This is a genomic window from Streptomyces sp. NPDC050287, from assembly GCF_044459385.1.
Lineage (GTDB): Bacteria > Actinomycetota > Actinomycetes > Streptomycetales > Streptomycetaceae > Streptomyces.
Map to the genome: position 1 here is coordinate 1 of NZ_JBITIY010000018.1, position 56137 is coordinate 56137.

Sequence of the window (56137 nt, forward strand, 5' to 3'; positions counted from 1 at the left end):
ACATTTCGAACCCGGAAGCTAAGCCTTACAGCGCCGATGGTACTGCAGGGGGGACCCTGTGGGAGAGTAGGACGCCGCCGAACAATCATTCAAAGAGAAAAGGCCCACGCCTCACGGCGTGGGCCTTTTTGTTTTTTCGCACCCGGCACGGCGATCAGCCGATGTAGTAGCCCTCGATATCCGCGACCACGTTGACGCTGCCGCTGTTGTTGTAGATGTCGATCGACCCGTCGGAACCGACCGGCACCAGGGCCAGGTTGGCGCGGGTGGCGTCGGCGGCGAGGTTCAGGGTGGAGCTGCCCGGCAGGGCGGATCCGTCGGCGTAGGCCGAGAGCCAGGTGCTGGTGGTGGGCTTGACGCCGGTCAGGTTCACCAGCACCGCCTGTACTCCGGCCGGGACGCCGCCGGCCCCCGCCACCTTGACGCTGAGCTTGGACTTGGCGCCGAGTGTGCCCTGGGCCGCGCCGGTGCCGTTGCGGGTGTCCAGTGCCCGGGTCGGCGAGATCGGGAAGTAGGGCGAGCCCGGGGCGTCCGGAGACGTCGACAAGTCGGAGACGACATAGCCCTCGACGTCGGCGATCAGGTCGACGCTTCCGTTGCGGTTGTAGAACTGGACCCGCCCGTTGCTGACCGGCGCGACGACCAGGTTGGCGCTGGTCTGTCCGGCCGTGAAGTTCAGTACGGAACTGGTGGGGACATCGCCGGAGCCCGGCTCCAGTCCGACCCAGCTGGAGGCTGAGGCATGGGTCTCGGTGACGTTCAGCAAAACCGCGGAGGCGTTGCTGTAGCCGTCGGCCGGCAGGGTGAGCGTGACCAGCCCGCCCGGCCCTGCTTTGCCCTTGACCGTGCCGGTGCCGTTGCGGGTGTCCAGCACCCGGGTCGGGCCGCTCTCCTGGACGAAGCCCGTGCCGCCCGAAGTGACCGCGGCGGTGGTGCTGTAGTAGCCCTCGACGTCACCCACCAGGTCGACGCTGCCCGAGTGGTTGTACAGGTCGATGTAGCCGCCCGGGGAGACCGGCACGGTGACCAGGTTCGGCGTGACCTGGCCGGGGACCAGGTTCAGGTTGGAGGCGGTCGGCCGGGTGGTGCCGTCGGGGTAGGCGGTGATCACGGTGCTGGTGGACGCGTTGACGCCGGCCAGGTTGAGGGTGACAGCGGTGACCCCGGTGCCGGGAACGCCCTTGACGCCCGCGACCTTGAGGCGCAGCACTGCGCCCGGGCCGACCTTCGCCTTGGCGGCGCCGGTGCCGTTGCGGGTGTCCAGGATCCGGGTCGGCCCGAAGGGTACGAGTGCGCTGCCGACGGTGACCTGTTGGGTGGTGGTGGCGGTGTTCCCGCCGTCGTCCTTGACCGTCAGGGTGGCGGTGTAGGTGCCGGGCTCGGGATAGGTGTGGCCACCGGAGCCGCTGGTGCCGAGGTCCGCCGCCGGGGTGCCGTCGCCGTAGTCGACGCTGTAGTCGGCGATGCTCCAGTCGTCGGTGGTTTTGGTGGCGTCCGCCCGGACGGTGAGACTGCTGTACGGATAGGCCTGGCTGAGCGACAGTGCAGGCACCAGCGGAGCGTCGGCCGCGACGGTGACGTAGGCCTTTTCGCTGCCGGCGATGGAGGACCCGGCCGCCGTCGTCGCGGTGACCGTGACGGTGTAAGGGCCGATCGTGGCGTAGGTGTGGGTGACGCTGGGGGTGGCGGACACCGCTGGGTCGCTGCCGTCTCCGAAGTCGAAGGTGTAGCGGGTGATCCGGGTCTTCCAGGGGTTGGTCTCGTCCGCCGTGATCGTCTCGGACAGCGGGGCCGGACCCTTGCGGATGGAGACGGCGGGCGCCAACCGGTAGGGGTCCTGGTATTCGACGGCGCCGCGGTCGTAGTAGCCGACGCCCGTGCCGGTGTCGGCCACGAGCGGGTCGTCCACGCGGGACTTGCCGTCGATGTCGGTGCTGAGCTCGTCCGGTGCGTCGGCGTCGGCGGAGTCGATGAACGGGGTGATGTCCAAGCTGGTCGCGCCCGCTGCCACCGCGACGTACAGTTCGTGCTTTCCCTGGCCGGTCGCAGCCTGCAGATCGGCGGCGGTCGCGTAGGTATGGCCGCCCCAGCTGTAGAGCGCGCCATCGGACTCGGACTCGAAGACGTTGTAGTCGTAGGTGGTGCCGCCGGTCGATCCGGAGGACACCACCACCGGCGTGCTGGTGCCGTAGGTCGCACAGCCACCCGGGGCTCCGAGGAAGAAGGCGTTGTTCTCGATCGTCGAACCGGCGGAGGCACCGGTGAGCGAGATCGCGGTGTTGCAACCGCCGTCGTCGGTGAAGGTGTTGCCCACCACGACCGTTCCGGGCACGCCTGCCGCGTTCACGGGCGTGTTGTTCGCGTAGACGAACTTGCTGCCGGTGATCACAGTCCCGCCGGCACCCGACGCGATGTCCACGCCGTCCTCGCCTCGGTTGGCCCCTATGTTGTCCCGGCTCAGCGTGACCGCGCTGCTCTTCCCGTCGATGCCCACCAGGGTGCCCGAAGAGGCGCCTTCGACGGTGTCCCCGTCCAGCGTGACGTCGCTGGACCCCTCGACCGCCACGACGGTCTGGGCGTTCGCCCAGATGGAGAAACCGTGCACCGCCACGTCGTGTACATGGTCGAAGGTGAGTGCTGGGCCGGAGCCCGACTGGGGCGTGTTGATCTGGGTGTGGACCTTGCTCGTGGTGATGGTGAGGGGAGCACTCGCGGTACCCGAGGTCTTCACATCGAGCGGTCCGAAGACCCCCCTGACCACCATGACGGTGTCACCTGGCTGCGCGGCGTCGACGGCGGTCTGCAGCGAACAGTAGGGCCGGGCCTGCGAGCCGGCGTCGGCTGCGCTGTCCGAGCAGTTCGACGTCGCGGAGTTGTTCACGTACAGAGTGCTGCCATCCGCGCGGGCGGCGGACGGAGTCAGCGCCAGGCCCGCGCCCAGAAGGGCGACTGCGCCTGCGAAGGCCGCGATCGAACGTGGCAGCACTGTTCCTCCAGCTTTCACGTGATATTGCAGGCAATCCTGGCTGGTCGCCGAGGGGTTGACCAGGTTCCGAGAGTATGGAGATCACCAAGATGCCGGGTGGCGGCGGTCGAAGGCGCGGATGCGCCGGCTGACGCGCTGGACGTACTCGGTGAGGGGTTCGGTCGGGCGTTCCTGCGCTGTCTGCCCCTGTGCTGTCTGCCCTTGGGGGCGTATTTGAAGTGAGGGGGTAGTACCGGGGTACTAGCGTGGCGCGCATGAGTAGCTATGTGATCCGGTCCGTCCGTGCTGAAGAGTGGCCTGCCGCCAAGGAGTTGCGGCTTGCGGCGCTGCGGGATCCGGTCGCGCATCTTGCCTTTCTGGAGACGTACGAGGAGGCCGCGGCCAAGCCGGACTCCTTCTGGAAGGAGCGGACGGCCGGTGGCGCCGAGGGCGCTCTCGGGGTGCAGCAGATCATCGCCGAGGACCCCGACGGGCAGTGGGTGGGGACGCTGACCGTGCTGGTGGAGCAGCCCGGGACGCGGGACTGGGCCGGGTTCCCGGTGGAGCGGAGGCAGGGGCACATCGTCGGGGTGTTCGTACGGCCCGAGGAGCGCGGGAACGGGCTGACCGAGGTGATGTTCGGCGCCGGCCTGGAGTGGGCCTGGGGGCGTGGGGCGGAGCGGGTGCGGCTGATCGTGCACGAGGAGAACGGGCGGGCCCAGCGGTTCTATCGCAAGGTCGGGTTCGTGCCGAGTGGGCGCACCGTGCCGCTGGCGGCGGCGCCGGGGGAGAACGAACTGGAGTTCGTGCTCGAGCGGGGGCAGGACTGAGGGGGGCCGGCTATACCGGGAGTTCGGCGTTCGGCCAGCGGGTGCGGGCCTGTTCCCGGGAGCGGAGGAGGGCCAGTGTCGGCAGGCCGCGGTCCGCTCCCGTGGCCAGCAGCTCCGGGAGCTGGGGAAGCGGAGCCACGGCGGCGACGTCGTCCAGGACGAGGGTGAGTGGTGGGTCGAGGCGACCGGAGGATGACCGTTCGGCCATGTGCCGGCCGCGCTCGACCACGCTTGAGGTGAGGGCCGTGAGGAGGGGCATCGCGCCCGGGTTGGTGCGGGGGTCCTCGATGGATTCACCCACCACGTAAAGCGTGCCCCCTTCGTCCACGAAGGAATCCAAGGCGAGGGCATCAGTTCGGTTGGGAGTGCATGCCTCGCGGATGTTGACCGTGGAGAGGGCGGCGAGGGCGCGGGCGGCCAGCTCCTGGGCGATGTCCCGGCGTTCGGAGTGGGCGGTGAGGGCGGCCTCGAGTTCGCCGGCGGAGCCGGGGGCGGCCTTGGGGTTGGTACGGAGCGCGCGTACGGCGTCGTGGATCTGGGCGCCCTGGGACCAGCGGTGGACGTGGCGGATGGTGCGGCCGTCGACGGCGGCGGCGTGCAGGTAGCTGCGCAGGAGTGTCTCGGCCACGTCGGTGACGGCCTGGTCGATCTTCGCGGTGGGGCGGATGGGGGCGAGCAGGGCCGTGGCTCTGGCTGCGGCGGTCTGCTTGTTCTCGCAGCCCGTTGTGGGGGACCAGTGGAGGCGGGCCGGGGTGTCGCAGAGGTGCGTGGGGTCGTAGACATGGACCGGGCCGAGTTTGGCGCGGGCGTCCTTGGTGTCCAGCCAGAGGGCTGGGTTCGAGGTGAGGACGAGCGCGGGGCCCTCGGCGTCGCGTACGGCCTGGGCGGCGGCGGGGTGGCGGGTTGCCGGGGGCCCGTAGCGGACCGCGGGTGTTTCCCATCCGCCCGCTTGCGGCTGTGCCTGCGGCAGTGGCTGCGCCGGTGACTGCGGCCGCGTGGGCGGCTGCGCGTATGCCGCCTGCTGTGCGTCCGGCTGCGCGAACGAGGGCTGTTGCGCGAACGGCGGCTGTTGCTCCAGTGGGGGCTGCTCCGGGGCCGGTCCCGGAGCCGGGCCCGGGGTCGGTCTCGGCGACGGGACCTCGTACGCCGGTGTGGCCGGTGTCGGCCGGTACTCGGTGCCCGTCGGTTCGGCGGCCGGCGTTCCCTGTCCTGCCCCGGCCTTCCTCCGTGCCCGTACCGCCCTCCAGCGGGCCACGGTGCCCAGGATGAACACCGTCAGGACGACCAGGATCATCAGCTGGCCGATGAACAGGCCCCAGAAGAGGCCGTAGCCGGAGAGGGCGGTGGCGTCGGCGTCGGGCCAGGCGCCAGGGAGGTCGTGGGGTCGGGCGATCAGCCGGCGCATGGCCAGGGGGGTGCGGGTGAAGGTGACGCCGTCCGGCCAGGAGCCGTGGCTGAACAGGGCGGAAAGGCCGGTGGCCGTCCAGACCAGTACCGTCATGCCGAGCAGGAAGGCGAGTATGCCGACCAGCAGGCCGTCGGGGATGCCTCCCTGGCCGTCCGGCCGGCGGTCGCGTTCGTCACCCGGTCTCATGGTCCCTGCTCCCCGCTTCCCCTTACGCCCTGCGCCTCAGGCCATTACGCCCGCACGTCCCGTACATGCCGTAAGTCCCATACATCCCTGTACTGCGACTTACGCCACCGTCGACTCGGAGTCGCCGAGGTGCTGTTCCACGAACGCGGCCGCCCGTTCCTCCGCCTCCAGCTCGGCGGCGCGCAGGGCGTCGTCGGTCAGCTGGTGGTCCAGGGACGACTCGGTCATCGCGCGGTCGGTGAAGACCAGCGGCCGTTCCGTCTCCGTGACCAGGTGTTTGACGACCTGGACATTGCCGTTGACGTCCCACACCGCGATGCCGGGGGTGAGGGACGGGATGATCTCCACCGCCCAGCGGGGCAGGCCGAGCACCCGGCCGGTGGCACGGGCCTCGTCCGCCTTCTGGGCGTAGATCGTCCGGGTGGACGCCATTTTCAGGATCGCGGCCGCTTCCTTCGCCGCCGCTCCGTCCACGACGTCCGAGAGGTGGTGGACCACCGCCACGAAGGACAGGCCGAGGCGGCGGCCGAACTTCAGCAGCCGCTGGAAGAGCTGGGCGACGAAGGGGCTGTTGATGATGTGCCAGGCCTCCTCGACCAGGAAGATGCGCTTCTTCCGGTCGGGGCGGATCCAGGTGTGCTCCAGCCACACGCCGACGATCGCCATGAGGATGGGCATGGCGATGGAGTTGCGGTCGATGTGGGACAGGTCGAAGACGATCAGGGGGGCGTCGAGGTCGATGCCGACCGTCGTGGGGCCGTCGAACATGCCGCGCAGGTCACCGTCGACCAGTCGGTCCAGGACGAGGGCGACGTCCAGGCCCCATGCCCGTACGTCGTCCAGGGCGACGTTCATCGCCTCGGCGGACTCCGGCTCGGGGTGCCGTAGCTGCTCGACGATGTCCATCAGAACGGGCTGGCGTTCGACGATCGTCTCGTTGACGTAGGCGTGGGCGACCTTGAGGGCGAAGCCGGAGCGTTCGTCCAGGCCGTGGCCCATCGCCACTTCGATGATCGTGCGCAGGAGCGCGAGCTGGCCCGTGGTGGTGATCGCGGGGTCGAGCGGGTTGAGCCGGATGCCCTGGTCGAGTGCCGCCGTCGGGTCCAGCCGGATGGGAGTTATGCCCAGCTCCTGCGCGATGAGGTTCCACTCGCCGGCGCCGTCCTCGCCCTGGGCGTCGAGGACGACGACCTGGCGGTCGCGGAAGCGCAGCTGGCGCAGGACGTACGTCTTCTCCAACGCCGACTTGCCGTTGCCGGACTCGCCGAGGACCAGCCAGTGCGGGGCCGGGAGCTGTTGGCCGTACAGCTGGAAGGGGTCGTAGATGTAGCCCTTCCCGGAGTAGACCTCGCGGCCGATGATGACGCCCGAGTCGCCGAGGCCGGGGGCGGCGGTCGGGAGGTAGACGGCCTGCGCCTGGCCCGTGGAGGTGCGTACCGGCAGGCGGGTCGTCTCGACCTTTCCGAAGAGGAAGGACGTGAAGGCGTCGGTGAGGATGGACAACGGATCCCGCATGCGGCAGCCCCTACCTTCGAATGCCGGTGGCGAACGGAAGGGTGTTCACGAAGGCGCGATGGTGCTCGCGGTCGCACCACTCCAGTTTCAGGTACGACTTTCCGGCCGACGCCCTGATGGTCCGCTTGTCGCGGGCCAGGGCCTCGGGTGAGCGGGAGGAGACGGTGATGTAGCCCACCAGGTTGACTCCGGCCGCGCCGCTCGCGAGGTCCTCGCCGCGCTGGTCCAGGCGGTTGTGGGAGGCGACGTCGCGGGGGTCGACGGTGCGGTTCATCTTGGCGGCGCGGGAGGCCTCGGCCTCGTCGTTGGTCTTCTCCGTCAGCATGCGTTCGATGGCTACCTCGGTGGGCTCGAGATCCATCGTCACGGCGACCGTTCGGATGACGTCCGGGGTATGGACCAGGAGCGGCGCGAGGAAGTTGACGCCCACCGGGGTCATCGGCCATTCCTTCACCCAGGCGGTGGCGTGGCACCAGGGCGCGCGGGTGGACGACTCCCGCGTCTTGGCCTGGAGGTACGTCGGCTCCATGGCGTCCAGCTCGGCCGGCCAGGCGTTGCGCTTGGTCATCGCCTGGATGTGGTCGATGGGGTGGTCCGGGTCGTACATGGAGTGGATCAGGGACGCGAGGCGGCCCTGGCCCAGCGGCTGCCGTACGCGGATGTCCGCCTCCTGGAGACGGGAGCAGATGTCCGTGAGCTCGCGGGCCATGACGACGGCGAGACCGGCGTCCCGGTCCAGCTTGCGGCCGTTGTGGGGCCGTGCCGCCCGCGCCATGGCGTGCGCCTCGGCGGCGAGCTCCCGGGTGAAGTGCATGCAGGCGACGAGGTACGCGCGGTGCTGCTCGCTGCTGGTCGACACCATCGACTGCAACTGGTCGTACGACTCCTGCAGCCAGGGCGGCGCCTTCTCGTCCCCGCGTACGGCGACGTCCTTGGCGTGGGCGTCGGGGTCGGCGGGCAGGGTGCGGGCGAGCATCTGCAGGCGGGTGACGAAGCCGTCGCCGTTGGCCACGTGCTTGAGGAGGGTGCCGAAGCGGTCGACGAGGGCTTCCTGGTCCTCGGAGTCGCGCAGGCCGACGCCGGGCCCCTCGATCTCGATGGCCGCCGTGACGGTTCTGCGGTCCGCGTGCAGCAGTACGGCGATCTCGTCGGGGCCGAACGGGGCCGCGAGCCAGTTGATGCGGCCGATCCCCGGGGGCGGGCCGATCTCCACCTCCCGGCCGTCGAGGCGGGTGCCGGCCTCGACGACGCCGGAACGGTAGGTGGCGGTCCGCTTGAGGGTGCGCTTGTAGCTGCGGTTGATCTCGAACCACTTGTAGAACGTGCGGCGCTTGTACGGCACGTAGACCGCGGCCAGCGCCACCATGGGGAAGCCCATCAGCAGGACGATGCGCATGGACAGCACCGGGACGAGGAGCCCGCACATCATGCCGAGGAACGCGCCGCCGATGATGAGCGCGATCTCGCCGGTCTCACGATTCCTGCCGACGATCGCGTTCGGCCGGGCGCGGCCGATCAGATATGTACGGCGGGGCGTGACCTGATGGGACACGTGGGACTCGGTCGTCAACGCCCTTCACCTCCCGTGCTGTTGGTACTGCTGTTGCGGGTGTTGCTGGCGTGGGGGGTGTTCACCGGGCTGCCCGCGCGGGGAGCGGGGGCAGCGGAGGGGACAGATCCACCGCCTCCGTTCGGGGAGCGCGTGCTGTGCGCGGCGACACCGCCGGACGCCGGATTGCTCGGACGGGCACCGCCGCCCGAGCCGCCCTGGCCTCCGCCACCGTTGTTGTCGGCGCGGGTGCTGTGCGTCTTGATGCCCTGGGCGACCAGGGTCGCGGGGGAGGTCATGACGGCCGCGGCCTTGCCCTCGGCGCCCTGCATGATGCGGTTGCTGCGGGAGTTGGCGATCTCGTCGCCGAAGCCGGGGACGAAGCGGTAGATCATCGCGCTGGCGAAGATGGCGAGCAGGATGATGGCGAGGCCGGACACGACCGCGGCGAGCGAGTCGGGGCCGCCGTCCGAGGCGAGGGCTCCGGCGAGGCCGAGGACGATCACGATCACCGGCTTGACCAGGATCACCGCGATCATCACGCCCGCCCAGCGGCGTACGTGACCCCAGAGGTTCTTGTCGACCAGGCCGGCGTAGACGACGACGCCGAGCAGGGCGCCCACGTACAACAGGACGGCCCTCAGATACAGCTCCAGGTAGAGGACACCGGCAGCGACGATCGACACCAGCGACACCAGCATCAGCATGATCGGGCCGCCGCCGATGTCGTCGCCCTTGTTGAGGGCCTCGGAGAACGTGCCGAAGAACGTGTCCGTCTGATTGCCCGTCGTCTTCGCGAGGACATCGCTGATGCTGTCCGTCGCGGAGACGACGGTGTACAGGATCAGCGGGGTGAAGGCGGAGGCGAGCACGGTGAGCCACAGGAAGCCGACCGCTTCACTGATGGCGGTGGTCAGCGGCACGCCGCGCACGGCCCGCTTGGCGACGGCCAGCAGCCACAGCAGCAGCGTGAGGATCGCGGACGCGGCGAAGACGACGGCGTACTGCTGGAGGAACTTCTGGTTGGTGAAGTCGACGTTGGCGGTCTCCTTCACGGCCTTGCTGAGCTGGTCGACGGTCCAGGACGCGGCGTCGGCACAGCCCCTTGCCAGGGAGGAGAGGGGGTCGAGGGTGTCGGTGAGGGGGGTGGTCGCGCCGCGGCGGGCTGTGCCGGTGGAGCCGCTGCCTTGTTCGCAGTAGTCCTTGGCGGGGCCGTGGATCAGATCGCAGGGGTTGTTACTCGGCTTGGGCGAAGGCGTGGGTGCCGCCAAGGCCCGCGTGGCCATCAGCACGGCTGCGGTCTGCACCGCCGTGACGGCGGCCGCCAGCTTGAGTACGCGGTGGCTAGCGGGCATAGGTGAACCCTCCGTACTCCTGGACGGCCTTTGCCATCTCGTCGGCACTGGAAGCCCTCTCGTCGCCGGGAACGGGCGCTGGGCCGTCCTTCTGAGAGTGCGTCACGATCTTCCAGTCGTTGCCGGTCCACTCAAGTTTCATCGTGATGGTGAACCAGCTGTTGGTGACTGGGTTCGTGGAGTTCTCGCCGGCCAGGCCGAGGAGGCCACTGCACCAGACCTCAACGGTTGCGGTGTTGGCGGAGGACTGGGCGAGCTTGGTGCCGATCGGGCTCGTACGGGATACGAACGTGTAGCCCGACGGTGCGGAGCCGTTCGGGCTCAGGCCGACGTTCTTGTTGAACTCGGGGGTATAGGCCTTGTCCAGCGCAGCATCGAAGGCCGAGACCCGGGAGGGCGTGATGATCGCCTGCAGGATGGCATCACGCTTGGCCTTGTCGAACATGTCTGCCGAGCCCAGAGCGACGGCGTAGTTGGCGGCCGCGCTCTGGGCACCCTGCTCGTCATGGGCGAAGCCCGAGTTCGACTGGACAGGTTTCTTCCCGCTCGCCGCCGTTGAAGCCGCCCCCGGGAGGGAACCCGCCTTGTCGGTCTTCGTGGACGGGGTGTCGTCGCCTCCGCGGTTCGCGAAGGCGATGGCGGCGATGAGGAGGACGATGACGCCGACCACCGTGACCAGGCTTCTGGAGGAGCCGCGGCCTCTGCGGGCGCCGCCGTACACGTCGCCGGCCCGGTCGGGCAGGCGGGTGGTCCGGGTGTGGCCCGTACCGCCGTACCCGCCGGAGGTCTCGTGGTCGTCCCCGAGAGTCATGCCGCGTACGCCCCCTCGACGTCGTGCGGAAACGCGTAGGAAAACGCGTACGAGTACGACGGTAGCCGTGCTGGTTCCCGCGCGGGCGCGGTGTGGTGACTCGACATCAGGGAAACGCAACCTCAGCCGGTGGGCACGACGGACGGATGGGGTGGAGGGGGAGCCGGGCGGACGCGCCCCGCACGGGCCGTGGTCGCCCGCCTACACGGCCATGCCGTACACGATGGTGAACAACGTGCCGAGTGAGCCGATGATGAAGACTCCCGTCAGGCCCGCGATGATGAGGCCCTTGCCCTGCTCCGCGCTGAAGGTGTCGCGCAGGGCCGTGGCACCGATGCGCTGCTTGGCAGCGCCCCAGATGGCGATGCCGAGGCAGAGCAGGATGGCCACCGCCATCACGACCTCGATCATCACCTTCGCCTCGTTGCCCAGGCTGCCGAAGGGGCCCCAGTCCGGAGCGATCCCGCCGATGATGGTGTTGATGTCTCCCTTGTCGGCCGCAAAGAGCATGTAAGTCACCGCCCCTGGTGGGTAGTTCCGCTTCCCCTGCCTTGGCGCAGAGGTCAGCCCTCATTCTCGCCGACAATGGCGCTGTCGTATGTCGACTTGACGTCATTGATTGGCGGGTTTCGTACGAATACCTTGCCACCGCTCGATGTCGGCCCTCCGGGTTTTCCTCGAACAGGCGTCGGACGGTAGGTGAGGACTCGTATGGTCACTCTGTGTATCACGGCAGGTCACGCCGGGCAATGAGGCCGGAGCGAAACCTGGCGGAGGTTCCGTCGTTGACCCCTTTTCAGGACCCGTGTCCGCGACCGGTGTGTGACGCTGTCCACGACCGGTGTTTGACCCGTGTCCGCACCCCGTGTCCTGCGGTGAAGGTTAACCCGGGCATGCCGAACGGGCCGTGGCTGGGTGCCACGGCCCGTGCGGGCTGGATGCGGTGACGGAGGGTCAGCCTGTGAAGGCGCTCACACCCGAGGGGGTGCCCCAGCCGGTGGGACCGTCGTAGCCGGTCCGGGCGGTGCAGAAGTAGCTCGTGGAGCACGTGCCGTTGTTGCCGGAGGTCACGTCGTTGAGGGCCGAGGTGTGCGCGTAGGGGAACGCGGCCGGGTAGGAGCCGCTGGAGGGGGTGCCGGCGAGGGCGTAGACGGCCGCGATGATGGGCGAGGAGGCGCTGGTGCCGCCGAACGTGTACCAGCCGGCGGTGACGCCGTAGGAGTCGTAGACCGAGACGCCGGTCGCCGGGTCGGCGACGGCCGAGACGTCCGCGATCATGCGCTTGGCGCAGCCGGTGTCGGTCTGCCAGGAGGGCTTGGCGTCGTACGAGGAGCAGCCGGAGCCGGTGCCCTCGGTGCTGCTGGTCTTCCAGACGCTCTCGGTCCAGCCGCGGCTGGTGGAGGAGGCGGAGAGCTTGGTGCCGCCGACCGAGGTGACGTCCTTCGAGGCGGCCGGGTATTCGGCGCCGTAGGCGGAGTCGCCGGCGCTGACGGTGATGGCGACGCCGGGGTGGTTGAAGTAGGAGGAGTCGTACGAGGTGTCGGAGGAGGACTCCGAGCCGCCGTAGCTGTTGGAGACGGACGTGGCGCCCAGACTGACCGCCTCGTTCACCGCCGTGCCGAGGGCGGCCATGCTGGCGGACTTGGCCTCGACCAGCAGGATCTTGCAGTTCGGGCAGGTCGCGCTCGCCATGTCGAGGTCCAGCGACTCCTCCTCGGCCCAGCCGCTGTCGGCCCTGGGGAGGGAGGTCGTGGAGCCGGTCTGGCTGACCTTCTTGAAGCAGCCGTTGGCGGTGGTGCAGGAGGGCAGGCCGTAGTACGAGCGGTACTTCGCGAGGTCGGCGGCGGCGTTCGGGTCGTCGTACGCGTCGACGATGGCGATGGTCTTGCCGGAGCCGCTGCTCGCTGCCGCGCTGGTGAGGCCGTAGGCGTCCTGGAGGTCGGAGGGGCCGTAGCCGGAGGGGCTGGAGGCGTCGGCGGCCTTCGGGGTGACGTCGTCGACGGCGGCCTGGTGCTTCTGGAAGGCGGTGAGGCCGCCGGTGACGCGGAGGGAGTCGCAGGCCAGGTCGCCCTGGTGCTTGGGCGTGGCGCAGGGGGTGGCCGTCCACGTCACTTTCGACGAGGTCGCGGTGGAGGCGGTGGTCCGGGCGGTGGCGGTGGTCTGGGGGGTGGCGCTCGCTGAGGCGGCCGCGGTGCCGAGTCCGGCGAACACGAGCGCGGCGGTGGCTGCGGCAGTGGAACCGATACGGGTGATACGGGTCCATCTGACGCGTATGGGGCGGGGGTTGTGGGGATTCGTACGCAACGGACAGCCTCCTGAGAGTGGTTGACAGGGGCAGTGCGGGTGGCGATGCCACCGGTACGTGGTCCCCGGCGGCGGGCGGCGGCCCGCCGAAACTGTCGCTTGTTGAGTACGTGACAACAAGAGAAGTGCGGAATCCTGACTTCCGCCTTACTGAAGCGGGTTGGCGGATTGCTGATCGATGGCTGCCCGATGGGCGGGGGATGGCCACGGCTTGACCACGCTCACAGAGGGCGCACGGGCGCGGTGAGGTGACGCCCGGTCACGCCGGGCGCTTCTGACTGCTTCTGGTGGCACCCGGTTACCCCTGGTTCGCCCTCGGGCGCGCTCAGCGGGGTGTGAGGCCGTGGAGCAGGTGGTGGACCGCCTCGTCGATCATGTCGAGGGCCGTGGGCGCGTCGATCATGCTGTTCGCGGTGAAGCTCGCGAGGCCGTGGACGGTGGCGCCGACGATGAAGGTGAGACGTTCCGGATCACGCTCGACGATCTCGCCGCGCTGCTGTGCGTCTGCGATCACCCGCGCCAGGCCGCCCACCGTCCGGTCAATTCCGGCAGCCATCTGCTCGGTGGCCTCGGGCTCGTGTTTGCGGGCGTACATGAGCTCCAGGAGTTCGGCGTTGTCCGTGGCGAAGCCGAGGTACGCGCGGGCCAGGGCGCTGAGGCGGGGTTCGAGGGGGAGCGCGGGGTCGTCGGCGCCGTCCAGGGTGCGGGCGAGTCGGTCGTAGCCGGCCAGGGCGAGGGCGTTGAGCAGGGCCTGCTTGTCCCTGAAGTGCCGGCCGGGGGCGGCGTGGCTGACGCCGACGTCCCGGGCCAGTTCGCGCAGCGAGAGCGAGCCGACCCCCTTCTCCCGAAGGGTGCGCTCCGCGCTCTCGAGGAGGGCGGCGCGCAGGTCGCCGTGGTGATAGGGGCGGCTTTCGGGCATGTGGGCCATCGTAACCCGATGTTGTCGCCGTCATCTTTGTAGGCACTGCCACCTTTGTGGACACTGACATCTTTGTAGGCATTGCCATCATTGTTGTCGACGTCTACATTGACGGGTATGACAGCTGAGAAGAACGACCGATGGAACACGACCGACCTCCCCGACCTCGCCGGCCGCACCGCGGTCGTCACGGGTGCCAACAGCGGAATCGGCCTGACGGCCGCGGACGCGCTGGCCCGGGCGGGCGCGCATGTGGTGTTCGCCGTGCGGGACGTGGAGCGGGGCCGTGCGGCGGCCGCGACGGTGAACGGCAGCACGGAGGTGCGCCGGCTGGACCTGGCGGACCTGTCGTCCGTACGGGAGTTCGCGGACGCCTGGGCGGGCCGCCCGCTGGATCTGCTGATCAACAACGCCGGCGTGATGATGGTCCCGCAACAGCGGACGCGGGACGGCTTCGAGATGCAGTTCGGCACGAACCACCTCGGGCACTTCGCGCTGACGAACCTGCTCCTGCCGTACGTCATGGACCGGGTCGTCACCGTCTCCTCGGGCGCCCACCGCTGGGGCGACCCGACGATCGACTTCGACGACCTCAACATGGACTCCGCCTACAGCCCGCGCGGCGCCTACGCCCAGTCCAAGCTGGCCAACCTGCTCTTCACCCTGGAACTCCAGCGCCGCCTGACGTCCGCGGGCTCCCTCGTCCGCGCCCTGGCCGCTCACCCCGGCTACTCGGCCACCAACCTGCAGAGTCACGCGGCGAGCCCGGTGGCCCGCGTGTTCATGCGGCTCGGCAACAGGCTCTTCGCCCAGGACGACAGGGCAGGCGCCCTGCCCACCCTGTACGCGGCGACGCAGGATCTGCCCGGCGCGAGCTACGTGGGCCCGGACGGTACGGGCGAGATGCGGGGCGGTCCGACCCTGGTGGGCCGTTCGGCGGCGGCGAGTGACCCGGAGGTGGCCCGCCGCCTGTGGACGGTGTCGGAGGACCTGACGGGAGTGACCTTCCCTCTGGTCCCGGCACCGGCGGCAGTCAGGGAGTGATTGCGGGCACCTGGCCTCCACGCACGTTCCCGCGGGCCGGTGTGGTCAGCCATCTCGGCGGCGAAGCCGGGAAGCAGGACCGCACGAAGCCCCAACCGCGTTTCACCTTGGCCGCGACCACTCTTGACGCACCGAACGCCCACGAGTTGGCGCGGTTCTATCAACGCCTGCTCGGGTGGCCGGTGCAGAAGGAGGAACCGGGCTGGGTCGAGATCGCACCGCCCGACGGCGGTGCCGGGCTGTCGTTCCAGACGGAGCCGCTCTACACCCGTCCGCAGTGGCCTTCCAGCCGGTCCGAGCAGCAGATGATGACGCATCTGGACATCGAGGTGCACGACCTGTCCTCAGCCGTCGATCACGCCCTTGCCCTGGGGGCGACGGTGGCGGACTTCCAACCCCAGTCCGATGTCCGTGTCCTGTGCGACCCGGCGGGCCACCCGTTCTGCCTCTTTTCGCGGTAGCTGACGAGGGCCGCGGCCCCTTCACGGCCAGACGCGTGCCCCGGCCTCGAAGACCTCGGGCGCGCTGTGCACCGGCAGGACGCACAGGAGGTGGCCGCCGGGGGCGCGCAGGATGCGGCACTCCAGCCAGCGGCCGACCTGAGTGGCGCCCAGGCCGAGCAGGCGGGCGGTTTCGGCTTCCACGTCGTCGGTTTCGATGTCGAGGTGGAAGCGGGGCTCGTCGTCGACCGCCTGTACCGCGGTCACCAGGCCGGGGATGGCCTCGTGAAACGACGTGAACTGCTCCTCCGACGGGACCGGGCGGGCGGGCGCGCCCAGCGCGGCGGACCAGAAGGCCGCGGCGGCCTCCGGCTCGGGGCTGTCGATCAACAGCGCGTAGACGCGGCTTCTATGCATGCGGCGGGTTCTCCAGTTCCTCGACGCCCTCCACGAAGTGGTCGAACTCGCCTGCCTGGACCCCGAGTACGAAGGCCTCCCACTTGCGGCGGTTCGTGGTGACGACGGTGTCGGGGTCGCTGGTCTCGCGGAGGTAGACGGGGGCTTCCCCGTCGTCGTCCCCCTGGCCCTCGCCGAAGGCGATCTCGATCCAGGGGCCCGGACCGGTGGCGTCGGGCGGGGCGGCGCGTTCCCAGGTGAGGTTCGGGGGGATCTCAGACACGGGGGGATTCTTCCTTGAGTACGGCGATGAAAGCGTCGAAGGCGGCCGGGGCGGCCGTGAGTATGACTCGGGCCGGGTCGCTGCTTTCGGTGAGATGGATCGTTTCCGCTGCGGCGGTGACATGGACGCAGGAGGCGCCCTCGGAGCAGTACGACGACTTCTGCCAGCGTGGGGTCATGGCGTTCCCTTCACAGCTCTCGCATCACGTTGTGGATCAGGTCGCGGGTCTTCTCCGGGGCGAGTGCGACAGCCTCGATCCGGTCGAACAGCGTGCGGTACTTGTGTAACTGCGTCTCGGCGTCGAGGAACGCCAGGCCGTGGGCCTGGTCGAGGTAGACGGTGTCCAGTTGCGGTACCGGGCCGTGCGCGTAGTGGATCGATTGCCCGGACCCTGGATAGGCGCCGACGTCGAAGGTGATGGCCCGCAGGGTGATGTGCTCTCGGTCGCTCATGTCGAGCAGGTGCTGCAGCTGCTGCCGGGCAACCGTGGAGCCGCCGACCCTCATGCGCAGGGCGGCCTCGTGGATGATCGCCTCGTACGGGGTCGGGTCGTCCTTGCGGAAGAGGATCGCCTGCCGCTTGATGCGGAACGACAGGCGGTGCTCGATGTCGGGCGGTGAGAGTTCCGTGACCGCCTGACGGAAGATCTCAAGTGCGTACTCGCGGGTCTGGAGCAGGCCGGGGATACGGGCCGTGGTGGAGTCCCGCAACGACTGGGCGTGGTGCTCCAGTTCGGCCAGGTCGAGGAGTGGGCGGGCGAGCAACTCTCGGTACTCCTCCCACCAGCCGCGTGGCCGCGGGGCGGTCATCTCGCTGAGGGCCTGGATCAGGGGCTGGTCGGAGCAGTCGTAGCGGCAGGCAAGGGCACGTACCCGCTCGGGGCTCACGCCCACGCGGCCGGCCTCCATGTTGCTGACCTGGGCCTGCTTGATTCCCATGAGTTGACCGGCCTCGGTGGCGTTCAGACCGGCCCGCTCCCGGAGTTTGCGCAGTTCAGTGCCGAAACGCAGTTGGCGACCCGTTGGGTTCCTCACGGGCTTGCCGCCTCCTTGTGTCACTCGCACGGGTGGTAGTGAACGCGATTAGCAAGAAACAGTGAATGCATTCACTGTATATCGCTACCTTATAACCGTCAGCACATACCCAACTCCCCCAAGTGACCGGAGACTTCCATGCCCACCGTATCCCCGCCCTGGGCGTACACCCTTCACCTCCCGCACGATCCACACGCACCGGGGATCGGCCGCGCGACCCTCCGTACCGTCCTCGATGCGCACGGGCTCTCCGCGCTCGCCCCGACCGCCGAACTCCTCGCCTCCGAACTTCTCACCAACGCCCATCTCCACACCGACGGCCCCTATGCCCTGCGCCTCCGCGCGATGGAACCCGGTCGGTTGCGGGTCGCCGTATGGGACAGCGACCCACGGGTGCCGGAGGGGTTCGGGGAGGTCGGTGCCGTACCCCCGTGGGACGCCGAGGGCGGACGCGGGTTGCGGCTGGTGCGGGCCTGTGCGGACGCGGTCGGGGTCTCCGTGTTGCGGGAGCTGGGGGCATCCAAGGGCGGGAAGCTGCTGTGGGCCGAGTGTCGATGAGGATGAGTCGGAACCCGGAGTTGACCGCGTTCTCACCTTCGTTCGCCATGCTGAGCCCCGATGACCAAGCGAACGCCGCGGTCCCGGCGGCTCCTGCATGCCGTTGTCGTCCTGCTCGCCGTCACGTCGGCCTCCGAAGCGGCCGCCGATGACGGGGCAGGGCCGCTCGGGGTGACCGCCGTGGCCTTTCCCAGTGAGCGGAGTGCGCGCGTGGGGGCCCTCTTCGACGACGGGCAGCACTTCTGTACCGCGTCCGTGGTGCACAGTACGGGGCGGGACCTCATCGCCACCGCCGCGCACTGTCTGGACGAGAGCGCGGGGGAACTCGTGTTCGCGCCCGGGTATCGGGACGGGCGGTCTCCCTACGGGCGGTGGAAGGTCGAGCGGCGGTTCATGCCCGACGGGTGGGCCAAGGCGGAGGACGAGGACAGTGACGTCGCCTTCGCCGTCGTCGCCGGGCGGGGTGGCAAGCAGATCGAGGACCTCGTCGGGGGCAACCGTCTCGCCCCCCGTACCGCCACCGGGGCCACCGCCGTCACCGTCACCGGGTATCCCGACTCGCGTGAGGTGCCGATCAGCTGCACCAACAAGCCCGTGCCGCACAGTCGTACGCAGCAACGCATCGAGTGTCCCGACTTCAGCGGGGGGACCAGTGGCAGCCCCTGGATCAACGGGGACGGGAAGCTCGTGGGGATCCTGGGCGGACATGAGGAGGGCGGGGCCACGGCAGACGTGTCGTACAGCGTCGTTCTCGGGGCGGAGGCGGCGGAGTTGTACCGCGATGCGGCGGGGGATCCGTGAGCCGCCACCGCACCCTCCACCGGAGATCCACGAGCGACCGCGGCCGGATCGCGCCTGGTTGCGGCGGGTTCGTGGTGGGAAGCTCCTAGACTGACGCGGGCGGACTCCCAGGGGCCGAGGGGCGGTTGACGGTGCGTAAGGCGTGGGTCGTGGCGGGTGTCGCCGGCGGGGCGGGGCTCAGCTTCGTGATGCTGCTCGTCGTCGGCGTGTACGTGGTCGCCGGGAACCTCGCGGGCGAGGCGGGCGGTGTGGTCAGGAAGCTCGCCAAGGGCGCCGTGCCCGCCGCCTACCAGCCGCTCGTGCAGAAGTGGGGCAACATGTGCCCCGCCATCAACCCGGCCCTGCTCGCCGCTCAGCTCTACCAGGAGAGCGGCTTCAACCCGAGGGCCCAGTCGCCCGCGGCGGCGCAGGGGATAGCGCAGTTCATTCCCGGTACGTGGGCCACGCACGGTGTCGACGGCGACGGGGACGGCGACAAGGACGTGTGGGATCCGAACGACGCGATCCCGTCCGCCGCGTCGTACGACTGCTCGCTCGCCTCGTACGTGAAGGACGTACCCGGGAATCTGACCGAAAACATGCTCGCCTCCTACAACGCGGGGGCCTACGCGGTGATCAAGTACGGGGGAGTGCCGCCGTACCGGGAGACCCGGAACTACGTGAAGACGATCACGACCCTGGAGGAGAGCTTCGCGGCTCCCGTCAGCCGGGTCGACCCGTCCAAGCAGGCGGCCGGAGCCATCTACTACGCGCAGAAGAAGCTCGGCACGCCGTATCTGTGGGGCGGCACCGGCACCGCTGAGCAGGGCGGACGGTTCGACTGTTCGGGGCTGACGCAGGCCGCGTACGCGAGTGTCGGGATCACCCTGCCGCGGGTCGCCAACGACCAGTACAACGCGGGTCCGCATCCGTCCAGGGACGAGCTGCTCCCCGGTGACCTGGTGTTCCTCTCGACCGATCTCACCAACTCCCGGGCCATCCACCATGTGGGGATTTATGTCGGCGGCGGGTACATGATCGACGCGCCGAGAACAGGTGCTGTGATCCGGTTCGACCCGATCGACACCCCCGACTATTTCGGAGCCACGCGGGTAACCGAAGATGGCGCGAAAGCGCTCCCCACCACGGTGTGAACCGAGCGTGAACCCACCCCCTGAGCTGCGGTGATGGGTCTCTCTTCGATAACGTCTGCGTGATCATTCGGTGGAGTGTGGAACGTATGAACAGGAGTCGTGCGTTCCTGGTGACGTAGCGAATCTGCAAACCAGCGGGGGTGGGCAGAAAACGGCGTGCGCAAAGGCGTGCCGGGAGAGACGACGAAGGGGCCGCGCACCATGGCTGGACTCGCAGAATCCGGGTCGAACCCTGACGTCGATCTGCTGTACGACATCAACGGCCTCGCCAAGGACGCGCCCGCATGGTTCGACCGGGCCGTGGAGTTCGTCGGCGAGTACGGACTGCTGCTGGCCATGGTGCTGCTCGTGGTGTGGTGCTGGTGGTCCGTGCGGCGGCGGAGCGCCGACGACGCGGCGTCGTCCGTGGCCGCGCTGGTCTGGGCGCCGCTGGCCGCCGGGATCGCGGTGCTGGTGAACGTGCCGATACGGGGCTTCGTCGAGCGGCCCCGGCCCTTCCGCACCCATGAGGGGATCGACGTCCTGGTCTCCGGCAAGACCGACTACTCGTTCGTCAGCGACCACGCGACGATCACCATGGCGATGGCGGTCGGACTCTGCGTCGCGAACCGCAAGTTCGGGCTCTTCGGCCTCGGGCTCGCGCTGCTCGAAGGGTTCTGCCGGATCTACATGGGCGTGCACTACCCGACGGACGTCGTCGGCGGCTTCGCGCTCGGTACCGCCGTCGCACTGCTGCTGTCCCCGGTGGCCATGGCCCTGCTGACCCCGCTCACCAAGGCGATCGAGCGCTCCCCGCGGGCCGGCCTGCTGATCCGGGCGCGGGGACGGTCGTACGACGAACAGGACGCCGTGATGTCCGGGGCCCGGCGGGAGGCCGCGGGCGCGGGCAACGAGGAACGGGACCTCGCCGCATGACCACGCTGGAGCTCCTCAGCACGCGCGAGCTCCTCAGCACACCGGGGCTCCTCACAGCGCCTGGGGACAGGTGAAGAAGCGGTCCGGGTCGTACTGCCTCTTGACGGTGGTCAGGCGCGCTGCCGCGTCGCCGTAGTACGCCTTGCGCCAGTCGGTCAGCGTCGGGTCGGTGTAGTTCTGGTACGCGGCGCCCGAGGCGTACGGCTTCATCGCGTTGTGGGCCCCGGTCAGCCAGGACTGGGCTGTCGAGCCGCTGGTGCCGGCCCGCCAGGAGGCGATGTACTGGGCCAGCATCCGGGAGCGGCGGTGGACGAACGCCGTCGCGGTCGGGGAGACCCGGTTGACCGCCCCGCCGAGCGCGGTGAACGCGATGCTGCCGGAGCCGCCGCGGATCGTGCCCAGCTGCCTGAGCAGCGTCTGGATACCGGCCGGGGAGAGCGAGCGGTCGAAGAAGTCCGAGCGGGCCGCGTACGTCTCGCGGCCGAGCGCGCCCTGCGTGGAGCGGCCCGGCGTCGAACCCGGCAGATGGCACTGGGCGTTCGCCGAGAAGGAGGAGCAGCCCGCGTAGATCTCCATCGCCTCCTCGTAGCCGCGGCGGCGCAGCGAGACGCTGCTCGCGGGGGCGCCGACCTTGTCCGCGAGGCGGTCCACCGCGTTCTTGAGTTCGCCGTAGGTGCCGAGGGAGAACGCGGCGACGGAGACGGTGGCGTGGCCTCCGACCGTCCCCGCCAGATGCAGGGACGACCAGATCTCGTCCGGCTGGGACGGGCCCCACTCCTGCCAGGCCCTCATCGCCGCGGCCGCCCTCGACCACGGCCAGGACAGGTACGCCGTCACGGCCCGCGGGGCCGGATGTGTCCTGAAGCGCAGTTCGGTGACGACGCCGAAGTTGCCGTTGCCCGCGCCGCGCAGCGCCCAGAAGAGGTCCTTGTGGTCGGTGGCGTTGGCGGTCAGCTGCTTGCCGTCGGCGGTGACGATCGTCGCCTGGGTGAGGCTGTCGCAGGTCAGGCCGTATGCCCGGGAGGCGACCCCGTGGCCGCCGCCGAGGGTGAGGCCGGAGACGCCGACGGTCGGGCAGGAGCCCGCGGGGATCGTCACGCCCTTCGCGGCCAGGGCCCGGTAGACGTCGATCAGCTTGGCGCCGGCGCCGACGACCGCCGTGCCGCCGCTCGCCCGGACGCGGTTCAGTTTCGAGACATCGACGATCAGCCGGCCGTCGCCGGAGGACCAGCCCGCGTAGGAGTGGCCGCCGTTGCGGATCGCCACCCGGAGGGAGTGGGCGCGGGCGTACGAGAGGACCGTGCGGATGTCGTCGGGGTTCGCCACGTAGGCGACCGCGGCCGGCTTCAGGGAGTCGAAGCGGGTGTTGTAGAGCTGGCGGGCGGACTTCCAGTCGGCGTCGCCGGGGCGGACCAGGGGGCCGTCGAGGTCGCGGGCGAGGGCGGCCCAGTCGGCGGCGGCGGTTGCGCTGGCGGCCCGGAACGGAGTGCGGGAAGCTGAGGCTGAGCTGCTCGCGGCGGAGCCGCCGCCGGCCTTGCAGGCCGTTGCCAGCCCCGCGAGTGCGGTGGCGGTGCCGCCTATGAACGTACGCCGTTCCATGTCCGTGCCCTCCGTCAGCCGACGGTCGGAATTCCGTCGGCTCCGTGGAACGAGACGGGCCCACGCCGCGACGGGTTCCACCTCAGGTTCGGGGGAGCGTCGGCCGACCGCTGGGACCGGGCCAGGGTCGGTACCTCCGTGTGCCCTCCTCGTAAGCGTTCCGTGACCTAACCACACCGCCTTCAGGGGTTCACCCTCCGTTCATTTACGGCCGTAGGCGCCTTCACTTGATCTGCCTAATTTCGGCCTTACCGATGTGGACCGCGTACCGGGAATACGGGCCCGCATCACCCAGACTTCTCGCACGCCGCCGAATTCAGGACGGCGGCTCCTGGAAGGAACTCCCTCAGTGAAGCTTCAGCGCATGAACCGGCGGGCCCTCACCCTCGGTGCTCTCGCCGTCTCCGGCGCCCTGGCCCTCACGGCGTGCGGCTCCGACGACACCAGCAACGGTGGCGGCAGCAGCGCCTCCGCCACGGCCGCCGCCGGCAACATCAAGTGCGACGACGCCAAGGGCCAACTGCTCGCCGACGGCTCCTCCGCGCAGAAGAACGCGATCGACGCCTGGGTCAAGCAGTTCACCCAGGCCTGCGGCGTGCAGATCAACTACAAGGGCAGCGGCTCCGGCGCCGGCATCACCGCCTTCACGCAGGGCCAGGTCGCCTTCGCCGGTTCCGACTCCGCGCTGAAGCCCGAAGAGGTCACCGCCTCCAAGAGCGTCTGCTCCGGCGGCCAGGGCATCGACCTCCCGATGGTCGGCGGCCCGATCGCGGTCGGCTTCAACGTCCCGGGTGTGGACAAGCTCGTGCTGGACGCCCCGACCCTCGCCAAGATCTTCAACAGCAAGATCTCGAAGTGGAACGACGACGCGATCAAGAAGCTGAACCCCGACGCGAAGCTTCCCGACCTCAAGATCCAGGCGTTCCACCGCTCCGAGGACTCCGGCACCACGGACAACTTCACCAAGTACCTGATCGCCGGCGCCAAGAGCGACTGGCCCTACGAGGGCGGCAAGGCCTGGCAGGCCAAGGGCGGCCAGTCCGCGTCCGGCTCCTCCGGCGTCGCCCAGCAGGTCAAGCAGACCTCCGGCGCGATCGGCTACATGGAGCTGTCGTACGCCAAGGACGGCATCACCCCGGTCAGCATCGACACCGGCGCCTCCGCCCCGGTCGACGCCACCGTGGACAACGCCACCAAGGCCATCGGCGCCGCCAAGGTCGTCGGCACGGGCAAGGACCTCTCGCTCAAGCTGGACTACGCGACCAAGGCCGAGGGCGCCTACCCGATCACCCTCGTCACCTACGAGATCGTCTGTGACAAGGGCAACAAGGCGGAGACCCTGCCCGCCACCAAGGCGTTCCTGCGCTTCATCGCCTCCGAGGACGGCCAGAAGGTCCTCTCGGCCAACGACTACGCGCCCATCCCCGCCGACATCATCGCCAAGGTCCGCACCACCATCGAGGGCCTGAGCTGACCTGAGTGCGGTCCGGTCCGGGGCCAGAAACCCCGGACCGGACCGCATCGTCCGGTGCACCGCCGCCAGGGGCCGCCGCAGACCGCGAACGGCTCCACAGGGCCGTACAGCGCGTACGGCTCCGCAGACCGGAGAACCCGATGGACATCACCACAAAGAACACCGAAGCCCCTCCCCCCACCCCGCAGCCGACCGTGGCCGAGCAGAAGCGCGCGGCCCGTGGCGCCACCCGACCCGGTGACCGGATCTTCCTCGGTCTCTCCCGCGGGTCGGGCATCCTGCTGTTGGTGATCATGGCCGCGATCGCGGGTTTCCTCACCTACCGCGCCTCGATCGCGATCGGCAAGGACGACGCCAACTTCCTGACGACCTTCGAGTGGAACACAGGCGTGCTGCCGCCGAAGTTCGGCATCGCCGTCCTGGCGTTCGGCACGGTCGTCTCCTCGATCATCGCGATGGTCATCGCGGTCCCGATCGCCGTCGCGATCGCGCTCTTCCTCACCCACTACGCCCCGCGCAGGCTGAGCGGTCCGATCGCCTACGTGATCGACCTGCTCGCCGCCGTGCCGTCCATCGTGTACGGCCTGTGGGGCGCCCTCATCCTTGTGCCGAACATGACCGGCCTGTTCGGCTGGCTGGACAAGTACCTCGGCTGGACCGGCATCTTCTCCTGGCAGGAAGGTGCGCCTCGCTCGATGCTGACCGTCGGCATCCTGCTCGCGATCATGATCCTGCCGATCATCACCAACGTGAGCCGCGAGGTCTTCCGCCAGGCTCCGCAGATGATCGAGGAGGCGGCCCTCGCCCTCGGCGCCACCCGCTGGGAGGTCATCCGCATGGCGGTGCTCCCCTTCGGCCGCTCCGGCGTGATCTCCGCCTCGATGCTGGGCCTCGGCCGCGCGCTCGGCGAGACGATGGCCGTCGCCACCGTGCTCTCCCCCACCTTCGACATCCAGGCCAGCCTGCTCGACCCGGGCGGCGGCACCTTCGCCCAGAACATCGCCAGCAAGTTCAGCGAGGCCAGCGAACTCGGCCGGGACGCTCTGATCGCCTCCGGTCTGGTCCTGTTCGTCATCACCCTGCTGGTCAACGGCGCGGCGCGGATGATCATCGCCCGCCGCAAGGAGTACTCGGGGGCCAACGCATGAGCACCGCAGTCGCCGACAAGCGCCCCAGCACCCTGCGCGGGGCCCGCCTTCCCAAGTGGTCGCCGTACGCCATCGCCGTCGGCTCCGTCGCCGTCGCGGCCGGCATCGGCCTCGCCGCCGGCCTGGACAGCAGGATCCAGTGGGGCCTGATCGCCGCGATCCTCTTCGTCCTCGGTACGTATGCGATCTCCGCCCGGGTCGAGGGCCGCCGCCAGGCCAAGGACCGGATCGCGACCTCGCTGGTCTGGGTCGCCTTCCTGCTCGCCGTGGTACCGCTGGTCTCCCTGGTGTGGACCACCGTCTCGCGCGGTGTGAAGGTCCTCGACGTCTACTTCCTGACCCACTCGATGGGCCTGATCTCCGACACCGAGCCGGGCGGCGGTATCTACCACGCCATCATCGGCAGCCTGGAGCAGGTGGGCATCGCCACGCTGATCGCCGCCCCGATCGGTGTGCTCACCGCGATCTACCTGGTCGAGTACGGGCGCGGCAACCTGGCCCGGTCCGTCACGTTCTTCGTCGACGTGATGACCGGTATCCCGTCGATCGTCGCCGGTCTGTTCATCCTGAGCATCATGCTGATGTTCAAAATGCAGCCCTTCGGCTTCGCCGGTTCGCTGGCGCTGGCCATCCTGATGATGCCGGTCGTGGTCCGCTCCACGGAGGAGATGCTCAAGCTCGTCCCGAACGAGCTGCGCGAGGCCTCCCTCGCGCTCGGCGTCCCGAAGTGGCGCACCATCCTGAAGGTGGTCCTGCCGACCTCCATCGGCGGCATCACCACCGGCATCATGCTGGCGGTCGCCCGAATCGCGGGCGAGACCGCGCCCGTGCTGCTGCTGGTGTGGGGCAACTCGCTCATCAACACCAACCCCTTCGAGGGTGCGCAGCAGTCGTTGCCGCTGTACATCTATCAGCAGTACCAGAACAGCCAGGGCTCTGGCGCGGCGTACGACCGTGCGTGGGCGGCGGCGCTGACGCTGATCGCGTTCGTGATGATCCTCAACATGGTGGCTCGCGGGATCGCCCGCTGGAAGGCCCCGAAGACCGGTCGCTGACGCGGCCATCGGCGACTGATCTGAAAGTGAAGTAGAGACATGGCCAAGCGAATCGACGTAAGCGGGCTCACCGCCTACTACGGATCTCACAAGGCGATCGAGGACATCTCGATGACGGTCGAGCCGCGTTCGGTGACGGCCTTCATCGGCCCCTCCGGCTGCGGCAAGTCGACGTTCCTGCGCACGCTGAACCGGATGCACGAGGTCACCCCCGGCGGCCGGGTCGAGGGCAAGGTGCTGCTGGACGACGAGGACCTGTACGGGCAGGGCATAGACCCGGTGTCGGTGCGCCGCGAGGTCGGCATGGTCTTCCAGCGGCCGAACCCGTTCCCCACCATGTCGATCTTCGACAACGTGGCGGCGGGGCTGCGGCTCAACGGCAACTACAAGAAGAGCGAGCTCGGCGACGTCGTCGAGAAGTCGCTCAAGGGCGCCAACCTCTGGAACGAGGTGAAGGACCGCCTGAACAAGCCGGGTTCCGGTCTGTCCGGTGGTCAGCAGCAGCGTCTGTGCATCGCGCGGGCGATCGCCGTGGAGCCGGACGTGCTGCTCATGGACGAGCCCTGCTCGGCCCTGGACCCGATCTCCACGCTCGCCATCGAGGACCTCATCGGTGAGCTGAAGGAGCGCTTCACGATCGTCATCGTGACGCACAACATGCAGCAGGCGGCGCGGGTGTCGGACCGTACGGCGTTCTTCAACCTGTCGGCGGTCGGGCAGCCCGGCAAGCTGATCGAGATCGACGAGACGGAGCGGATCTTCTCCAACCCGTCGGTGCAGGCCACGGAGGACTACATCTCCGGCCGCTTCGGCTGAGCCGACGCGGTTCATGACCCCTCGCGGTGCTGCATGGCGGTGCCACCGCGAGGAAGAAAGGGCCCGCCCCCCGGTTTCCGGGGGGCGGGCCCCTCTTTGTCACCGTGGGGGCGGGCCCCCGACGGCTACAGGATCACCAGGTTCACGAGCCAGAACGCCACCGCCGCCACGATCGCCGCCGCCGGCATGGTGATGAACCAGCCCAGGACGATGTTCTTGGCGACACCCCAGCGCACGGCGTTCACGCGCTTCGTCGCGCCGACGCCCATGATCGCGGAGGTGATGACGTGGGTGGTGGAGATCGGCGCCTTGAAGATGAACGCCGTGACGAACATGATCGACGCGCCGGTCGTCTCGGCGGCGAAGCCCTGCGGCGGGTCCAGCTCGATGATCTTGCGCCCGAGGGTGCGCATGATGCGCCACCCGCCCGCGTACGTCCCGAGCGACAGCATCAGGGCGCAGGCGATCTTCACCCATACCGGGATCGGATCGTCCGCGCCCTGAACGTCGCCGATGACAAGCGCCATCACCACGATGCCCATCGTCTTCTGGGCATCCTGCAGACCGTGCCCGAGCGCCATGCCGGCCGCGGACACCGTCTGGGCTATCCGGAATCCGCGCTTGGCCTTGTGCGGGTTGGCCTTGCGGAAGAGCCACAGGATCGCGCACATCACCAGATAGCCGGCCACCAGGCCCACGACGGGCGAGATGAACATCGGGATGACGACCTTGTCCAGCACCCCGGACCAGATGACGTCCGTACCGCCCGCGAGAGCCGCGCCCACCATGCCGCCGAACAACGCGTGCGACGAGGACGACGGCAGACCGAAGTACCAGGTGACGAGGTTCCAGACGATGGCGCCTGTCAGTGCGGCGAAGAGGATGCCCATCCCCTTGGAGCCGGTGGGCGTCTCGATCAGTCCCTTGCTGACGGTGTGCGCGACACCGCTGCCGAGGAACGCGCCCGCGAGGTTCATCACCGCGGCCATCGCCAGGGCGGCCCGCGGGGTCAGGGCGCGCGTGGAGACCGACGTGGCGATGGCGTTCGCCGAGTCGTGGAAGCCGTTCGTGTATGTGAATCCGAGCGCGACCCCGATGGTCACGATCAACGCGAAGGTGTCCATGAAGAGGTCAGGACTCCTTGACGGCGATGGTCTCCACCGTGTTCGCCACATGCTCGAACGCGTCGGCCGCTTCCTCGAGCACGTCGACGATCTGCTTGAGCTTCAGCACCTCGATGGCCTCGTACTTGCCGTTGAAGAGGTGGGCGAGCAGCTTGCGGTGGATCTGGTCGGCCTGGTTCTCCAGACGGTTGACCTCGATCCAGTACTCGGTGAGGTTCTCCATCGTGCGCAGGTTGGGCATCGCCTCGGCGGTCAGCTCGGCCGCCCGTGCCAGCACCTCGATCTGCTGCTCGACGCCTTTGGGCAGTTCCTCCACGTTGTAGAGGACGACCAGGTCGACGGCCTCCTCCATGAAGTCCATGATGTCGTCGAGGGAGGACGCGAGGTTGTAGATGTCCTCGCGGTCGAAGGGCGTGATGAAGGAGGAGTTCAGCTGGTGGAAGATCGCGTGCGTGGCATCGTCACCCGCGTGTTCCGCGGCCCGCATACGCTCTGCGATCTCGGCCCGGGCGGAGGTGTCCGCCCCGAGCAGTTCCATGAGGAGTTTCGAGCCCGTGACGATGTTGTCCGCGGACGCGGCGAACATGTCGTAGAAGCTCGTCTCCCTGGGGGTCAGACGAAAGCGCACAAGGGGTCCTCGGGGTGCATCGGTTTCGGTCAGGGTGATGCTAGGCGCATCATCCGGCCACGGCTATTGGGCCGTCCCCCAGTGTCGCCCATCGGGCAGACTGCTCGGCACGGGGGCCGCCCGCAGGCCGTCTACCCCGCAAAGTTCGGTACCATATACCCAATAGGGGTATACGTCTGGAGGACGCGATGACGACCACCGAGGCCGGCGTGGAAACGCCCTCCGGCGGGGCGGCGGCAGCGCCGGACGTCGTGACGGACCACGACCGGGGCGTGCACGGATACCACAAGCAGAAGGACGAGCACCTCAAGCGGCTGCGCCGCATCGAGGGCCAGATCCGCGGACTGCAGCGGATGGTCGACGAGGACGTCTACTGCATCGACATACTCACGCAGGTGTCCGCCTCCACCAAGGCCCTGCAGTCCTTCGCCCTGCAGCTCCTGGAGGAACACCTGCGCCACTGCGTCGCCGACGCGGCCGTCAAGGGCGGCGCCGAGATCGACGCGAAGGTGGAGGAGGCGACGAAGGCGATCGGCCGGCTGCTGCGGACCTGAGGCGCGGGGGCCGGGAAGGCCTGCGCGCCGGGTGTCGAAGGCGACATGATCGCCGGCGGCTGGGAGCCCGGGTGGCCGAAAAGAAGCGTGAGGTGAGCGGGTCGGCGGACCGGCCCTCTCACCGGGCCGCCGGTGGCTCGCTGGTCGGGCCGCCGGGGCTTACTCGCCGGGCGTCCGGGGCTCCCTGGCCGGGCCGCCGGGGACTTAGTGGCCGGCGTCACGGGGGCTCCCCGGTCGGGCGTGCGGGGCTTACTCTCCGGGCCGCTCGGGGACCTCCCGCCGGGCCGCCGGGGGTTCACTCGCCGGAGGCGCGTTCCTCGGCCACCCTCAGGACCTCGTCGATGCTCTCCAGGCTGAGCCGGTCCTCGGCGGCCGAGGCCGCGATGATCAGCTCGCCGCACAGTTCTATCTCGGCGAGGGCCACGTGGTCCTGAACTGCCGTACCGCCGACCGGAGCCACGCGCATCACCTCGTCTCTGCCGTCACCGACTTCCTAGAGTAGGGAGCGGTCCACGCACCGCGCATGGCACGGAAGGGCTAGTTCTTGACGTCCGTCACGAGTCCGTGCAGAACCTTCACTCCTCGGCGATCCGCCCCGCGTAGATGTCCCCGGCCGCCGGCAACCGTACGTGCGCCGGCGTCCCGAAGTCGTAGAGCAGGGTCGTCGAGGCGACCGCGACGTTCCCGTTGTGCTCGCCGCCGACGAAGCTGAACCGGTGCCTGACCTTGCGGACACGTCCCTCGTCGTCGAGATAGACGTCGAAGGGCACCTCGGCCGAGGCGAACCCTTTCGCCGCGGACGCGAGCGGCCCCCGGTTCCCCTCGGACGCCTCCTCGGCCGCCCTGGCGAGATCCGCCGTCCCCCGGTAGTGCCGCACCGCCGTCCCCGCCAGCTGGGTCTCGCCCACGTACGTCGCCGTCCGCGTCCCGCGCAGCACCTCGGCGGCGGCGAGCGGATCGGTGACGCCGCCGGTGACGAGGTTGCCGTCCAAGAGGGTGGCGGTGTCGACCCGCACCCACTTGTCGGCGGGTACTCCGGCACCCCGGTTCTTCATGAACAGAGCGCCCGGCGCGAGGAGTTCGGTGATCGGCCGGTGCTCACTGGTGCCCGCCGGATCCGGCGGCAGCAGCACCTTCAGGCGCCCCAGCTGCCTGCGGTAGTCGTACACGCCCTCGCCGCGGATGGTGACGCGGGTGCCGCCGGTGGCCATCTCCATCGACGTACGGGCCTTGGAACTCCCGGCGTCCACCAGGGTGTCGGCGACCCGGCGCAGGGTCTCGACCGGGTCGGCCGAGCGCGCGTCCTCGGCGGCGGCCCCGCTGCCGGAGCAGCCGGCGGTGCCGACGCACACACAGAGCACGAGTCCCGCCACGACGACCGCACCGCCCGTGCGCCTCTGCCGCTCAGCCATCGCCTGTCTACCCCCAGCCGGCCCGTCCGTCGCGGGCTTCCTGTCGTTCCGGTTAACGACGGGTAGCAGGCCTCGTCACGCGCACACCGGGGCTTTACCCGGGCTGGGTAACGTTGTCGGTGTGGCGCAGCAGGACAGCACGACCCCGACTCCTGACGGACCGGCACACCACGCGCGGACGGTCGAGCAGGGCCGTTTCTGCCTGGCGCGCTGCACCTGCGGCTGGCGCGGTCCGGCGCGCAGAGCCCGCAGTCAGGCCCGGGCGGATGCCGAGGGGCATCTGCGGGGGTAGGGGCCGGGGCTCGCGGGCAGGGCTTGCCGGCTCGCCGGGCAGGTTCCCCTGTGAACAGGTGCCGTTACGTGCGTTCGAACACCCGGATGAACAGGTGCCGTTACGTGCGTTCGAACACCCGGACAAGGAGCTCGTCGACGAGGGTCCGGTCGCGGTGCTGGGTGAGGCGGTTGCGGGCGGCCGTCGGCGGGAGCCAGAGGATACGGTCCACTTCGTCGTTCGGGACGAACGCGCCCCCGGTGGCCTCGGCCGCCCAGTAACGGACCTCCTTGGCGCGGCCGTTCGCCACGTAGCGGACCGTGGACAGCTCGGCTCCCGGCGCCGCGTTGTACCCCGTCTCCTCGGCGACCTCCCTGCGGGCACCGGCGAGTTGGTCCTCGTCGCGCTTCAACTTGCCTTTCGGGTGCGACCAGTCGTCGTACTTCGGCCGGTGGACGAGACAGATCTCCAGCTCGCCGTCGACCGGGGAGCGGCGCCACAGGACGCAGCCGGCCGCTCGGACGGGGGCTTCCTTCGGATAGGTCATGTCGTTCGCCGCCTCCTGGATCAGGGTCAGGGCGTGCCGACCGTCTGTTTCTGCCACGACTGCTGGAACGCGAAGCGGGCCGCCTCCACCTCGTGCCGCTGGTCGGCGTGGAGCACCCCGAGGGCGTACGCCGTCGCCGGGGCGATGCGCGGGGTCCTGGCCGCCTGTGCCGCGGCCGCCGCCGCCTCGGAGGCGTCACGGTGCCGGTCCAGGGCCTGCCCCGCGGTCAGCAGGCGTACGTTCACGGGCGCGTCCGCTCCCTGGAGGACCTCGTGGGCGTAGCGGTGCAGGCGCAGCAGGAGGCGGACCTGGTGCCAGGGGGCGTCCTGGGGATGCGGGGCCGGGTCGGGGGAGAGGCCGTGGATCAGGGCCTCCGCGTTGTAGGGGTGGCCCGCGGTGACGAGGGGCAGGGCGGTGACGGCGTCGGTGAGTCTGCCCTCGGCGGCGGACGCCAGGGGACGGAGGTCGGTGGTGGTCGCGGCGGGGGTGAGGGGGACCTCGCTGGCGAGTACGGCGATGTGGTCGGCGACGGCGTGGAAGCGGGAGGAGCCGAGGGCCTGGAGGGCGGTGCTGTGGGATCGGGTGCGGGCGAGGGTGAGCTGGCGTTCGAGGAGGGCGCCTGCTTTCGCCGCGCCCACTGTCAGGTTGCCGCGGTCCGGTGTCACCGGGTGGGCCGCGGGTCCGGCGGCGCCGGGTTCCGCCCCGGCGGAGCGACTGCCCACAGCCGCGCCGACCGCCGGCTGGGCCGGGAACACCGCCCCGGACAGCCTGTGCAGGGCCAGCAACAGGCGTTCCAGGCGGGCCGCGTAGGCGTGTTCCATGGCCAAGGTGCCGGACAGCCAGGCCAGTTCGGGGCGCATGGACTCCGACCAGTCCGGGTCGAGCAGGGGGCGGAAGGTGTGCAGGCTGCCGCTGATGCGGCGGACCGCGCGGCGCAGGGCGCGGGCCGCGTCGACGGGGTCCTCCGGGCCGGCGGCGCCGTTCGGGCCGCCCGCGGTGGTGCCGGTCTCCCGGTGCAGCCGCAGGGCACGCAGGAACTCCGTGGCCTGGGCCCGCAGGTAGTCCGCGAGAGCGTCCCCGACGGGGGCCCCTCCGGTCCCGGCGGAGCCGGGAGTGGGGGACGGCCCGACGTGCCTGGACCGGGGATCCGTCGGGTCAAGGTGTTGCTGTGCCACGCCGGCGCCTCCGGGCGTCTATGAGCATCTCCTGGACGTTGCGCAGGGGTTGGCCGTCCGCGTCCGTCGCGTGCCGGGTCCACTCGCCGTCCGGGCCGAGGTGCCAGGAGGAGGTGGCGTCGGACATGCCGGTCTCCAACAGCCGGTTGAGTGCCGCCCGGTGGGCCGGGTCGGTGACCCGTACCAGCGCCTCGATACGGCGGTCGAGGTTGCGGTGCATCATGTCGGCGCTGCCGATCCACACCTCGGGCTCGCCGCCGTTGCCGAAGCCGAACACGCGGGAGTGTTCGAGGAAGCGGCCGAGGATCGAGCGGACCCGGATGTTCTCGGACAGGCCCGTGACGCCGGGGCGGACCGCGCAGATGCCGCGCACCCAGACGTCGACCGGCACGCCTGCCTGGGACGCGCGGTACAGGGAGTCGATGAGAGCCTCGTCCACCATCGAGTTGACCTTGATGCGGATGAACGCGGGGCGTCCGGCACGGTGGTGCTGGACTTCCTTGTTGACCCGCGCGATGAGGCCGTCGCGCAGGGACTTGGGCGCCACCAGGAGGCGGCGGTAGGTCTCCCGGCGGGAGTAGCCGGACAGGCGGTTGAACAGGTCGGAGAGGTCCGCGCCGACCTGGGGGTCCGCGGTGAGCAGGCCGAGGTCCTCGTACAGCCGTGCCGTCTTCGGGTGGTAGTTGCCGGTGCCGACGTGGCTGTACCGCCGTAGCGTGTCGCCTTCCTGACGGACCACCAGGGACAGCTTGCAGTGGGTCTTCAGGCCGACCAGGCCGTAGACCACGTGACAGCCGGCCTCCTCCAGCTTGCGCGCCCACTTGATGTTGGCGTGCTCGTCGAAGCGGGCCTTGATCTCGACCAGGACGAGGACCTGCTTGCCGGACTCGGCGGCGTCGATGAGCGCGTCGACGATCGGGGAGTCGCCCGAGGTCCGGTACAGGGTCTGCTTGATGGCGAGGACGTCCGGGTCGTCGGCGGCCTGCTGGAGGAAGGCCTGCACCGACGTCGAGAAGGAGTCGTACGGGTGGTGGAGCAGGACGTCCCGGGCGCGCAGGGACGCGAAGATGTCGGGCGCGGACGCCGACTCGACCTCGGCCAGGTCGCGGTGGACGCCGGCGATGAACTTCTTGTACTTCAGCTCGGGCCGGTCGATGGAGGCGATACGGAAGAGGCCGGTGAGGTCCAGGGGACCCGGCAGCGGATACACCTCGGCCTCGCTGATCTTCAGCTCGCGCACCAGGAGGTCCAGGACCTCGCGGTCGATGGACTCCTCGACCTCCAGCCGCACCGGCGGCCCGAAGCGGCGCCGCATGAGCTCCTTCTCCAGGGCCTGCAGGAGGTTCTCGGCGTCGTCCTCCTCGACCTCCAGGTCCTCGTTGCGGGTGAGGCGGAACGCGTGGTGCTCCAGGACCTCCATCCCCGGGAACAGCTCCTCCAGGTGGGCGGCGATGACGTCCTCGAGGGGGACGTAGCGGCCCGGGGAGCTCTCCAGGAAGCGGGACAGCAGCGGCGGCACCTTCACGCGGGCGAAGTGGCGGTGCCCGGTGACCGGGTTGCGCACGATGACGGCCAGGTTCAGGGACAGGCCGGAGATGTACGGGAAGGGGTGCGCCGGGTCGACCGCCAGCGGCGTCAGCACGGGGAAGATCTGGTGCCGGAAGAGCGTGAACAGGCGGGCCTGTTCCTTTTCCTGGAGCTCGTTCCAGCGGACCAGGTGGATGCCCTCCTCGGCGAGGGCGGGGGCGACGTCCTCGTGGTAGCAGGCGGCGTGCCGGGCCATGAGTTCGCGGGAGCGGGCCCAGATCATCTCCAGCACCTCGCGGGGCTGGAGGCCGGACGCGGACCGGGTGGCCACTCCGGTGGCGATACGGCGCTTGAGACCGGCCACCCTGACCATGAAGAACTCGTCCAGGTTGCTGGCGAAGATCGCCAGGAAGTTGGCGCGTTCCAGCAGGGGCGTCTCGGGATCCTCGGCGAGTTCGAGGACCCGCTCGTTGAAGGCGAGCCAGCTGCGTTCACGGTCGAGGAAACGTCCCTGCGGAAGCTGGGGCCCGTCGAAGGGCGCCTCCTCGTACGCGTCGAGGTCGGCGTCGATGTCGGGTTCCAGGTCGGAGACGGCCGCCGACACGGTGTGCGGGCGGTGCGCGGCTATGGAACCCACGGAGGGCTGCGCGTGCTGGATCTGTGCCTGGGTGTCTTGCTGGCTCATGTGCCCATTGTTCCGCGCCACGAGCGATACGGGCGCGTCGGACAGCGCGGGCGGGATCGCGCGGGTCACGTGGGCGTCCCCGTTCCCCGCGATCCCCTCGGGGGGAGGCGAAGGCTCTGGCACGACGGGCTTCATCCGACGAGCCTCGCAAGCCCGTCTGAACCAATGGTTACGGCGACATGGCGTGCGGGATATCTGGCGGCGGCTCCCGGGGGTCCGGGGGGACGTCTGGCGGTGGCTCCCGGGGCCCGGGGGAACGTCTGGCAGCGCCTCCCGGGGGATCCGGGCGGCGCCGGTGGCCGACGCCACCGTACGTCCCGCCCCCCGTGGAGGGACGTACGGGGGGCGGGGCCGCGGTCAGGCGGAGCGGCGGCGCAGCAGGCGGAAGGCGGCGGCCAGGGCCAGGCCCCACACGATCAGTGCCGTGCGGTGCGGCCGCAGGACCGTGCACGGCAGACGCCGTAGGGCTGTGGCACTCATACGGTGGCCTTCTCGACGGCGGGCGCGGGCGTGGGTGCGGACGCGGGCACGGCCGTGGGCCCGGTGGTCCGGCGGCGCAGCACGCGGAACGCGGCCACCGTGAGCAGGGCGGTGCCCCCGAGCAGGACGGCGCTCGTCGTGAACTGCAGCGGCCAGTAGTGAGACTCGGGGTGGTAGTCGTGGTAGCGGCCGACAGCGTCCAGGTTGTCGAAGAGGGCACGGCACTGCGGGGTGGCGCCGTCGACGCAGCCCTGGTCGCCGACGCGGGCGCCGCTCGAGGTGAGCAGACCCCGCTCCACGCCGAGGCCCGAGCCCCTCGGACCGTCGCGCAGGCTGCTGACGCGGGTGACGGTGGGCCACAGGTGGGGCATCAGGAGCTGGGTGCCGAGCCACAGCAGGCCCGTGAAGCCGAGGGCGCCGCCCAGTGCGGCGAGCGAACGGCCCGTGAGCAGGCCCAGCAGGGCGCCGGCGGCCAGGCCCGCCAGGGCCAGGGCGACGGGCACCGTGCCGTTCGCGTAGAAGGTCTCGCCGCTGTACCAGTCCTTGGCGGTGCCGATCCGGCCGTCGCCCGCCGACCACATCAGGTGGTGCAGCAGGACCAGCAGCCCGGTGCCTAGGGCGACCGGGACCGCCGGGACGGCGAGTTTCGCGGCCAGCCAGCGTTGCGGGGACACCCCCTGCGTCCAGGCCAGCCGGGCGGTGCCCTGCTCCAGCTCACGGCCGACGAGGGAGGCGCCCGCCCAGGCGGCCACCAGGAAGGGGACCGCGAGGAGGGCGAAGGTCGCGTACTGGTAGACGTCCTTGTACAGGAGGATCGCGTACTGGCCGTAGCTGCAGGAGCCCACCGTCGCGCAGGCGTCGTACCGCCGCCAGGCGGTCACCGCGCCGTCGGTGAGCGGGCCCCACAGCCACAGCAGCGTGGCACCGAGCACGACGACGAACGCCGTCCCCACGAGCAGGGCCGGCCGGTGCAGACGTATCAGCCACCTCACCAGGTGAGGCGCGGGGGCGGTCGGGGCGGTCGGGGTGGTCACGCGGCGGTCTCCCGGGCTGGGGCGGGTGCGAGGGTGGGGGCCTGCGGGTTGCGCAGGTGGGCCAGGACCAGGTCCTCCAGGGTGGGCGCGTCGGAGCGCCAGTCGCCGGGGAGCGGGCCGGCCGGGCGGATCAGCGCGGACAGCTGACGGCCGGTGGTGCGCGACTCGACGACGGTGTGCGGATCGAGGGAGGCCCCCGCAGGCGCGGCGACGCGGCTGTGCGCCTGGAGCAGCTCGTCGATCTCCCCGGCCAGCCGGACCCGGCCCGCGTCGATCAGCAGCAGGTGGTCGCAGGAGTCCTCCAGGTCGGCGATCACGTGCGAGGACATCACGATCGTGGTGCCGTCCTCGGCCGCCCGCCCCATCAGCACGCCCATCAGCTCGTGCCGGGCCAGCGGGTCCAGGTCGGCCATCGGCTCGTCCAGGAGCAGCAGTTCGGGCCGCTTGCCCAGGGCGAGTGCGAGGGCGAGGCGGGTGCGCTGGCCGCCGGAGAGCGCGCGGACGCTGCTGCGCGGGTCCAGATCACCGGCGGCCACGATCGGCTGTGCGACCTGCTCGTCCCAGCGGCCGGGGTTGAGGTCGGCGCCCATGCGGAGCGTCTCGGCGACGGTGAGCTGCGGATACAGCGGCTTGTCCTGCGCGACGAAGCCGACGCGGGGGCGGGCCTCGCCCTGCCGGGTGCCGAGGACGGTGACCGTTCCCTCGGTGGGCGCGAGCAGGCCCGCGGCGAGCGCGAACAGCGTGGACTTGCCCGCCCCGTTGGGTCCGATCACGGCGCAGACCCGGCCGGCCGGGAGCCGGAAGGAGCAGTCGCGCAGGGCCCAGCCTCCCCGGCGGCCGAAGCGCTTGCCCAGCGCGTCGGCAGCCAGGGCCACGGAGGTGTCGGTCATGAGGGATCCCCCTGGAGGTGCTTCTGGAAGTGCTTGTCGAGTACGGCGGTGAAGAGTGCGGCCACGTCGTCCCGGTCCAGCCCGGCCGCGCGGGCCTTCGCCGCCCACGCGTCCAGCTCCCCGCGCAGCGGCGAGTCGGCCGGCGCGGCGCCCAGCGAGCGCCGGACGAAGGTGCCGAGCCCGCGCCGCGCCTCGACCAGGCCCTCGCGCTCCAACTCGCGGTAGGCCTTGAGCACGGTGTTCGGGTTGATGGCGGTGGCCTCGACGACCTCACGGGCCGTGGGCAGCCTGTCGCCCGGCTCCAGCAGCCCGAGCCGCAGGGCCTGCTTGGTCTGCTGGACGATCTGGACGTAGGTGGCCACGCCGCTGTGCCGGTCGATGCGGTACTCGACCACTCGGTCAACCACCCTTTCACTAATTGAGTAGTGAAAGGGTGGTGGAAGGAGCTCCGGAAAGTCAAGCGGGATCCGGAAAGGCAGAGGGATCCGGTCAGAGGGATCCGGAGAGTCAGGCGGGTCCGAGAGTCAGGCGGGCCATCGCGGCGGACGCGGACCGGCGGCGGGGGACGGAGTCCCCAGCCACGCCCGCTCAAGCACAGCGCGCAGCGCTCGTCATGTCTCCGTGCGGTACATCAGATCCGTCTCGTACGTCGTGAAGCCCAGCCGCTCGTACACCGACACCGCCGCCTTATTGTCGGCGTCGACATACAGCATCGCCGTCGGCAACGCCTGCCCCGCGAGATGCCGCAGCCCGATCGTCGTGAGCGCCTTGCCCAGCCCCCCGCCCTGCGCCCCCGGCCGCACCCCGAGGACGTACACCTCTCCCAGCCGCTCCTCGGCGTGGACCTTGGTCCAGTGGAAGCCGGCCAACTCCTCACCCCGGAAGGCGAGGAAGAACCCCGCCGGGTCGAACCACGGCTCGCCCTTGCGGTCGTCGAGGTCGCGCTGGGTCAGGGAGCCCTGTTCGGGATGGTGGGCGAAGGCCGCCGCGTTGACCGCGAGCCAGGCCGCGTCGTCGGCGCCGGGGACGAAGGTCCGTACCGTCACGCCGTCGGGAAGCACCGGCTCCGGCAGGTCGAGGTCGCCCAACGACCGCCGCATCTGCCGCAGTTCACGGAAGAGGGTCAGCCCGAGGACCTGCGCGAGATGCCGGGCGGCCGAGTGCCCGCCGTGGGCCCACACCCGCAGCCGCTTCCCGGACGCCGCGAGCAGCGCGGAACCGAGCGCCCGCCCGTGCCCGTGTCCCCGGTACGCGGGATGGACGACCAGTTCGGCGGCCGGTGCCTCCACGGGATCGGTGTCCTCCAGCTGGGCGTAGCCGACGAGTTCGTCGCCGACGGTCAGCAGCAGATGGGACACCCCGGGGCGGGCGCCGCCACGCAGCTGCAACCGGCCCTGCTCGGACACCGCCTGCTGCCCGTCGCTGCGCGCTGCCTCGGCGAGCAGTCCGAGCACGGCCTCGGTCTGCTCCTCGGTGAGCTCGGAAAGGGTCTCGATGGAGCGGGGGTTGCCGGTGAGTGCGGTGTCGTCGCTGGTCATGCGTACGAGGTTACGGCGCCTCACCGGCAAATCGGCGGCAAAGAAGCAACCAGGATTTGACGTGCTCCTGGCCTAAAGTCCAGGGATTCCGGCCTGGGTCGTCTGACCCTTCCGGGGGCTTCCTGCTTCAACGCGCTGTGCGGGCACGTGTGCCCGTCTTACCGGCGCTCCACAGGCGTTTAGTGTCTCCGCCCGTCCGGCGGCGACGATACGGCGTCCTTCGAAGAGGACGTTGCGAGCAGCGTTGTGGTCACGGTCGTGCACCGTGCCGCACGTGCCGCACGTCCACTCCCGGACGTGCAGGGGCTTGGGGCCATCCCGGAATCCGCAGGCCGAGCAGACCTGAGAGGACGGGAAGGCACGGTCCACCTTGGCGAAGAAGCGGCCGTGCTTGACCGCCTTGTATTCCAGCATGCCGACGAACGCGGACCATCCCGCGTCGTGCACGGACTTGGCGAGCCGGGTGCGGGCGAGGCCGGACACCGCGAGGTCTTCCACGTACACCGCTTGGTTGTCGCGAATGATCTGTGTGGATGCCTTGTGGTGCCAGTCCCGGCGCCGGTTGGCCACCTTGGCGTGCTGGCGTGCGACCTTGTTGCGGGCCTTGGCCCGGTTCTTCGATCCCTTGGCCTTGCGGGACAGCTCCCGCTGAAGGCGCTTGAGTTTCTTCTCCGCCCGGCGCAGGAAACGAGGGTTGTCGATCTTCCGGCCGTCAGACAGGACCGCGAAAGCGGACAGTCCGAGGTCGATTCCGGACTCCGTCTCCAACTCGGGCAGGATGTCCGGCTCGGTGTCCACGACGAAGCTGAGGAAGTACCGGCCGCAGCTGTCCTTGGTGATGGTCAGGGACGTGGGCGCGGCCGGAAGTCGGCGGGACCACTTGACCTTGAGGTTGCCGACCTTGGCCACATACACCGTGCCGTTCTCCTGGAGGGAGAAGGCATTGCCGTTGAGGCGGATCGACTGCCGGGTGTCTTTCTTCGACTTGTACCGCGGCGGCCCGCTCTTCCGGCCCTGCCGCTTGCCCTTGCAGCTGTCGAAGAAGTTCTTGTAGGCGGTGTCCAGGTCCCGCAGGGACTGTTGCAGGACGACCGCTGACACGTCGGCGAGCCAGGCGCGTTCCTCGGTGCGCTTGGCCTCGGTGATGCGCAGCCGGGAAAGTTCCGCCGACTTCACATACGGCAGCCCCGCCGCGTGTGCTTCCTTGCGGTCGCGCAGGCAGTCGTTCCACACCACGCGGGCGCACCCGAACGCCTGCGCCAGCGCACTGCGCTGGGCGGCGTCCGGGTAGGCCCGGTAGTTGTAGCGGAGATGCATACCGATCACCGTATGGATGCTTCGTGGCCGCTCGCGGCGAAAGATCGTATCCAACTGCAACTGCACCCAATATGAGCAGATGTGTTCGAAGGCTTCGGGTGGAGCTGGTGAACTTCAACGGCGAACGCGACCACGTCTCCCTTTGATCAAGTACCCGCCCAAGGCTGCCCTCTCCAAGCTGGTCAGCAGCCTCTCAAGGGAGCAGCGAGGACGCCCGTCCAAAGGTGCACGTCAGAGCACTCTTGAGATGTCTTAAGCCCTGGCGCGAACGCGCCGTGACTTTTCTGTAAGAGTCCTGGTATCCACGAAAGTCTGTCGCGCTACGCGCGTTGACCCTAGGCTGCGCCGGACGGGGGCCCACTTCCACACCTGAATCACAGGGGGGCGTATGCCAGCCACATCCCAACCGCAGCCGGCTCAAGCCGTGCGCCGCAGACGTCGTACTCGCCGGCTCCTCGCCGCTGCCGCCGGTCTCGCCACCGTCGGCGCCCTGGCCGCCGCGCTGCCGGGCACGGCGAGCGCGGGCGAGAACAAAGGCAGGCCCGGCGGTCACGCACCCGGCCGCTACCAGGACGTACAACTGCTGTCCTTCAACGACCTGCACGGCAACCTGGAGCCGCCGTCCGGTTCCTCCGGGCGGGTCACCGAACTCCAGGCGGACGGCACCACGAAGACCATCGACGCGGGCGGCGTCGAGTACCTCGCCACGCATCTGCGTGAGGCCCGCAAGAACAACCCGTACTCCATCACCGCGGCCGGCGGCGACATGGTCGGTGCCTCCCCGCTCATCTCGGGCCTCTTCCACGACGAGCCCACCATCGAGGCGCTGAACAAGCTCGACCTGGACGTCACGTCGGTCGGCAACCACGAGTTCGACGAGGGCGCCAGGGAACTCGGCCGGCTGCAGAACGGCGGCTGCCACCCGACCGCCGGCTGCTACACGGACAAGGAGTTCGAGGGCGCCGACTTCCCCTACCTCGCGGCGAACGTGCTGGACGAGAAGACCGGCAGGCCCATCCTCAAGCCGTACTGGGTGTGGAAGAAGAACGGCGTCAAGGTCGGCTTCATCGGCGTGACCCTGGAGGACACCCCGGGTGTCGTCTCCGCCGAGGGCGTCAAGGGCCTGAAGTTCAAGGACGAGGTCGAGACGATCAACAAGTACGCCAAGGTGCTGCAGGCACAGGGCGTCAAGTCGATCGTGGCCCTCATCCACGAGGGCGGGCTCCCGGCCTCCTCCTCGTACAACTACGACTGCGACGCGTCCGGCGCGGGCAACGGCATCTCCGGCCCGATCGTGGACATCGCCAAGAACATCACGCCGTCGGTGGACGCCCTGGTCACCGGCCACACCCACGCGGCGTACGTCTGCACGATCCCGGACCCGGCGGGCAAGCCGCGCATGGTCACCTCGGCGGCGTCCTTCGGCCGCCTCTACACGGACACCACGCTCACGTACGACCGCTGGACGGGTGACATCGCCCGTACGTCAGTGAAGTCGGCGAAGTCGGCGAACCACGTGGTCACCCGGACCGTCCCCAAGGCGACGGACATGACCGAGCTGATCGGCAAGTGGAACACCCTCGCCGCGCCCATCGGCAACCGCCCGATCGGACACATCTCCGCCGACGTGCCCAACACCGGCACCGAATCGCCGATGGGCGACCTGATCGCCGACGCCCAACTCTGGTACGGCAAGGAACTCGACGCCGGGACCGACCTCGCGCTGATGAACCCCGGCGGGGTCCGGGCCGGCCTCACCTACGCGGCGAAGGGCAGCGAGGGCGACGGCGTGGTGACGTACGCCGAGGGCTTCACCGTGCAGCCGTTCTCCAACACGGTGAACCTCCAGGACTTCACCGGCGCCCAGCTGATCCAGGTCCTCAAGGAGCAGGTCAGCGGCACCAACACGGCATCGCCGAAGATCCTCCAGCCGTCCGCGAACCTGACGTACACGCTGGACCTCACCAAGTCCGGCGCGGACCGGGTCGTCACCGACTCGATCAAGCTGAACGGCACGGCCGTCGACCCGGCCGCCACCTACCGCGTCGCGACGAACAGTTTCCTCGCGGGAGGCGGCGACGGCTTCACCACCCTCGGCCAGGGCACGAACGACCTCGTCGGCACCGACGACCTGACGGCCCTGGAGCAGTACCTCACGGCCAACTCCTCGGCCACCGGCCCGATCGCACCGCCGGCGACGAACCGGATCACGGTTGTTCAGTAGCGGTCACAGGGCAGCAGCCGGAGATCGCCGGCCGTGGTCGGTTTGCTGGTCTTCGGCGCGACCTCGTGGACGGCGTTCCTGACTCACGCGGCGTGCAGCGCGATGAACCCCTAGAACGGCACCGCCGCCCCCAGAATCCGCGCCGGAAGATACGGCGACGACACCCTTATGTTCCAGCCGCGGCGGCGGGCGTGGCAGGTCAACGCCAGGATGTCGAGGTTGATCGCGGCGTCGCAGTCGGTGGCGCGGTCGGCGATGCGGTGGTGGTCGCGGTGGGCTTCGAGGGCGTCGAGGAGGGCCAGGTTGAAGCTTTCCTCGTCGCCTTCGACGAACTGGGAGAAGAGGACCGCGGGGGGCGGCAGGAACACCTGGTTGCGGGACTCCGCGCAGTCCACGAGGGCGCGGTCGGTGGCGGGTTGGGGGTCCTCGCCGCGCAGGTAGTCGTGCAGGGCCTGGCGGTAGGAGGCGAAGGGGGACTTGTCGGGGGAGACGCAGGTCGGGCCCGCGAGGACCAGCGGGGCGAGGTGCTCTCGGCGGCCGGTGATCAGGGCGAGGTTCACCGCGCGGTGCCAGGCGCCCGGCCCGGCGTCCTCGTCGCGGGAGGCGGGGTACGTGACCGTCGTACCGTCGATGCTCACCTCGACGTCGGTGCCGGGCTCCGCCAGCGTCGTACGGAACAGCGCGGCGCCCAGTTCGGCCGCGAGGCGCAGGTTGCCGAGCTGGAGGTCGGTCGCGTCGGCGGCGTGGGAGGCGCGGGTCTTGAAGAGGATCTCCTGGTCGGTGACGGCGTGCGCCAGCTCCCAGGCGGCGAGCGGCTCGCCGGGGACCGGGGTGAAGGCCTCCCGGGTGTACCGCTCGAACTGGGCCTCGCTCTCGGGGCTCAACGGCTGGGGATCCAACGGCCGTTCCAGCTCGACGACTCCGGCGGAGAGTTCGGCCACCGCGTCAGCGCGCCGGTCGCGGCCGTACGGCCCCACCCTCGGCGGCGCGGTCTCGAAGCCGGTGACCAGCGCGTGCGGGAGGTAACCGGAGTCGACCGGTGACGGCCAGCCCTCGCGGCGGTAGCCGAGTGCCGTCAGGGCGAGGGGGAGCAGAGGGAGCAGGCCGGCCGGGCGTGCTCCCGGGCCCGGGGTCTCGCTGAGGGGGAGCAGTAGCCGTACCACCGCCGAACCGAACGTCTCCTGGTCGCCCGCGGTCAGCGCGCGCAGGGCGTGCAGGGCGAGGCTGTGCGGGTGGGCGGCGAGGTCCTCGCCGGTCTCGGCCTCCAGGGTCCGGATGCGGGCGAGTGCCGCGTCGATCGCGGCCAGCTTCTCCTCCGCCGCGGGCGGGTAGTTCGCGGCGGTGTCGGCGGTGTCTCCGGTGTCGCCGACGACGTACGCCATGAAGCCGTTGATCAGCTCGGTGTCCGGCCGTCCGGCCCGCCCGCGCTGCGGCTCCTCGCGGGCGAAGTGGAAGGCCTCGCCGTGCCGTTCGGCCTTGCCGGCGAGGACCGCGAGGCAGAACGCGTCGAGCCACTGCGCGGTGGTGACGGGGGCCGGGCTGCCGTCGGACCCGGCGTCGTAGACCATGCCCCAGTTCACGTAGGTGAGGAACACCTGGAAGGGGTGGTGCGGGAAGTACGCCGCGTACGCCATCGCTCCGGCCGCCGCCTCCACGGCGTCCTCCAGCACCGCCCTCGCCTCCGGGGTGTGCAGATCGGGTGTCTCGACGGACAGCGCGCCCAGGTACTCGACGAACTCCTCCGCGAGCAGCCACCACTCGTACGACGTCACAGGGCCGGCCTTCGACAACGACCGCACCTGCGACCCGATCCGGTGGACGAAGCCCTCCCGCACCGCCGAGACGGCGGCCTCCCCGACCCGGTGCCGCTCTATGCGCACTGTTCCGCTCCCCCGTCGCCTGCCGCGTCCATGATCGGGGCCAAGCCTAGATCGACTGCGGGGCGACGGGGGAGCGGTGGGGAGCGAAGACGTTCAGGAAGCCTTCGGTGTCCAGTCGCCCAGCCAGTCGGCGATCTCCTGGCCGGTCGCCTGGGCGTCGGTCAGCTGGGGGCGGTCGGAGCTCGCCGCGCCCGCGCCCGGGCCGGAGTTGCGGTACTCGGCGAAGCGGTCGTCCTTCCAGGAGAAGCCGCTCATGTCGGTCCAGGGGGTGGTCCTGATCGCCGCGCTGAGCGTGGTGTCGCGGACGGTGGTCTGCGGGTCGAGGGAGGCGTCGCCGCCGGCGTGCCAGGGGCGGCCGAGGTAGAAGGTCCGGTCGGACACGTCACCGTTCACCGTGGAGTTGGCGATCAGGATGCCCTTGCGGTTCGCGGCGGTGCTGGGCGCGGTGACATAGCCGGCCGAGGAGCCGTCCCAGCGCTTCTTCAGCGTGATGACGGACTTGTCGATCACCGTGGTGGCCCGGCCGAAGATGAAGTCGACGTTGCCGATGACGTAGGAGTTGGTCATGTAGACGCGGCCCAGCCGGTCCTTGGCCGCGGTGTCCACCAGCAGGGTGTCCTGGTCGCCGCTGACGATGACCCCGTCGAGGAACACCTTGTCGGCGGCGGTGCGCAGGGCGACGGCCTGGTGGCCGCTCAGGTTCTGGTTCCTGGCCTCGTCGAAGTCGTTGGAGATCGTCAGGTTGCGGGCCTGGAAGTCGTCCGCCTCGACGGCGACGGACGCGCTGCCGCCGGTGCCGTACGTCCCCGAGCCGTCGGGCTTGGGCGTGCCCGACGCGTTGTTGTAGACGATCACCGTGTCCTTGCGGCTGGCGCCGGTGCCCTGGATGGTGACGTGCGGCTTGTTGGCCGGGACCTTGACCAGTTCGCGGTACGTCCCCGGCTTCACGGAGATCACCACCCGCGAGGCGTTGTTCGCCGGTACGGCGTTCACCGCGGCCTGCACGGTCGTGTACTGGCCGCTGCCGTCCTTGGCGACGGTGAGGGTGGTCGCGGCGGCGCCCGTCGCGGACGTCGTGGTGGCCGTGGTTCCGATGGAACTCCTGGGACCCGCCCCGGACTTGAGGAGTGCGGGCACGTCCGCCGTCTTGTCGAGCGTGTACGGGTAGTACGTCTTCGCGTCGAAGGCCGTACCGCCGCTCTCGTTGCGCCCGGTCGTGGAGACGAACGTGTTGCCCTTCTGGACGATCGTCGCGGTGCTGTCCTTGATGACCGGGTTGTTCATACCCTGGAACCAGGAGTTCTCCAGGAGCATCTTCGTCGCGCCGCGCGAGTAGTTGCCGTAGGAGGACTTGATCGTCGTCCCGGCCACGTCCTCCAGGAAGTTGTTGTAGAGGTGCGCGTGGGCGGCGTTGTCCGTCGACGGGTTGCGCTGCTCGGTCTCGCGGATCCAGTTGTGGTGGATCGTGATGTCGGTGACGACGTTGTCGGTCCAGCCGATGCCGAAGGCCTTGTTGTCGTTGCTCAGCTTGTTCCAGGACACGGTCACGTACGTGCTGTCCTTGCGGACGTCGATGAGTCCGTCGGCCATGTTCCGCAGGTCGTTGTGGTCGATCCAGACGTGGTGGGCGCCGTCCATCTGGATCGCGTCGAAGTCGTGCTCCTTGTCGTTCCAGATGCCCTGGTAGGCGTCCCGGATCGTCAGGTTGCGGATGATCACGTTGTGGACGCCGCTGCCGAGGAAGAACCCGCCGCCGACGATCTGCCCGGAGGTCCCGGACCCGACGATGGTCTTGTCCGACGCGACCTTGATCTCTTTCCCGACCGGGTCCATGGTGATGGTCGCGGCGACGACGATGACGTACGGCTCGGCGGCCGTCGCGTACTTCTCCAGGTCGGCGAGCGTCTTCACGGTGACGGTCTTGCCGTCCCGGCCTCCGTACGTGCCGTTCTGTCCCAGCGCGTTGACGGAGGCGAACCCGTCGGCGGTGGCGGTGGCCCACGCGGGGGCGGCGGAGGCGGCGGTCGCGGCGGCGGCCGTGGACCGGGCGGCCTCGCCGAAGACGCCGGCGTCCGCGCCGTAGGCCATGGTCCCGGCGGCGGTCAGCGCGAGGGGTATGCCGACGGTGAGCGCCGTTCTGCGCCTGCGGTGGCGGACCGTGCTGCGGATCTCACTCATGCGGGTTCCGTTCCGTGCGGGGGGATGGACTGCTGTGCAGTCGTCGCCCCGCACGGAATGGTTGCCGCGACCCGCGACCCGCGACCCGCGACCCGCGACCCGCGACCCGCGACCCGCGACCCGCAGTCTGTGAACCGGCCTACTGGACGCAGGACTTGGGGTCCAGCTTCTCCTCCACCTTGTCCTCACGGCCGTCCGGCTGCCCGTTGGGCAGCAGCTTGTCGGAGACGCCGTCGATGTAATAGCCGTACGAGTAGACCGTGTTGTACCCGCGGTCACGCCAACTGTGCACGGTCTGGCGGCCGTCTCCCTTGTTCCACTCGTAGTCCTCGACGTAGAAGACGGGGTTCACCCGCACCACCCGCTGGTACGGCGTCCAGGTCACGGAGACCTGGGTGCACGGCGGGATGGTCTTCTCACTGCGGCGTTCGAAGGACGAGGTCTTCTCCCAGCCCCACTCGTAGCTGAAGCTGCCGCCCGCGCTGCCCGAGAAGATGCTCTTGGCGGCGGAGAGGCCGATCGAGGCGCCGACGCTCTTCTTGGCGAACGTCTTGGTGCTGTAGCTGCTGACGAAGGTCTCCTTGTCGTCCTTCGAACCCCGGTTGCCGATCCACGGCGAGGTGCGGACCGGTTCGCCCTTGACGGACCAGGTGGAGGCCTGGGCGTACCCGCACCAGCCGCGGAACAGTTCCCACGGCCCGGCGGGCTCCCACAGACCGAAGACGTCCCGCAGGTACTCGTCACGGGTCTTGAACTCGCCGGTGTCGACGTTGAGGGCGCCGTACACGCCCGTCAGGCTGCCCTCCTGACCGCAGAGCCGCTCGATCATGAGGTCGGTGTCGCCGGGGTCGGTCCCCCGGATGTTCGTCGCGCCGCCGGGCCCGGCGCCGGCCGCCTGCGCGGTACCGGCCCCGGCCAGCAGGCCGGTCAGGGCGAGGGCGGCGGAAGCGGTGACCAGGGCGCTCTTCTTGAATCTCGGTATCCGGATGAGTCGCATTGGGGGGTGGCTCACTCCTGTGTGCTGGTGCACAGGTGCATACGTGGGGGCACCTGTCTGACAGCCCAGGAACATGGCAGAGAACCCGCCAGTAGGGTCGGAATCGCGAGACGTGTGACAGGACATTGACAGGAAGGTGGGGGCGCCTGTCGGTCTTTGCCCGCTTACGTCAGCAACTCGGCCGGCCCGTCCGCGAACCGGATGATCCAGTCCAGCCGCTGACCGCCGCGCGCTACCCGGATGTTGCCGGGGTGCGGACACCGCACGGACCCCTGGCTCAGCTCCTCACCGGCGTACTCGGCGAGGTGGACACGTTCGGGTGACGAGAGTGCATCACGGTGTCCCCACGGACCATGATGTGGCTATGGTGAAACCATGGCGGAGAACACGACCATTCAGGTGTCCCGGCAGGCCCGCGACCACCTCGCCCAGGTCGCCAAGGAGCGCGGGATGACCCTGGGGCAGCTCGTCGAGCAGTTGGCCTCGGAGCAGCCCACGGCGGCGCAGATCACGGAGCGGGTGGCGGCGGACCGGAACGTCGTGCGGGAGACGATCGGCGTGGACATCAGCGACGTGGAATTCGACCAGGCGCCTGACATCCTCGGCAACATCTACCGCATCGCGGCCGAGAAGGTCCGTGCGGCACGGGGCGCCGCTGCGTGATCGTCCTGGACACCGCTGCCACTCTTGCCCTCGCTCAGGGGCACAAGACGCTGAACCTCCTCGCCGGGAACATGGCACGTACTCCCGGCGATCTTCTCAGGATTCCCGCCCTGTGCCTCATGCAGGCGGAGTCGGCGGACGCGGGTGCCGCCGGGCGGGTACTCGCCTTCTCCTCGGTCGTTGTCGACCCCCTCGACACGACCGCCTCGGTCACTGTCGGCACCATGATCCGTGATGGCTACGGCGGCGCGGACACATGCCACGCCCTGTACTGCGCACTGCCGCGGACCGAATTCGCTGGGATGTCGATCCTGCTCACGGACCGGGAACAGCACTACCCGCCCGGCGTGGTCACCGTCGACATCGACTCGCCAGGCATGCTCGGCTTCCACTGAGCGGCGTCACGGAACCTCCGGCGGAGCCACAGGTGCCCCCGGCAACCGCACCGTCGCCACCGTCCCGCCGCCCTCGGCGTGGGCCAGGGTGACCTCGCCGCCCGCCTGCTGGATCGTGCGGGCGACGATGGACAGGCCGAGGCCGGAGCCCGGCAACGCACGCGCTGACGGGGAGCGCCAGAAGCGGTCGAAGACGTGGGGGAGTTCGTCGGCGGGGATGCCGGGGCCGTGATCGCGGACCGTCAACACGCCCTCGCTCAGCCGGACCTCGATCGTGCCGCTCGCGGGGCTGAACTTCACCGCGTTGTCGAGGATGTTGACGATCGCCCGTTCCAGGGCCGAGGGCTCCGCCCGTACGTACCAGGGCTGGAGATCGGCGGTGATGGTCAGCTCCGGTCCGCGGAGCCGGGCGCGACGGAGGGCGGACTCCACCGTGTCCCGCAGCGAGACCACCTGGACGCGCTCGCCCCGCTGCCCCTCCGAGCGGGACAGCTCCTGAAGGTCGCCGATCAGGGCGGCCAACTCGGTCATCTGCGCCTTCACCGAGGCGAGCAGCGCCTTGCGGTCGGCCGGGGGGATCGGGCGCCCCGTTTCCTCGCTGCGGGTGAGGAGTTCGATGTTGGTACGCAACGACGTCAGGGGCGTACGGAGTTCGTGGCCCGCGTCCGCGATGAGCTGTTGCTGGAGCTCGTGGGAGCTGGCCAGGGACGAGGTCATCGAGTTGAAGGAACGGGAGAGACGGGCGACTTCGTCCTCGCTGTCCTCCTCCACGGGGATGCGGATGGTCAGGTCCTCGGTGCGTGCCACCTCTTCGACGGCTTCCGTGAGCTTGTCGATCGGACGCAGGCCCGCACGGGCGACCGCGAGGCCGGCTGCTCCGGCGCCGATTACTCCGACTCCGGAGACGAGGAGCAGGATCAGGGCGAGGTCGTTGAGGGTGGACTGGGTGTTCTTCAGGGGGACCGCGACGACGAGAGCCGTGTCGGGATAGGGCACGGGAAGCGTGCCGGGGCCCTGGCTGACGAGCAGGGGGATGGTCAGTACGCGTACCGCGTTGCCGTCCTTGTCGGTGCCGTTGCGGAACGTGCCCTCCCCGGGGGCGGCGTGCTTGATCACGTCCTTGTCGGCGTCGGCGATCTCGACCGTCCCCTCCGAGTTCGACGAGACGCAGGACTTCCCGTCCGACTCGACCAACTGGAGGTACACGCTGTTGTGTGCCCGGAGGTCGCTGGCCTGCTCCGCCTGCGGAGCCTGTGGGCAAGCGCGGAGCAGGAGTTGGACATCGCCGAGTTGCTGCGGCTTCGCTCCCTGTTGCAGATCCGCGTCGAGCTGGTCGTACAGCTTGCCCTGAACGATGAACCAGCAGGTCACTGCCACCGCCGCCACCGCGAACGCCACCGCCGACGCCACCAGCAGCGCCAGTCGGGACCGGATCGGCAGGGAGCGGAACCGGCGTACGACCTTCCTCACTCCGCGCCGCCCTGTCGCAGCACGTACCCCACACCTCGCACCGTGTGCACGAGGCGCGGCTCGCCGCCCGCCTCGGTCTTGCGCCGCAGGTACATCACGTACACGTCCAGTGAGTTCGACGACGGTTCGAAGTCGAATCCCCAGACCGCCTTCAATATCTGCTCGCGGGTGAGGACCTGGCGCGGGTGGGCCATGAACATCTCAAGGAGCGTGAACTCCGTGCGGGTCAGCTCCACCGGCCGCCCGCCCCGCCTGACCTCACGTGTCGCGAGGTCCATGCGCAGGTCGGCGAAGGTGAGCGCGTCGTCCTCCGCCGCCCCCGCTCCGGCCGCCGCGGCGTACGAGCTGCGGCGCAGCAGCGCGCGGACGCGGGCGAAGAGTTCGTCGAGTTCGAAGGGCTTGACCAGGTAGTCGTCCGCCCCGGCGTCCAGCCCCGTGACCCGGTCGCCGACCGTGTCGCGGGCGGTGAGCATCAGGATCGGTGTCGTGTCGCCGGCCCCGCGGATGCGCCGCGCGGCCGTCAGGCCGTCCATGCGCGGCATCTGGATGTCCAGGACCACCAGGTCGGGCTGGTACGCGGTCGCCTTCTCCAGGGCGTCCGCGCCGTCGACCGCGACCTCCGTGTTGTAGCCCTCGAAGGCCAGGCTGCGCTGGAGTGCTTCGCGCACGGCCGGCTCGTCGTCGACGATCAGGATGCGCTGGGTGTCACGGTCGCCTTCGGCGGGGCTCATGGGCGTGGATTCCTCGGGTGCGGTGGGACGGGCGGGCCGACCTCGACGGTCGCTTTCAGCCTCGCACGGTTCCCGCCTGGTGCTGACGGAAGAGCTGACGGAAAAGCCTGCGGGAGCGTCGGCGGAAGCGTCGGACGCGATCAGCCGCGTACGGGACGGCGGCGGCCGCGCGCCGCGGTCGCGGTGGTCACCGTGGTCCCAGTGGTCGCCGCACGGCGGCCCGTGCCGTGCGCGGTCGCCACCTCCGGTGCCCGCCCCTCCGGCGCGTGCAGCTCGTACGCCACCTCGAGGGCCAGGGCGAGGCCGGCCGGGTCGGTGCCGGCCACCGGGTGCGAAACCTGCTTGATCATGACGTGCTCCTCACGAGGTCGCTGCCGCTGTCACCTGCCGACCGCCGGCCGTCAGCTGTCCGAACCGCCGGCCCGCAGCGTGGCGAGGTCGGCCTTGACGGTGTTGATCGGGATGGCGAAGCCGAGGCCCACGCTGCCCGCGTCGGAGGAGGACGATCCGGCGGCGGCCGAGTACATCGCCGAGTTGATCCCGATGATGTCGCCGTTCATGTCGATCAGTGCGCCGCCGGAGTTGCCGGGGTTGAGCGAGGCGTCCGTCTGGAGCGCCTTGTACGTCGTCGTGGACGAGCCGGTGTCGCCGTTGAACTGCCGGCCGCCGAACTCGAACGGCCACTGGCCGTTGCCGCCCTGCTGCTGTTGCTGCTGTCCGCCCTCGTCGGTGGAGACGGTGACGTCACGGTTCAGGGCGGAGACGATGCCGCTGGTGACGGTGCCGGTCAGACCCTCGGGAGAGCCGATCGCGACGACCTGGTCGCCGACCTGGACGCCGGAGGAGTCGCCGAGGGTGGCCGTCGTGAGGCCGGAGGCGTTCTCCAGCTTGATCAGGGCGAGGTCTTTCTTGCTGTCGGTGCCGACGACCTTCGCGGTGTACGTCTTGCCGTCGCTCGTCCTCACCTTGACCGAGTTCGCGCCGGAGACGACGTGGTTGTTGGTGATGATCTCGCCGTCACCGGTGATGATCACGCCGGAGCCGGTGGACTCGCCCGCGTTCGAGGCGGCGTTGATCTCGACGATGCTCGGGCTGACCGCCTTGGCGACCCCGGCGACCGTGCCCCTGTCGGCGGAGGGCACCACGTTGGTGCTGGTGCCGCTGCTCGCGGTGACCGTGTCGGTGCCGGTCAGCTCCTGGATGCCGTACGCGGTCCCGCCGCCTATCGCCGCGGCGACGATCGCCACGGCCGCGAGCAGCGAGACCGGACCCCGGGCGCGCTTCCTGGGCGCGGCGTGCTCCGGCGCGGACCCGGAGAAGGCGGGCGGCTGGGCCGGCGGGGGCGGCCACTCGGGGTTCACCGGGGTCACGGGATTCGTGGCGGCGGCGGAGTGCTGCTGCTGGGGGTACGCCGACTGCACGGGGACGGGGGCCTCGTTGCCGTGCCCCTGGGGGTTCGGGTTCTCGTACTCGCCACTGCGGCGGAAGCTCTCGGTCATGTCACACAGCTTGTCCGGCGACCATGAGAGCTCCCTGAGTGCCGGCTGAGAAGCCCGGCAGAACCTCGTTCGCCCGATATAAAGAGGCTTCTGGCAGCTCGCTCGGCTCTTTCAGCGAGCTCTCACACACACCCGCACGACTTCCGCACCACCAACCGCGAAGGAAACTGCTTCAACCGCTCCCGCCGGGACCCGGCCACCCGCAGCCCGTCGTCCAGTACGAGGTCCACGGCGGCCCGTGCCATCGCGGAGCGGTCCGAGGCGATCGTGGTCAGCGGCGGGTCGGCGAGCGCCGCCTCCTTGATGTCGTCGAAGCCGGCCACCGCCAGCTTCTCCGGTACGTCGATGCGCAGCTCGCGGGCCGCGCGCAGGACACCGATGGCCTGGTCGTCGGTGGAGCAGAAGATCGCGGGCGGCCGCCGGGGCCCGGAGAGAATGCCGAGCGCCACTTGGTAGGCGTCGTAGCGGTTGTACGGCGCCTCGAAGAGCCGCCCCTCGGTGGACAGCCCGGCCTCCCGCATCGCGCGCCGCCAGCCCTCGACGTGGTCGGAGACGGGGTCGCCGACAGCGGGGGTGTCCGCGGTGCCGCCCATGCAGGCGACGTAGTCGTAGCCGTGCTCCAGCAGGTGGCGGACGGCGAGCTGGGCGCCGCCCAGGTCGTCCGTGACGACGGCGACGTCGTCGATGGCCTCCGGCCGCTCGTGCAGCAGCACCACCCGGGCGTCCCAGGCGTCGATCTCGGCGGCGGCGTTGTCGTTCAGCGCGTGGCTGACGAGGATCAGGCCGGAGACCCGCATGCCGAGGAAGGCGCGCAGGTAGTGGACCTCGCGCTCGCCGACGTAGTCGGAGTTGCCGACCAGGACCATCTTTCCGCGCTCGGACGCCGCCTGTTCGACCGCGTGCGCCATCTCCCCGAAGAAGGGCTGGCGCGCGTCCGGCACGATCAGGCCTATGAGGTCCGTGCGCCGCGAGGCCATCGCCTGGGCGACCCGGTCGGGGCGGTAGCCCAGTTCCTTGATCGCGGCGAGGACACGCTCGCGCGTGGCCGGGGCGACCGGCCGGGGTCCGTTGTTGATGACATAGCTGACGACGGCGGTGGACGTCCCCGCCAGTCGCGCCACGTCATCCCTGGTTACCTTGGCCACGCGCGGAGTCTACGCGGATGGACCCGCTCTGGGCAGGGCGTACGGATGCCTCCCGGAGCGGACGCGCGCGGGAGCGATGCCCTGCCCAGGCCCACTACGCCTCCGCCGCGATCTCGGCGGCGTCCAGTGCGTCCGTGTCGTCCGTATCCTCCGTGTTTGCGGGGGCCGTCCTGGGCTTCGCGTCCTCCGTGGCGCGCTCGCCCTTCTCCGGAGTAACGAATCGATAACCGACGTTCCGGACGGTCCCGATCAGCGACTCGTGCTCGGGCCCGAGCTTGGCGCGCAGGCGTCGTACGTGCACGTCGACGGTCCTGGTGCCGCCGAAGTAGTCGTAGCCCCAGACCTCCTGGAGGAGCTGCGCGCGGGTGAAGACGCGGCCGGGGTGCTGGGCGAGGTACTTCAGGAGCTCGAACTCCTTGAAGGTGAGGTCGAGGACCCGGCCCTTGAGTTTGGCGGAGTAGGTCGCCTCGTCGACCGAGAGGTCGCCGTTGCGGATCTCCATGGGGGAGTCGTCGTTGACGATCTGCTGGCGGCCCATGGCCAGACGCAGGCGCGCCTCGACCTCGGCCGGTCCGGCCGTGTCCAGCAGGACGTCGTCGATGCCCCAGTCGGCGGTGACGGCCGCGAGGCCGCCCTCGGTCACGACAAGGATGAGCGGACAGCCGGGCCCGGTGGACCGCAGCAACTGGCACAGGCTGCGGACCTGCGGCAGATCACGGCGCCCGTCGATCAGAATGACGTCGGCACCCGGGGTGTCGACGAGGGCGGGGCCCTCCGCCGGAGCCACGCGCACGTTGTGCAGCAGCAGGCCGAGAGCGGGAAGCACCTCCGTCGACGGCTGGAGGGCATTGGTCAGGAGCAGCAGAGAACTCATATGTCTGGTTCCTCCTCGGTCCCTGCGAGGACGTGTGCGGTGCGGCACTACTCTGCGATCCCGGGGCCCCGTACACCTGCGGTTTCCCGCGTCGTATACAACGCTTCCGAAAGCACAAAAGGACCCGGGGGCTACGCTGCCCGAGTCCTCTGTCCAGGAGAATAGCCCACATGAGCACGGGTTCGGCAGGTCATGTGGCGCGTTCCACCCAACGTCCGCACTCTGAGACGAGCAGACGTACCCCTTTGCGGACGTTTCTGCACACCGCCGATGGTGTGACGATCGATTCCGTATACGACCCGGGGGATGCCGTATACGACGCCTCGACGTCACCTCCCGGCGATCCGGGGTTCAATCCGGCGGGTGATCCGGGGCTCCGTCCGGCGGGTGATCCGGCGGGCGCTCCGGTGTTCGTGATCGCGCACGGGTTCACCGGCGATGTGGACCGTCCGCACGTCCGCCGGGTGGCGGCCGCGTTCGCGCGGTACGGCGCCGTGGTCACCTTCTCCTTCCGGGGCCACGGCGCCTCCGGCGGGCACTCGACGGTCGGCGACCGGGAGGTGCTGGACCTCGCGGCGGCGGTCGAGTGGGCCCGTTCGCTCGGGCACCGGCGCGTGATCACCGTCGGCTTCTCCATGGGCGGCTCGGTCGCCCTGCGGCACGCCGCGCTCTACGGCCCGAACCCGCCCGAGCAGGAGCGGGTGCACAGGGGGCGCGCGGATGCGGCGACGGACGCCGTGGTCTCGGTGAGCGCCCCCGCCCGCTGGTACTACCGGGGCACGGCCCCCATGCGCCGCCTCCACTGGCTGGTGACCCGCCCCGCGGGGCGCCTGGTGGGCCGCTACGGCTTCCGTACGCGCATCCACCACCGCGAGTGGAACCCCGTACCCGTGTCCCCGGTGGAGGCGGTCCCGAGGATCGCGCCGACGCCGCTGCTGATCGTGCACGGCGACATCGACGGCTACTTCCCGCTCGACCACCCCCGCATGCTGGCCGCCGCAGCGGGCGACCACGCCGAACTCTGGCTGGAGCCCGGCATGGGCCACGCGGAACACGCCTCCGGCGACGGGCTGCTCGCCCGCATCGGGGACTGGGCTGTCGGCCGGGCGGGCTAGCCTGGCCGTGTACACGGCCGACTGACGGCCCGTTGACGGGCCATAGACGGCCGACGATCGCCGATTGATTGAGGAACCGGATGGCGAAGGTCACGGTGCGCTACTGGGCCGCCGCGAAGGCCGCGGCCGGCGTCGCCGAGGAGCTGTTCGACGCGGACACCCTCGCCGAGGCGCTGGACGCCGTGCGCGGGCGACACCCCGGCGAACTTCCGCGCGTCCTGCGGCGATGCTCGTTCCTCGTCGACGGTGACCCCGTGGGCACCCGCGCACATGAGACGGTACGGCTGGCCGACGGCGGCACGGTCGAGGTGCTCCCGCCGTTCGCAGGAGGGTGACGATGACCGACCAGCCGTACCAGGGACCGTACGAGGGGTCGTACGAAGGCTCGTACGACGGGCAGCAGTACCAGGGGCAGCAGTACGACGGACAGCAGCACCAAGGGCAGCACCAGGGGCAGCAGCACCAGGGCTACGACCTCTACTGGCAGCAGGCCTACGAGGAGCCGCAGGCCGCCCAGCAGTACACGCAGCAGTGGCAGGGGCAGACCTGGGAGACACAGGTGCACGCATCCGTGCAGCCGGGTCCGCCGGTGCCGCCCGCCGAGACGGCGTATCTGCCGCAGCAGGGGCCCGCGGAGCAGCCGGCCTCCGCTTCCTACTCGCCCTACCCGGCGCAGCAGCCGCAGACCCCTCAGCAGCCGCAGCCTCAGGCCCCCCCGCCGCAGCCACCGGCGGCGGCCGGGGATCCGGCCGCCCCTTCCTACGGCCCCGCCACCGTCGTCGGCAACGCGCGCGTCACGGACGCCCAGCGGGCCCGCCTCGAAGGCCGTTCCCCGGTCATCGAACCCGGCATGCAGCCCGCCGCGCTCACCGGGCTCCTCGGGCTGCTGCTCTCCGGTACGGCGGCCATCGGGTCGTACGCCCTCCTCGTACCGCTCGTCGTCCTCCAGGCGGTGACGGCGGCCGGCTGGTTCCGGCTGAACGGGATGTGGCCCGCCCGGCAGGGCATCGCGCTGGCGTTCCTCGGGGCGCTGGTGGCGGACGCCGCGCTGCTCGTGGCCGGACGGGAGAACGGGCCCGCCGCGATCCTGGGCACGCTGGGCGTGTGGGTGCTGCTCTCCCTCGTCCTCCAACTGCGTTCGCACGCCGAGCCGGACGAGCGGATGTACGGCCTGATGGCCACCGTCGCCTCGGCGGCCCTGGCCATCGTCGCGACCGGACACCTCGCGGCCGACCCGGACGCGGTC

54 protein-coding genes and 1 rRNA gene (1 of these 55 cut by a window edge) are annotated in these 56137 nt (G+C 70.0%); 19 read left to right on the forward strand and 36 right to left on the reverse strand.

Annotated features, from left to right (window positions below):
* Positions 1 to 83, forward strand: a 5S ribosomal RNA gene (gene rrf, locus ACIBK3_RS40505); the annotation flags it as partial.
* Positions 84 to 154: 71 nt separating this feature from the next.
* Here rrf and ACIBK3_RS40510 read toward each other — a convergent pair.
* Positions 155 to 2986: a PKD domain-containing protein gene (locus ACIBK3_RS40510; protein WP_399373078.1), complete on the reverse strand. Its 2832-nt coding sequence runs from the start codon at positions 2984 to 2986 to the stop codon at positions 155 to 157.
* Positions 2987 to 3240: 254 nt separating this feature from the next.
* Here ACIBK3_RS40510 and ACIBK3_RS40515 point away from each other — a divergent pair, with 254 nt between their 5' ends.
* Positions 3241 to 3795, forward strand: a complete 555-nt coding sequence (locus ACIBK3_RS40515) for a GNAT family N-acetyltransferase (protein WP_399373079.1) — start codon at positions 3241 to 3243, stop codon at positions 3793 to 3795.
* A 10-nt stretch (positions 3796 to 3805) separates the two neighbouring features.
* On the opposite strand, the gene ACIBK3_RS40520 is transcribed toward ACIBK3_RS40515, so the two are convergent.
* The 8 genes from ACIBK3_RS40520 to ACIBK3_RS40555 form a co-directional block, all read right to left on the reverse strand.
* Entirely contained in the window at positions 3806 to 5389 is a 1584-nt protein-coding gene (locus ACIBK3_RS40520) for a type VI secretion protein (RefSeq protein ID WP_399373081.1), read from the reverse strand.
* Positions 5390 to 5488: 99 nt separating this feature from the next.
* Complete coding sequence (locus ACIBK3_RS40525; protein ID WP_399373082.1) at positions 5489 to 6904, reverse strand: ATP-binding protein; 1416 nt, start codon at positions 6902 to 6904, stop codon at positions 5489 to 5491.
* A 10-nt stretch (positions 6905 to 6914) separates the two neighbouring features.
* Entirely contained in the window at positions 6915 to 8474 is a 1560-nt protein-coding gene (locus ACIBK3_RS40530) for an SCO6880 family protein (RefSeq protein ID WP_399373084.1), read from the reverse strand.
* Positions 8471 to 9808, reverse strand: coding sequence for a hypothetical protein (locus ACIBK3_RS40535; protein WP_399373086.1), 1338 nt, complete (start codon positions 9806 to 9808; stop codon positions 8471 to 8473). The genes ACIBK3_RS40530 and ACIBK3_RS40535 overlap by 4 nt, the downstream gene beginning before the upstream one ends.
* Positions 9798 to 10619 carry a hypothetical protein gene (locus ACIBK3_RS40540; protein WP_399373087.1) on the reverse strand — a complete coding sequence of 274 codons (822 nt, stop codon included), beginning with the start codon at positions 10617 to 10619 and terminating at the stop codon, positions 9798 to 9800. Before ACIBK3_RS40540 ends, ACIBK3_RS40535 begins: the two co-directional genes overlap by 11 nt.
* 201 nt (positions 10620 to 10820) lie before the next feature.
* Complete coding sequence (locus tag ACIBK3_RS40545; protein WP_003991275.1) at positions 10821 to 11129, reverse strand: hypothetical protein; 309 nt, start codon at positions 11127 to 11129, stop codon at positions 10821 to 10823.
* Positions 11130 to 11573: 444 nt separating this feature from the next.
* Entirely contained in the window at positions 11574 to 12923 is a 1350-nt protein-coding gene (locus tag ACIBK3_RS40550; protein ID WP_399373088.1) for a peptidase S8, read from the reverse strand.
* 325 nt (positions 12924 to 13248) lie between these two features.
* The gene (locus ACIBK3_RS40555) at positions 13249 to 13851 is read right to left on the reverse strand and encodes a TetR/AcrR family transcriptional regulator (RefSeq protein WP_399373089.1); all 603 of its coding nucleotides are present in this window, start codon (positions 13849 to 13851) and stop codon (positions 13249 to 13251) included.
* Between the two features lie 108 nt (positions 13852 to 13959).
* Here ACIBK3_RS40555 and ACIBK3_RS40560 point away from each other — a divergent pair, with 108 nt between their 5' ends.
* Both ACIBK3_RS40560 and ACIBK3_RS40565 read left to right on the forward strand, forming a co-directional pair.
* Positions 13960 to 14886, forward strand: a complete 927-nt coding sequence (locus ACIBK3_RS40560) for an oxidoreductase (RefSeq protein WP_399373091.1) — start codon at positions 13960 to 13962, stop codon at positions 14884 to 14886.
* A 107-nt stretch (positions 14887 to 14993) separates the two neighbouring features.
* Positions 14994 to 15347 (forward strand): VOC family protein, encoded by a 354-nt coding sequence (locus ACIBK3_RS40565; RefSeq protein ID WP_399373093.1) that lies wholly within the window; start codon positions 14994 to 14996, stop codon positions 15345 to 15347.
* 21 nt (positions 15348 to 15368) lie between these two features.
* Here ACIBK3_RS40565 and ACIBK3_RS40570 read toward each other — a convergent pair whose 3' ends face one another.
* Genes ACIBK3_RS40570 through ACIBK3_RS40585 form a run of 4 tightly spaced genes read right to left on the reverse strand, consistent with a single transcriptional unit; the run spans position 15369 to position 17039 of the window.
* On the reverse strand, positions 15369 to 15743 hold the full coding sequence (locus tag ACIBK3_RS40570) for a VOC family protein (RefSeq protein ID WP_399373095.1): 375 nt from the start codon (positions 15741 to 15743) through the stop codon (positions 15369 to 15371).
* Entirely contained in the window at positions 15736 to 16005 is a 270-nt protein-coding gene (locus ACIBK3_RS40575; RefSeq protein ID WP_399373097.1) for a DUF397 domain-containing protein, read from the reverse strand. The genes ACIBK3_RS40570 and ACIBK3_RS40575 overlap by 8 nt, the downstream gene beginning before the upstream one ends.
* Entirely contained in the window at positions 15998 to 16183 is a 186-nt protein-coding gene (locus tag ACIBK3_RS40580; protein WP_399373099.1) for a DUF397 domain-containing protein, read from the reverse strand. Before ACIBK3_RS40580 ends, ACIBK3_RS40575 begins: the two co-directional genes overlap by 8 nt.
* Before the next feature lie 10 nt (positions 16184 to 16193).
* Positions 16194 to 17039: a helix-turn-helix domain-containing protein gene (locus tag ACIBK3_RS40585; RefSeq protein WP_399373101.1), complete on the reverse strand. Its 846-nt coding sequence runs from the start codon at positions 17037 to 17039 to the stop codon at positions 16194 to 16196.
* Positions 17040 to 17177: 138 nt separating this feature from the next.
* Between ACIBK3_RS40585 and ACIBK3_RS40590 the strand changes: the two genes are divergently transcribed.
* From ACIBK3_RS40590 to ACIBK3_RS40605, 4 genes are all read left to right on the forward strand, one after another.
* Positions 17178 to 17597, forward strand: a complete 420-nt coding sequence (locus tag ACIBK3_RS40590) for an ATP-binding protein (protein ID WP_399373102.1) — start codon at positions 17178 to 17180, stop codon at positions 17595 to 17597.
* Between the two features lie 60 nt (positions 17598 to 17657).
* Entirely contained in the window at positions 17658 to 18398 is a 741-nt protein-coding gene (locus ACIBK3_RS40595) for a trypsin-like serine peptidase (RefSeq protein WP_399373104.1), read from the forward strand.
* 188 nt (positions 18399 to 18586) lie between these two features.
* On the forward strand, positions 18587 to 19531 hold the full coding sequence (locus ACIBK3_RS40600) for an NlpC/P60 family protein (RefSeq protein ID WP_399373323.1): 945 nt from the start codon (positions 18587 to 18589) through the stop codon (positions 19529 to 19531).
* A 201-nt stretch (positions 19532 to 19732) separates the two neighbouring features.
* A complete protein-coding gene (locus tag ACIBK3_RS40605) occupies positions 19733 to 20446 on the forward strand; it encodes a phosphatase PAP2 family protein (protein ID WP_399373106.1) in 714 nt (237 codons plus the stop codon).
* A 51-nt stretch (positions 20447 to 20497) separates the two neighbouring features.
* Here the strand turns inward: ACIBK3_RS40605 and ACIBK3_RS40610 are convergent, their stop codons facing one another.
* Entirely contained in the window at positions 20498 to 22045 is a 1548-nt protein-coding gene (locus tag ACIBK3_RS40610; protein WP_399373108.1) for an FAD-binding oxidoreductase, read from the reverse strand.
* 349 nt (positions 22046 to 22394) lie between these two features.
* On the opposite strand from ACIBK3_RS40610, the gene pstS reads away from it, so the two are divergent.
* The 4 genes from pstS (at position 22395) to pstB (ending at position 26538) form a co-directional block, all read left to right on the forward strand.
* Positions 22395 to 23519, forward strand: a complete 1125-nt coding sequence (pstS, locus tag ACIBK3_RS40615) for a phosphate ABC transporter substrate-binding protein PstS (RefSeq protein ID WP_399373110.1) — start codon at positions 22395 to 22397, stop codon at positions 23517 to 23519.
* Between the two features lie 140 nt (positions 23520 to 23659).
* Positions 23660 to 24667, forward strand: coding sequence for a phosphate ABC transporter permease subunit PstC (gene pstC, locus ACIBK3_RS40620; RefSeq protein ID WP_399373111.1), 1008 nt, complete (start codon positions 23660 to 23662; stop codon positions 24665 to 24667).
* Positions 24664 to 25722: a phosphate ABC transporter permease PstA gene (gene pstA / locus ACIBK3_RS40625; RefSeq protein WP_399373113.1), complete on the forward strand. Its 1059-nt coding sequence runs from the start codon at positions 24664 to 24666 to the stop codon at positions 25720 to 25722. The genes pstC and pstA overlap by 4 nt, the downstream gene beginning before the upstream one ends.
* A gap of 39 nt (positions 25723 to 25761) precedes the next feature.
* Entirely contained in the window at positions 25762 to 26538 is a 777-nt protein-coding gene (gene pstB, locus ACIBK3_RS40630) for a phosphate ABC transporter ATP-binding protein PstB (protein ID WP_399373115.1), read from the forward strand.
* Between the two features lie 125 nt (positions 26539 to 26663).
* Here the strand turns inward: pstB and ACIBK3_RS40635 are convergent, their stop codons facing one another.
* Positions 26664 to 27662 (reverse strand): anion permease, encoded by a 999-nt coding sequence (locus ACIBK3_RS40635; protein WP_399373117.1) that lies wholly within the window; start codon positions 27660 to 27662, stop codon positions 26664 to 26666.
* Positions 27663 to 27669: 7 nt separating this feature from the next.
* Positions 27670 to 28290: a DUF47 domain-containing protein gene (locus tag ACIBK3_RS40640; RefSeq protein ID WP_399373118.1), complete on the reverse strand. Its 621-nt coding sequence runs from the start codon at positions 28288 to 28290 to the stop codon at positions 27670 to 27672.
* 188 nt (positions 28291 to 28478) lie between these two features.
* Here ACIBK3_RS40640 and ACIBK3_RS40645 point away from each other — a divergent pair, with 188 nt between their 5' ends.
* On the forward strand, positions 28479 to 28844 hold the full coding sequence (locus ACIBK3_RS40645) for a metal-sensitive transcriptional regulator (RefSeq protein WP_399373120.1): 366 nt from the start codon (positions 28479 to 28481) through the stop codon (positions 28842 to 28844).
* A 295-nt stretch (positions 28845 to 29139) separates the two neighbouring features.
* Here ACIBK3_RS40645 and ACIBK3_RS40650 read toward each other — a convergent pair whose 3' ends face one another.
* From ACIBK3_RS40650 to ACIBK3_RS40700, 11 genes are all read right to left on the reverse strand, one after another.
* Positions 29140 to 29310 carry a hypothetical protein gene (locus ACIBK3_RS40650; RefSeq protein ID WP_399373122.1) on the reverse strand — a complete coding sequence of 57 codons (171 nt, stop codon included), beginning with the start codon at positions 29308 to 29310 and terminating at the stop codon, positions 29140 to 29142.
* 109 nt (positions 29311 to 29419) lie between these two features.
* A complete protein-coding gene (locus tag ACIBK3_RS40655) occupies positions 29420 to 30256 on the reverse strand; it encodes a hypothetical protein (RefSeq protein ID WP_399373124.1) in 837 nt (278 codons plus the stop codon).
* Between the two features lie 392 nt (positions 30257 to 30648).
* A complete protein-coding gene (locus tag ACIBK3_RS40660; protein WP_399373324.1) occupies positions 30649 to 31074 on the reverse strand; it encodes an NUDIX hydrolase in 426 nt (141 codons plus the stop codon).
* A gap of 26 nt (positions 31075 to 31100) precedes the next feature.
* Positions 31101 to 32249: a CHAD domain-containing protein gene (locus tag ACIBK3_RS40665; RefSeq protein ID WP_399373126.1), complete on the reverse strand. Its 1149-nt coding sequence runs from the start codon at positions 32247 to 32249 to the stop codon at positions 31101 to 31103.
* A complete protein-coding gene (locus ACIBK3_RS40670; protein WP_399373128.1) occupies positions 32230 to 34596 on the reverse strand; it encodes an RNA degradosome polyphosphate kinase in 2367 nt (788 codons plus the stop codon). The genes ACIBK3_RS40665 and ACIBK3_RS40670 overlap by 20 nt, the downstream gene beginning before the upstream one ends.
* Before the next feature lie 222 nt (positions 34597 to 34818).
* Positions 34819 to 34941, reverse strand: a complete 123-nt coding sequence (locus ACIBK3_RS40675) for a hypothetical protein (protein WP_399373129.1) — start codon at positions 34939 to 34941, stop codon at positions 34819 to 34821.
* Positions 34938 to 35975, reverse strand: a complete 1038-nt coding sequence (locus ACIBK3_RS40680) for an ABC transporter permease (protein WP_399373130.1) — start codon at positions 35973 to 35975, stop codon at positions 34938 to 34940. The genes ACIBK3_RS40675 and ACIBK3_RS40680 overlap by 4 nt, the downstream gene beginning before the upstream one ends.
* Positions 35972 to 36865: an ABC transporter ATP-binding protein gene (locus ACIBK3_RS40685; protein ID WP_399373131.1), complete on the reverse strand. Its 894-nt coding sequence runs from the start codon at positions 36863 to 36865 to the stop codon at positions 35972 to 35974. The genes ACIBK3_RS40680 and ACIBK3_RS40685 overlap by 4 nt, the downstream gene beginning before the upstream one ends.
* Positions 36862 to 37260, reverse strand: coding sequence for a GntR family transcriptional regulator (locus ACIBK3_RS40690; protein ID WP_399373326.1), 399 nt, complete (start codon positions 37258 to 37260; stop codon positions 36862 to 36864). Before ACIBK3_RS40690 ends, ACIBK3_RS40685 begins: the two co-directional genes overlap by 4 nt.
* 216 nt (positions 37261 to 37476) lie before the next feature.
* Positions 37477 to 38403: a mycothiol synthase gene (gene mshD / locus ACIBK3_RS40695; protein ID WP_399373133.1), complete on the reverse strand. Its 927-nt coding sequence runs from the start codon at positions 38401 to 38403 to the stop codon at positions 37477 to 37479.
* A 72-nt stretch (positions 38404 to 38475) separates the two neighbouring features.
* Positions 38476 to 39720 carry an RNA-guided endonuclease InsQ/TnpB family protein gene (locus ACIBK3_RS40700; RefSeq protein WP_399373135.1) on the reverse strand — a complete coding sequence of 415 codons (1245 nt, stop codon included), beginning with the start codon at positions 39718 to 39720 and terminating at the stop codon, positions 38476 to 38478.
* Positions 39721 to 40108: 388 nt separating this feature from the next.
* Between ACIBK3_RS40700 and ACIBK3_RS40705 the strand changes: the two genes are divergently transcribed.
* The gene (locus ACIBK3_RS40705) at positions 40109 to 41944 is read left to right on the forward strand and encodes a bifunctional metallophosphatase/5'-nucleotidase (protein ID WP_399373136.1); all 1836 of its coding nucleotides are present in this window, start codon (positions 40109 to 40111) and stop codon (positions 41942 to 41944) included.
* Positions 41945 to 42054: 110 nt separating this feature from the next.
* Here the strand turns inward: ACIBK3_RS40705 and ACIBK3_RS40710 are convergent, their stop codons facing one another.
* The 3 genes from ACIBK3_RS40710 to ACIBK3_RS40720 form a co-directional block, all read right to left on the reverse strand.
* Complete coding sequence (locus tag ACIBK3_RS40710) at positions 42055 to 43824, reverse strand: Imm49 family immunity protein (RefSeq protein WP_399373138.1); 1770 nt, start codon at positions 43822 to 43824, stop codon at positions 42055 to 42057.
* A 93-nt stretch (positions 43825 to 43917) separates the two neighbouring features.
* Complete coding sequence (locus ACIBK3_RS40715; RefSeq protein WP_399373139.1) at positions 43918 to 46002, reverse strand: pectinesterase family protein; 2085 nt, start codon at positions 46000 to 46002, stop codon at positions 43918 to 43920.
* Between the two features lie 139 nt (positions 46003 to 46141).
* The gene (locus tag ACIBK3_RS40720) at positions 46142 to 46999 is read right to left on the reverse strand and encodes a hypothetical protein (protein ID WP_399373140.1); all 858 of its coding nucleotides are present in this window, start codon (positions 46997 to 46999) and stop codon (positions 46142 to 46144) included.
* Positions 47000 to 47374: 375 nt separating this feature from the next.
* On the opposite strand from ACIBK3_RS40720, the gene ACIBK3_RS40725 reads away from it, so the two are divergent.
* Positions 47375 to 47662 (forward strand): hypothetical protein, encoded by a 288-nt coding sequence (locus tag ACIBK3_RS40725; RefSeq protein ID WP_399373142.1) that lies wholly within the window; start codon positions 47375 to 47377, stop codon positions 47660 to 47662.
* Positions 47659 to 48057 carry a hypothetical protein gene (locus tag ACIBK3_RS40730; protein WP_399373143.1) on the forward strand — a complete coding sequence of 133 codons (399 nt, stop codon included), beginning with the start codon at positions 47659 to 47661 and terminating at the stop codon, positions 48055 to 48057. The genes ACIBK3_RS40725 and ACIBK3_RS40730 overlap by 4 nt, the downstream gene beginning before the upstream one ends.
* Positions 48058 to 48063: 6 nt before the next feature.
* Here ACIBK3_RS40730 and ACIBK3_RS40735 read toward each other — a convergent pair whose 3' ends face one another.
* The 6 genes from ACIBK3_RS40735 to ACIBK3_RS40760 all read right to left on the reverse strand — a co-directional run bounded on the left by ACIBK3_RS40735 (position 48064) and on the right by ACIBK3_RS40760 (position 53776).
* A complete protein-coding gene (locus ACIBK3_RS40735; RefSeq protein ID WP_399373144.1) occupies positions 48064 to 49527 on the reverse strand; it encodes a sensor histidine kinase in 1464 nt (487 codons plus the stop codon).
* Complete coding sequence (locus ACIBK3_RS40740; RefSeq protein ID WP_399373146.1) at positions 49524 to 50258, reverse strand: response regulator transcription factor; 735 nt, start codon at positions 50256 to 50258, stop codon at positions 49524 to 49526. The genes ACIBK3_RS40735 and ACIBK3_RS40740 overlap by 4 nt, the downstream gene beginning before the upstream one ends.
* 140 nt (positions 50259 to 50398) lie before the next feature.
* Positions 50399 to 50608: a hypothetical protein gene (locus ACIBK3_RS40745; protein ID WP_399373147.1), complete on the reverse strand. Its 210-nt coding sequence runs from the start codon at positions 50606 to 50608 to the stop codon at positions 50399 to 50401.
* A 51-nt stretch (positions 50609 to 50659) separates the two neighbouring features.
* Positions 50660 to 51757: a S1C family serine protease gene (locus ACIBK3_RS40750; protein WP_399373148.1), complete on the reverse strand. Its 1098-nt coding sequence runs from the start codon at positions 51755 to 51757 to the stop codon at positions 50660 to 50662.
* A 122-nt stretch (positions 51758 to 51879) separates the two neighbouring features.
* Positions 51880 to 52902, reverse strand: coding sequence for a LacI family DNA-binding transcriptional regulator (locus ACIBK3_RS40755; RefSeq protein WP_399373150.1), 1023 nt, complete (start codon positions 52900 to 52902; stop codon positions 51880 to 51882).
* 94 nt (positions 52903 to 52996) lie between these two features.
* Positions 52997 to 53776 (reverse strand): response regulator transcription factor, encoded by a 780-nt coding sequence (locus ACIBK3_RS40760; RefSeq protein WP_399373151.1) that lies wholly within the window; start codon positions 53774 to 53776, stop codon positions 52997 to 52999.
* A gap of 170 nt (positions 53777 to 53946) precedes the next feature.
* Between ACIBK3_RS40760 and ACIBK3_RS40765 the strand changes: the two genes are divergently transcribed.
* The 3 genes from ACIBK3_RS40765 to ACIBK3_RS40775 form a co-directional block, all read left to right on the forward strand.
* Complete coding sequence (locus ACIBK3_RS40765) at positions 53947 to 54891, forward strand: alpha/beta hydrolase (protein WP_399373152.1); 945 nt, start codon at positions 53947 to 53949, stop codon at positions 54889 to 54891.
* Positions 54892 to 54971: 80 nt separating this feature from the next.
* Entirely contained in the window at positions 54972 to 55226 is a 255-nt protein-coding gene (locus ACIBK3_RS40770; protein WP_399373154.1) for a MoaD/ThiS family protein, read from the forward strand.
* 2 nt (positions 55227 to 55228) lie between these two features.
* A protein-coding gene (locus ACIBK3_RS40775; RefSeq protein WP_399373156.1) for a hypothetical protein crosses the window boundary here: on the forward strand, positions 55229 to 56137 show its 5' portion. The gene runs 303 nt beyond the window's last position; 909 of the gene's 1212 nt are visible here — the first part of the coding sequence; it begins with the start codon at positions 55229 to 55231; its stop codon lies off the right edge, out of view.

Coding starts and splice junctions, on each gene's coding strand:
- ACIBK3_RS40670 (WP_399373128.1), bottom strand. CDS start 34,596: ATGAAGCCCGTCGTGCCAGAGCCTTCGCCTCCCCCCGAGGGGATCGCG.
- ACIBK3_RS40520 (WP_399373081.1), bottom strand. CDS start 5,389: ATGAGACCGGGTGACGAACGCGACCGCCGGCCGGACGGCCAGGGAGGC.
- ACIBK3_RS40560 (WP_399373091.1), top strand. CDS start 13,960: ATGACAGCTGAGAAGAACGACCGATGGAACACGACCGACCTCCCCGAC.
- ACIBK3_RS40595 (WP_399373104.1), top strand. CDS start 17,658: ATGACCAAGCGAACGCCGCGGTCCCGGCGGCTCCTGCATGCCGTTGTC.
- ACIBK3_RS40525 (WP_399373082.1), bottom strand. CDS start 6,904: ATGCGGGATCCGTTGTCCATCCTCACCGACGCCTTCACGTCCTTCCTC.
- ACIBK3_RS40590 (WP_399373102.1), top strand. CDS start 17,178: ATGCCCACCGTATCCCCGCCCTGGGCGTACACCCTTCACCTCCCGCAC.
- ACIBK3_RS40660 (WP_399373324.1), bottom strand. CDS start 31,074: ATGACCTATCCGAAGGAAGCCCCCGTCCGAGCGGCCGGCTGCGTCCTG.
- ACIBK3_RS40515 (WP_399373079.1), top strand. CDS start 3,241: ATGAGTAGCTATGTGATCCGGTCCGTCCGTGCTGAAGAGTGGCCTGCC.
- ACIBK3_RS40760 (WP_399373151.1), bottom strand. CDS start 53,776: ATGAGTTCTCTGCTGCTCCTGACCAATGCCCTCCAGCCGTCGACGGAG.
- ACIBK3_RS40540 (WP_399373087.1), bottom strand. CDS start 10,619: ATGACTCTCGGGGACGACCACGAGACCTCCGGCGGGTACGGCGGTACG.
- ACIBK3_RS40700 (WP_399373135.1), bottom strand. CDS start 39,720: ATGCATCTCCGCTACAACTACCGGGCCTACCCGGACGCCGCCCAGCGC.
- ACIBK3_RS40635 (WP_399373117.1), bottom strand. CDS start 27,662: ATGGACACCTTCGCGTTGATCGTGACCATCGGGGTCGCGCTCGGATTC.
- ACIBK3_RS40745 (WP_399373147.1), bottom strand. CDS start 50,608: ATGATCAAGCAGGTTTCGCACCCGGTGGCCGGCACCGACCCGGCCGGC.
- ACIBK3_RS40545 (WP_003991275.1), bottom strand. CDS start 11,129: ATGCTCTTTGCGGCCGACAAGGGAGACATCAACACCATCATCGGCGGG.
- ACIBK3_RS40605 (WP_399373106.1), top strand. CDS start 19,733: ATGGCTGGACTCGCAGAATCCGGGTCGAACCCTGACGTCGATCTGCTG.
- ACIBK3_RS40600 (WP_399373323.1), top strand. CDS start 18,587: ATGCTGCTCGTCGTCGGCGTGTACGTGGTCGCCGGGAACCTCGCGGGC.
- ACIBK3_RS40580 (WP_399373099.1), bottom strand. CDS start 16,183: ATGACCCCACGCTGGCAGAAGTCGTCGTACTGCTCCGAGGGCGCCTCC.
- ACIBK3_RS40675 (WP_399373129.1), bottom strand. CDS start 34,941: ATGAGTGCCACAGCCCTACGGCGTCTGCCGTGCACGGTCCTGCGGCCG.
- mshD (WP_399373133.1), bottom strand. CDS start 38,403: ATGACCAGCGACGACACCGCACTCACCGGCAACCCCCGCTCCATCGAG.
- ACIBK3_RS40650 (WP_399373122.1), bottom strand. CDS start 29,310: ATGCGCGTGGCTCCGGTCGGCGGTACGGCAGTTCAGGACCACGTGGCC.
- ACIBK3_RS40655 (WP_399373124.1), bottom strand. CDS start 30,256: ATGGCTGAGCGGCAGAGGCGCACGGGCGGTGCGGTCGTCGTGGCGGGA.
- ACIBK3_RS40555 (WP_399373089.1), bottom strand. CDS start 13,851: ATGGCCCACATGCCCGAAAGCCGCCCCTATCACCACGGCGACCTGCGC.
- ACIBK3_RS40685 (WP_399373131.1), bottom strand. CDS start 36,865: ATGACCGACACCTCCGTGGCCCTGGCTGCCGACGCGCTGGGCAAGCGC.
- ACIBK3_RS40645 (WP_399373120.1), top strand. CDS start 28,479: ATGACGACCACCGAGGCCGGCGTGGAAACGCCCTCCGGCGGGGCGGCG.
- ACIBK3_RS40715 (WP_399373139.1), bottom strand. CDS start 46,002: ATGAGTGAGATCCGCAGCACGGTCCGCCACCGCAGGCGCAGAACGGCG.
- ACIBK3_RS40705 (WP_399373136.1), top strand. CDS start 40,109: ATGCCAGCCACATCCCAACCGCAGCCGGCTCAAGCCGTGCGCCGCAGA.
- pstC (WP_399373111.1), top strand. CDS start 23,660: ATGGACATCACCACAAAGAACACCGAAGCCCCTCCCCCCACCCCGCAG.
- ACIBK3_RS40750 (WP_399373148.1), bottom strand. CDS start 51,757: ATGACCGAGAGCTTCCGCCGCAGTGGCGAGTACGAGAACCCGAACCCC.
- ACIBK3_RS40720 (WP_399373140.1), bottom strand. CDS start 46,999: ATGCGACTCATCCGGATACCGAGATTCAAGAAGAGCGCCCTGGTCACC.
- ACIBK3_RS40740 (WP_399373146.1), bottom strand. CDS start 50,258: ATGAGCCCCGCCGAAGGCGACCGTGACACCCAGCGCATCCTGATCGTC.
- pstB (WP_399373115.1), top strand. CDS start 25,762: ATGGCCAAGCGAATCGACGTAAGCGGGCTCACCGCCTACTACGGATCT.
- ACIBK3_RS40765 (WP_399373152.1), top strand. CDS start 53,947: ATGAGCACGGGTTCGGCAGGTCATGTGGCGCGTTCCACCCAACGTCCG.
- ACIBK3_RS40570 (WP_399373095.1), bottom strand. CDS start 15,743: ATGCATAGAAGCCGCGTCTACGCGCTGTTGATCGACAGCCCCGAGCCG.
- ACIBK3_RS40725 (WP_399373142.1), top strand. CDS start 47,375: ATGGCGGAGAACACGACCATTCAGGTGTCCCGGCAGGCCCGCGACCAC.
- ACIBK3_RS40610 (WP_399373108.1), bottom strand. CDS start 22,045: ATGGAACGGCGTACGTTCATAGGCGGCACCGCCACCGCACTCGCGGGG.
- pstA (WP_399373113.1), top strand. CDS start 24,664: ATGAGCACCGCAGTCGCCGACAAGCGCCCCAGCACCCTGCGCGGGGCC.
- ACIBK3_RS40770 (WP_399373154.1), top strand. CDS start 54,972: ATGGCGAAGGTCACGGTGCGCTACTGGGCCGCCGCGAAGGCCGCGGCC.
- ACIBK3_RS40535 (WP_399373086.1), bottom strand. CDS start 9,808: ATGCCCGCTAGCCACCGCGTACTCAAGCTGGCGGCCGCCGTCACGGCG.